General features: G+C 68.4%; 54 protein-coding genes (1 of these 54 running past the window's edge). 29 read left to right on the top strand and 25 right to left on the bottom strand.

The window, feature by feature from the left end:
* Positions 1-192, bottom strand: partial view of an acyl-CoA desaturase gene (locus AB0L70_RS09610; RefSeq protein WP_363681947.1) — the beginning only. Its footprint begins 831 nt before the window's first position; 192 of the gene's 1,023 nt are visible here — the first part of the coding sequence; the start codon lies at positions 190-192; its stop codon lies off the left edge, out of view.
* 189 nt (positions 193-381) lie between these two features.
* On the opposite strand from AB0L70_RS09610, the gene AB0L70_RS09605 reads away from it, so the two are divergent.
* Positions 382-1,677 (top strand): sensor histidine kinase, encoded by a 1,296-nt coding sequence (locus tag AB0L70_RS09605; RefSeq protein WP_363681945.1) that lies wholly within the window; start codon positions 382-384, stop codon positions 1,675-1,677.
* Positions 1,629-2,276 (top strand): response regulator transcription factor, encoded by a 648-nt coding sequence (locus AB0L70_RS09600; protein WP_131517943.1) that lies wholly within the window; start codon positions 1,629-1,631, stop codon positions 2,274-2,276. The genes AB0L70_RS09605 and AB0L70_RS09600 overlap by 49 nt, the downstream gene beginning before the upstream one ends.
* On the opposite strand, the gene AB0L70_RS09595 is transcribed toward AB0L70_RS09600, so the two are convergent.
* From AB0L70_RS09595 to AB0L70_RS09580, 4 genes are read right to left on the bottom strand one after another with little or no spacing between them, the layout of a single operon-like run.
* Entirely contained in the window at positions 2,254-2,997 is a 744-nt protein-coding gene (locus AB0L70_RS09595; protein ID WP_363681942.1) for an amino acid ABC transporter ATP-binding protein, read from the bottom strand. The two genes, AB0L70_RS09600 and AB0L70_RS09595, sit on opposite strands and share 23 nt — an antisense overlap.
* Complete coding sequence (locus AB0L70_RS09590) at positions 2,994-3,845, bottom strand: amino acid ABC transporter permease (RefSeq protein WP_363681940.1); 852 nt, start codon at positions 3,843-3,845, stop codon at positions 2,994-2,996. The genes AB0L70_RS09595 and AB0L70_RS09590 overlap by 4 nt, the downstream gene beginning before the upstream one ends.
* Positions 3,842-4,693: an ABC transporter substrate-binding protein gene (locus AB0L70_RS09585; RefSeq protein WP_363681938.1), complete on the bottom strand. Its 852-nt coding sequence runs from the start codon at positions 4,691-4,693 to the stop codon at positions 3,842-3,844. Before AB0L70_RS09585 ends, AB0L70_RS09590 begins: the two co-directional genes overlap by 4 nt.
* A gap of 9 nt (positions 4,694-4,702) precedes the next feature.
* Positions 4,703-5,500 carry a helix-turn-helix domain-containing protein gene (locus AB0L70_RS09580; protein ID WP_363681936.1) on the bottom strand — a complete coding sequence of 266 codons (798 nt, stop codon included), beginning with the start codon at positions 5,498-5,500 and terminating at the stop codon, positions 4,703-4,705.
* Positions 5,501-5,550: 50 nt separating this feature from the next.
* Here AB0L70_RS09580 and AB0L70_RS09575 point away from each other — a divergent pair, with 50 nt between their 5' ends.
* Positions 5,551-6,336, top strand: coding sequence for a phytanoyl-CoA dioxygenase family protein (locus AB0L70_RS09575; protein WP_363681934.1), 786 nt, complete (start codon positions 5,551-5,553; stop codon positions 6,334-6,336).
* A gap of 4 nt (positions 6,337-6,340) precedes the next feature.
* On the opposite strand, the gene AB0L70_RS09570 is transcribed toward AB0L70_RS09575, so the two are convergent.
* The 4 genes from AB0L70_RS09570 to AB0L70_RS09555 form a co-directional block, all read right to left on the bottom strand.
* Positions 6,341-8,119 carry a 3-hydroxybutyryl-CoA dehydrogenase gene (locus AB0L70_RS09570; protein ID WP_363681932.1) on the bottom strand — a complete coding sequence of 593 codons (1,779 nt, stop codon included), beginning with the start codon at positions 8,117-8,119 and terminating at the stop codon, positions 6,341-6,343.
* A gap of 171 nt (positions 8,120-8,290) precedes the next feature.
* Positions 8,291-8,746, bottom strand: coding sequence for an NUDIX domain-containing protein (locus AB0L70_RS09565; RefSeq protein ID WP_363681930.1), 456 nt, complete (start codon positions 8,744-8,746; stop codon positions 8,291-8,293).
* Positions 8,743-9,624, bottom strand: coding sequence for a class I SAM-dependent methyltransferase (locus AB0L70_RS09560; protein WP_363681928.1), 882 nt, complete (start codon positions 9,622-9,624; stop codon positions 8,743-8,745). The genes AB0L70_RS09565 and AB0L70_RS09560 overlap by 4 nt, the downstream gene beginning before the upstream one ends.
* On the bottom strand, positions 9,621-9,944 hold the full coding sequence (locus AB0L70_RS09555) for a hypothetical protein (protein WP_363681926.1): 324 nt from the start codon (positions 9,942-9,944) through the stop codon (positions 9,621-9,623). The genes AB0L70_RS09560 and AB0L70_RS09555 overlap by 4 nt, the downstream gene beginning before the upstream one ends.
* Positions 9,945-10,017: 73 nt before the next feature.
* On the opposite strand from AB0L70_RS09555, the gene nucS reads away from it, so the two are divergent.
* The 5 genes from nucS (at position 10,018) to glmS (ending at position 13,544) form a co-directional block, all read left to right on the top strand.
* Entirely contained in the window at positions 10,018-10,677 is a 660-nt protein-coding gene (nucS, locus tag AB0L70_RS09550; protein ID WP_363681924.1) for an endonuclease NucS, read from the top strand.
* A 48-nt stretch (positions 10,678-10,725) separates the two neighbouring features.
* On the top strand, positions 10,726-11,037 hold the full coding sequence (locus AB0L70_RS09545) for a hypothetical protein (RefSeq protein WP_363681922.1): 312 nt from the start codon (positions 10,726-10,728) through the stop codon (positions 11,035-11,037).
* Positions 11,034-11,330 (top strand): metalloregulator ArsR/SmtB family transcription factor, encoded by a 297-nt coding sequence (locus AB0L70_RS09540; RefSeq protein WP_363681920.1) that lies wholly within the window; start codon positions 11,034-11,036, stop codon positions 11,328-11,330. Before AB0L70_RS09545 ends, AB0L70_RS09540 begins: the two co-directional genes overlap by 4 nt.
* Positions 11,331-11,404: 74 nt before the next feature.
* A complete protein-coding gene (locus tag AB0L70_RS09535; RefSeq protein WP_363682668.1) occupies positions 11,405-11,683 on the top strand; it encodes a hypothetical protein in 279 nt (92 codons plus the stop codon).
* A 40-nt stretch (positions 11,684-11,723) separates the two neighbouring features.
* On the top strand, positions 11,724-13,544 hold the full coding sequence (glmS, locus tag AB0L70_RS09530) for a glutamine--fructose-6-phosphate transaminase (isomerizing) (RefSeq protein WP_363681918.1): 1,821 nt from the start codon (positions 11,724-11,726) through the stop codon (positions 13,542-13,544).
* On the opposite strand, the gene glsA is transcribed toward glmS, so the two are convergent.
* Positions 13,531-14,937, bottom strand: coding sequence for a glutaminase A (gene glsA, locus AB0L70_RS09525; protein WP_363681916.1), 1,407 nt, complete (start codon positions 14,935-14,937; stop codon positions 13,531-13,533). The two genes, glmS and glsA, sit on opposite strands and share 14 nt — an antisense overlap.
* Before the next feature lie 105 nt (positions 14,938-15,042).
* On the opposite strand from glsA, the gene AB0L70_RS09520 reads away from it, so the two are divergent.
* The 7 genes from AB0L70_RS09520 (at position 15,043) to AB0L70_RS09490 (ending at position 22,176) form a co-directional block, all read left to right on the top strand.
* Positions 15,043-16,164 carry a mandelate racemase/muconate lactonizing enzyme family protein gene (locus AB0L70_RS09520; RefSeq protein ID WP_363681914.1) on the top strand — a complete coding sequence of 374 codons (1,122 nt, stop codon included), beginning with the start codon at positions 15,043-15,045 and terminating at the stop codon, positions 16,162-16,164.
* Positions 16,143-16,838: a FadR/GntR family transcriptional regulator gene (locus AB0L70_RS09515; protein ID WP_363681912.1), complete on the top strand. Its 696-nt coding sequence runs from the start codon at positions 16,143-16,145 to the stop codon at positions 16,836-16,838. Before AB0L70_RS09520 ends, AB0L70_RS09515 begins: the two co-directional genes overlap by 22 nt.
* Before the next feature lie 47 nt (positions 16,839-16,885).
* Complete coding sequence (locus tag AB0L70_RS09510) at positions 16,886-17,776, top strand: LysR family transcriptional regulator (RefSeq protein WP_363681910.1); 891 nt, start codon at positions 16,886-16,888, stop codon at positions 17,774-17,776.
* Positions 17,777-17,816: 40 nt separating this feature from the next.
* Positions 17,817-18,731: a 5-dehydro-4-deoxyglucarate dehydratase gene (gene kdgD, locus AB0L70_RS09505; protein WP_363681908.1), complete on the top strand. Its 915-nt coding sequence runs from the start codon at positions 17,817-17,819 to the stop codon at positions 18,729-18,731.
* Entirely contained in the window at positions 18,728-20,047 is a 1,320-nt protein-coding gene (locus AB0L70_RS09500; RefSeq protein WP_363681906.1) for an enolase C-terminal domain-like protein, read from the top strand. Before kdgD ends, AB0L70_RS09500 begins: the two co-directional genes overlap by 4 nt.
* 66 nt (positions 20,048-20,113) lie before the next feature.
* Complete coding sequence (locus AB0L70_RS09495) at positions 20,114-21,202, top strand: esterase-like activity of phytase family protein (RefSeq protein WP_363681904.1); 1,089 nt, start codon at positions 20,114-20,116, stop codon at positions 21,200-21,202.
* Between the two features lie 41 nt (positions 21,203-21,243).
* On the top strand, positions 21,244-22,176 hold the full coding sequence (locus tag AB0L70_RS09490; protein WP_363681902.1) for an FAD-dependent oxidoreductase: 933 nt from the start codon (positions 21,244-21,246) through the stop codon (positions 22,174-22,176).
* 8 nt (positions 22,177-22,184) lie between these two features.
* On the opposite strand, the gene AB0L70_RS09485 is transcribed toward AB0L70_RS09490, so the two are convergent.
* The 3 genes from AB0L70_RS09485 to AB0L70_RS09475 are packed head-to-tail and all read right to left on the bottom strand — an operon-like array spanning position 22,185 to position 26,071.
* Positions 22,185-23,552 carry a PLP-dependent aminotransferase family protein gene (locus AB0L70_RS09485; protein ID WP_363681900.1) on the bottom strand — a complete coding sequence of 456 codons (1,368 nt, stop codon included), beginning with the start codon at positions 23,550-23,552 and terminating at the stop codon, positions 22,185-22,187.
* A 26-nt stretch (positions 23,553-23,578) separates the two neighbouring features.
* Complete coding sequence (locus AB0L70_RS09480) at positions 23,579-24,973, bottom strand: MFS transporter (RefSeq protein WP_363681898.1); 1,395 nt, start codon at positions 24,971-24,973, stop codon at positions 23,579-23,581.
* 30 nt (positions 24,974-25,003) lie between these two features.
* Positions 25,004-26,071 carry an alkene reductase gene (locus AB0L70_RS09475; RefSeq protein ID WP_363681896.1) on the bottom strand — a complete coding sequence of 356 codons (1,068 nt, stop codon included), beginning with the start codon at positions 26,069-26,071 and terminating at the stop codon, positions 25,004-25,006.
* Between the two features lie 209 nt (positions 26,072-26,280).
* Here AB0L70_RS09475 and AB0L70_RS09470 point away from each other — a divergent pair, with 209 nt between their 5' ends.
* Positions 26,281-26,760: a MarR family transcriptional regulator gene (locus AB0L70_RS09470; RefSeq protein WP_363681894.1), complete on the top strand. Its 480-nt coding sequence runs from the start codon at positions 26,281-26,283 to the stop codon at positions 26,758-26,760.
* A gap of 6 nt (positions 26,761-26,766) precedes the next feature.
* On the opposite strand, the gene AB0L70_RS09465 is transcribed toward AB0L70_RS09470, so the two are convergent.
* Entirely contained in the window at positions 26,767-27,246 is a 480-nt protein-coding gene (locus AB0L70_RS09465; protein WP_363681892.1) for a hypothetical protein, read from the bottom strand.
* 183 nt (positions 27,247-27,429) lie between these two features.
* On the opposite strand from AB0L70_RS09465, the gene AB0L70_RS09460 reads away from it, so the two are divergent.
* The 3 genes from AB0L70_RS09460 to AB0L70_RS09450 all read left to right on the top strand — a co-directional run bounded on the left by AB0L70_RS09460 (position 27,430) and on the right by AB0L70_RS09450 (position 28,879).
* Entirely contained in the window at positions 27,430-27,603 is a 174-nt protein-coding gene (locus AB0L70_RS09460) for a hypothetical protein (protein WP_363681890.1), read from the top strand.
* A 93-nt stretch (positions 27,604-27,696) separates the two neighbouring features.
* On the top strand, positions 27,697-28,164 hold the full coding sequence (locus tag AB0L70_RS09455; protein WP_363681888.1) for a carboxymuconolactone decarboxylase family protein: 468 nt from the start codon (positions 27,697-27,699) through the stop codon (positions 28,162-28,164).
* 4 nt (positions 28,165-28,168) lie between these two features.
* Positions 28,169-28,879: an isocitrate lyase/phosphoenolpyruvate mutase family protein gene (locus AB0L70_RS09450; RefSeq protein WP_363681886.1), complete on the top strand. Its 711-nt coding sequence runs from the start codon at positions 28,169-28,171 to the stop codon at positions 28,877-28,879.
* On the opposite strand, the gene AB0L70_RS09445 is transcribed toward AB0L70_RS09450, so the two are convergent.
* Positions 28,864-30,735: a hypothetical protein gene (locus tag AB0L70_RS09445; protein WP_363681884.1), complete on the bottom strand. Its 1,872-nt coding sequence runs from the start codon at positions 30,733-30,735 to the stop codon at positions 28,864-28,866. The two genes, AB0L70_RS09450 and AB0L70_RS09445, sit on opposite strands and share 16 nt — an antisense overlap.
* 91 nt (positions 30,736-30,826) lie before the next feature.
* Between AB0L70_RS09445 and AB0L70_RS09440 the strand changes: the two genes are divergently transcribed.
* Entirely contained in the window at positions 30,827-31,312 is a 486-nt protein-coding gene (locus AB0L70_RS09440) for a pyridoxamine 5'-phosphate oxidase family protein (RefSeq protein WP_363681882.1), read from the top strand.
* An 8-nt stretch (positions 31,313-31,320) separates the two neighbouring features.
* Here AB0L70_RS09440 and AB0L70_RS09435 read toward each other — a convergent pair whose 3' ends face one another.
* Genes AB0L70_RS09435 through AB0L70_RS09425 form a run of 3 tightly spaced genes read right to left on the bottom strand, consistent with a single transcriptional unit; the run spans position 31,321 to position 34,833 of the window.
* Positions 31,321-32,145 (bottom strand): M55 family metallopeptidase, encoded by an 825-nt coding sequence (locus AB0L70_RS09435; protein ID WP_363681880.1) that lies wholly within the window; start codon positions 32,143-32,145, stop codon positions 31,321-31,323.
* Positions 32,146-32,187: 42 nt separating this feature from the next.
* Positions 32,188-33,012: an aldo/keto reductase gene (locus tag AB0L70_RS09430; protein WP_363681878.1), complete on the bottom strand. Its 825-nt coding sequence runs from the start codon at positions 33,010-33,012 to the stop codon at positions 32,188-32,190.
* Between the two features lie 45 nt (positions 33,013-33,057).
* Positions 33,058-34,833 (bottom strand): glycoside hydrolase family 32 protein, encoded by a 1,776-nt coding sequence (locus AB0L70_RS09425; protein WP_363681876.1) that lies wholly within the window; start codon positions 34,831-34,833, stop codon positions 33,058-33,060.
* Positions 34,834-35,116: 283 nt separating this feature from the next.
* Between AB0L70_RS09425 and AB0L70_RS09420 the strand changes: the two genes are divergently transcribed.
* Complete coding sequence (locus tag AB0L70_RS09420) at positions 35,117-35,731, top strand: rhomboid family intramembrane serine protease (RefSeq protein ID WP_363681874.1); 615 nt, start codon at positions 35,117-35,119, stop codon at positions 35,729-35,731.
* Positions 35,732-35,741: 10 nt separating this feature from the next.
* On the opposite strand, the gene AB0L70_RS09415 is transcribed toward AB0L70_RS09420, so the two are convergent.
* Both AB0L70_RS09415 and AB0L70_RS09410 read right to left on the bottom strand, forming a co-directional pair.
* Positions 35,742-37,742 (bottom strand): protein meaA, encoded by a 2,001-nt coding sequence (locus AB0L70_RS09415; protein ID WP_363681872.1) that lies wholly within the window; start codon positions 37,740-37,742, stop codon positions 35,742-35,744.
* 75 nt (positions 37,743-37,817) lie between these two features.
* Complete coding sequence (locus AB0L70_RS09410) at positions 37,818-38,156, bottom strand: STAS domain-containing protein (protein ID WP_363681870.1); 339 nt, start codon at positions 38,154-38,156, stop codon at positions 37,818-37,820.
* A 126-nt stretch (positions 38,157-38,282) separates the two neighbouring features.
* Here AB0L70_RS09410 and AB0L70_RS09405 point away from each other — a divergent pair, with 126 nt between their 5' ends.
* The 3 genes from AB0L70_RS09405 (at position 38,283) to AB0L70_RS09395 (ending at position 40,503) form a co-directional block, all read left to right on the top strand.
* Complete coding sequence (locus AB0L70_RS09405) at positions 38,283-38,615, top strand: hypothetical protein (protein ID WP_363681868.1); 333 nt, start codon at positions 38,283-38,285, stop codon at positions 38,613-38,615.
* Between the two features lie 152 nt (positions 38,616-38,767).
* Complete coding sequence (locus AB0L70_RS09400; protein WP_363681866.1) at positions 38,768-39,394, top strand: RNA polymerase sigma factor; 627 nt, start codon at positions 38,768-38,770, stop codon at positions 39,392-39,394.
* Complete coding sequence (locus AB0L70_RS09395) at positions 39,394-40,503, top strand: CU044_5270 family protein (RefSeq protein ID WP_363681863.1); 1,110 nt, start codon at positions 39,394-39,396, stop codon at positions 40,501-40,503. The genes AB0L70_RS09400 and AB0L70_RS09395 overlap by 1 nt, the downstream gene beginning before the upstream one ends.
* A 37-nt stretch (positions 40,504-40,540) precedes the next feature.
* On the opposite strand, the gene AB0L70_RS09390 is transcribed toward AB0L70_RS09395, so the two are convergent.
* Together AB0L70_RS09390 and AB0L70_RS09385 are read right to left on the bottom strand one after the other, a co-directional pair.
* Positions 40,541-41,545: a hypothetical protein gene (locus AB0L70_RS09390; protein ID WP_363681861.1), complete on the bottom strand. Its 1,005-nt coding sequence runs from the start codon at positions 41,543-41,545 to the stop codon at positions 40,541-40,543.
* Between the two features lie 83 nt (positions 41,546-41,628).
* On the bottom strand, positions 41,629-45,561 hold the full coding sequence (locus tag AB0L70_RS09385) for a S8 family peptidase (protein ID WP_363681859.1): 3,933 nt from the start codon (positions 45,559-45,561) through the stop codon (positions 41,629-41,631).
* A gap of 245 nt (positions 45,562-45,806) precedes the next feature.
* Here AB0L70_RS09385 and AB0L70_RS09380 point away from each other — a divergent pair, with 245 nt between their 5' ends.
* Together AB0L70_RS09380 and sppA are read left to right on the top strand one after the other, a co-directional pair.
* Positions 45,807-46,757 (top strand): hypothetical protein, encoded by a 951-nt coding sequence (locus tag AB0L70_RS09380; RefSeq protein WP_363681857.1) that lies wholly within the window; start codon positions 45,807-45,809, stop codon positions 46,755-46,757.
* A gap of 81 nt (positions 46,758-46,838) precedes the next feature.
* Positions 46,839-48,491: a signal peptide peptidase SppA gene (sppA, locus tag AB0L70_RS09375; protein ID WP_363681855.1), complete on the top strand. Its 1,653-nt coding sequence runs from the start codon at positions 46,839-46,841 to the stop codon at positions 48,489-48,491.
* Here sppA and AB0L70_RS09370 read toward each other — a convergent pair.
* Positions 48,488-49,072, bottom strand: coding sequence for a cob(I)yrinic acid a,c-diamide adenosyltransferase (locus AB0L70_RS09370; protein WP_363681853.1), 585 nt, complete (start codon positions 49,070-49,072; stop codon positions 48,488-48,490). The two genes, sppA and AB0L70_RS09370, sit on opposite strands and share 4 nt — an antisense overlap.
* A gap of 49 nt (positions 49,073-49,121) precedes the next feature.
* Here AB0L70_RS09370 and murA point away from each other — a divergent pair, with 49 nt between their 5' ends.
* Together murA and fabV are read left to right on the top strand one after the other, a co-directional pair.
* On the top strand, positions 49,122-50,411 hold the full coding sequence (gene murA / locus AB0L70_RS09365; protein WP_363681851.1) for a UDP-N-acetylglucosamine 1-carboxyvinyltransferase: 1,290 nt from the start codon (positions 49,122-49,124) through the stop codon (positions 50,409-50,411).
* Positions 50,412-50,415: 4 nt separating this feature from the next.
* Positions 50,416-51,582: an enoyl-[acyl-carrier-protein] reductase FabV gene (gene fabV, locus AB0L70_RS09360; RefSeq protein ID WP_363681849.1), complete on the top strand. Its 1,167-nt coding sequence runs from the start codon at positions 50,416-50,418 to the stop codon at positions 51,580-51,582.
* Here the strand turns inward: fabV and AB0L70_RS09355 are convergent.
* A complete protein-coding gene (locus tag AB0L70_RS09355) occupies positions 51,579-52,130 on the bottom strand; it encodes a CGNR zinc finger domain-containing protein (RefSeq protein ID WP_363681847.1) in 552 nt (183 codons plus the stop codon). The genes fabV and AB0L70_RS09355 overlap by 4 nt on opposite strands.
* A gap of 71 nt (positions 52,131-52,201) precedes the next feature.
* On the opposite strand from AB0L70_RS09355, the gene AB0L70_RS09350 reads away from it, so the two are divergent.
* Positions 52,202-53,413 (top strand): MFS transporter, encoded by a 1,212-nt coding sequence (locus AB0L70_RS09350; RefSeq protein WP_363681845.1) that lies wholly within the window; start codon positions 52,202-52,204, stop codon positions 53,411-53,413.
* Here AB0L70_RS09350 and AB0L70_RS09345 read toward each other — a convergent pair.
* Positions 53,400-55,901 (bottom strand): DUF3516 domain-containing protein, encoded by a 2,502-nt coding sequence (locus tag AB0L70_RS09345; RefSeq protein WP_363681843.1) that lies wholly within the window; start codon positions 55,899-55,901, stop codon positions 53,400-53,402. The two genes, AB0L70_RS09350 and AB0L70_RS09345, sit on opposite strands and share 14 nt — an antisense overlap.
* Positions 55,902-56,057: the final 156 nt, after the last annotated feature.

Here is a 56,057-nt window from a genome sequence, read left to right as displayed (position 1 = left end):
CAGCAGCACCCACCAGGACGCGCCGATCACGGCGATCCCGGCCCAGGTGATGCCCATCAGCGCGACGTTGATCCCGATCGCCATCGCGTACGCCGCCGTACGGCGCTCCAGCAGGCCGGCAGCTTTGACCTCGCGGAGCAAGGGCGAGAATTCGCTGCCCCGGGCAGCAGAAAGCACAGTTGGCTGAGCCATTTAGGTCCTCATCTCGACAGCGGTGGGGGCCTAGGCGAACAGCCACGGCCAGGGTACGGCATCCACCCTCGTCGCCCTAACGGCCGAAAACATGAGTGTTACTACCCGAACCCAGTGGGGTGACAGTGCCCAGGCAGGAGTGGACCTAACACCACTGAGACGAATCCCACCCTCAGTCATGATGGGTCCATGACCACCATCGCCACCCAGGCACCGCCGATGCGGTACCCCAAGCTCGCGCAGCCTTGGATCGCGCTGTTCCTGGCCGTCCTGGCCGAGATCGGTATCGCGTTCTTCGTGCTCAGCGTCGTCTCGGTGCCGCTGATCGCGGTCTGGGTCGGCATCCCGCTACTGCTCGGCGTGGTCCCGGCCACCCGCTGGTTCGCGAACTGTCACCGCACCATGCTGGCCGGGTTCACCGGCGAGCGGATCCCGCGCCCGTACAAGAAGCCGCCGATCCCCGGCGTGCTGATGTGGCTGCGGACCACGCTCACCGACCCGGCCACCTGGCGAGACATCATCTGGCTGCTCGTGAACGCGGTCTTCGGATTCACGCTGTGCCTGCTGAGCGCCGTACTCTTCCTGGCCACACTGTTCTACCTGGTCTACCCGCTGCTCGTCGGCGTCACCCCGGAGGGGGTCTTCACCGAGCCGTTCGGCGGGCTGATCACCGTGAACTTCTGGACCAGCTTCCTGCTGACCCCGGTCGCGCTGATCGCGTTCCTGATCTGGAATGCCGCCGGCGAGCGGCTGCTGAAGGCGAACGCGTTCATGGCCCGCTCGCTGCTCGGCCCGACCGAGAGCGCGAAGCTGGCTCTGCGGGTCCGTGAGCTGGCCGAGTCCCGCGCCGAGACCGTCGACACCCAGGCGGCCGAGCTGCGCCGGATCGAGCGGGACCTGCACGACGGCGCCCAGGCCCGACTGGCCGCGCTCAGCATGAACCTGGGCATGGCCGAGGAGATGGTCGCCCGCGACCCGGCCCAGGCGGCGGCCCTGCTCACCGAGGCCCGGCAGTCCGCGAGTACGGCGCTGTCCGAGCTGCGCGACCTGGTCCGCGGGATCCACCCGCCGGTGCTCGCGGATCGCGGTCTGGACGGTGCGGTCAAGGCCCTCGCGATGTCCTGCCCGTTCAAGGTCGACGTCACCTACGACGTACCCGGTCGTCCGCCCGCGCCGGTGGAGTCCGCGGCGTACTTCGCGATCGCCGAATGCCTCGCGAACGCGGTCAAGTACTCGGCCGCGACGACCGCCTGGATCCAGATCACGCACGAGGAGGAGAAGCTGCACATGATCGTCGGCGACGACGGCGTCGGAGGTGCGGTGATCCGGCCCGGCGGCGGTCTGTACGGTATCGAGCGGCGGCTGGCCGCCTTCGACGGTACGTTGACCGTGGTGAGCCCGAGCGCCGGGCCGACCACCGTGATCATGGAGCTACCTTGCGAGTCCTCATCGCTGAAGACCACGCCCTCCTCCGGGACGGACTGATCCGTCTCCTGGAGGCGCACGACTTCGAGGTCGTCGAGGCAGTCGACAACGGTCCCCGGCTGGTGCCCGCCCTGGTGGAGCACCGGCCGGATGTGGCCGTTGTCGACGTCCGGCTGCCACCGACGTTCACCGACGAGGGCCTGAAGGCCGCGATCGAGGCGCGTCGCCAGGTCCCCGGCCTGCCGATCCTGGTGCTGTCGCAGTACGTCGAGCAGCTTTACGCACGGGAGTTGCTGACCGGAGGCGGTGGCGCGGTCGGCTACCTGCTCAAGGACCGCGTCTCGAACGTGGCCGAGTTCCTCGACTCCGTACGCCGGGTCGCCGCCGGAGGCACCGCGATGGACCCGGATGTGATCGGTCAGCTACTGGCTCGCAACACCCGGGACGAGCCGATCGGCCGGCTCACCCCCCGCGAGGCCGAGGTGCTCGGCCTGATGGCCGAAGGTCGGTCGAACGCCGCCATCGCGAGCGCGCTCTTCGTCACGGAGAAGGCCGTCAGCAAGCACACCAACAACATCTTCTCGAAGCTCGACCTGCCGCCGTCGGAGGACGACAACCGCCGCGTGATGGCCGTACTTACCTACCTGTCGTCCCGCTGACCCGGCTCAGGAACTCGCGGGTGCGGGCCTCGCGGGGGTCGTCCAGCACCTCCGCCGGCGGGCCGACCTCCAGTGGGCGGCCCTCGTGCAGGAAGCAGACCTGGTCGGCCACGTCCCGGGCGAAGCTCATCTCGTGGGTGCAGATGAGCATGGTCATACCGTCGGACTTGAGTTCGCGCAGCAGGTTCAGGACCTCGCCGACCAGCTCCGGATCGAGTGCCGAGGTGACCTCGTCCAGCAGCATCAGCTGCGGCTCGTTCACCAGGGCCCGCGCGATCGCGGCCCGCTGCTGCTGACCGCCGGACAGCTCGTCGGGTCGGGCCGACGCCTTGTCCGCGAGGCCGACCCGCTCGAGCATCTCCAGCGCCCGGGTCCGCGCGACGTCCCGCGGCACCCCGTGCACGCGGATCGGCGCGAGCGTGATGTTGTCCAGCACGGTCAGGTGCGGGAACAGGTTGTAGGCCTGGAAGACGATCCCGATCCCCGAACGCACCTTGTCCTGGTCGATCCGCGGGTCGGTGATGTCCACGCCGGCCAACTGGATCACACCGTCGTCCACGACCTCCAGCAGGTTGACGCAGCGCAGCAGCGTCGACTTCCCGGATCCGGACGCGCCGATCAGTACGACGCACTCCCCCGGCTCGACGTCCAGGCCGAAATCGTCGAGTACGACGTTGTCGCCGTACGACTTGCGCACTCCGCGCAGCGTCAACAGGCTCATACCGGACCACCTCCGCCGCCGTACCAGCCTTGCCGGCGGGCGACGTAATCGGTCAGCCGGGTCAGCGGGATCGTCAGCGCGACGAACAGCAGCCCGGCCACGACGTACGGGGTGAAGTTGAAGTCCTCGGCCGTCTCCAGCTGGGCCGCGCGGATCGCGTCGATCACGCCGAGGACCGCGATCAGGCCGGAGTCTTTCTGCAGGCTGACGAAGTCGTTCAGCAACGGCGGCAGCACCCGGCGGACCGCCTGCGGGAGTACGACGAAGCGCAGCGTCTGCCGGTACGACAGCCCGAGCGATCGCGCGGCCGCCCGTTGGGACGGGTGCACCGACTCGATCCCGGCCCGGAAGACCTCGGCGACGTACGACGAATACGTCAGCACCAGCGCGGCCCCGCCCCAGACCACCGCCTGGTTCGGCAGCCCACGCAACTGCAACGCGGGTACGCCGAAACCGAGCAGAAAGATCACCAGCAACAAGGGCAACCCGCGGAACACGTCCGTGTACGCGGCCGCGAACACGCGGAACGGGAAGAAGATCGGCCCGCGCAAGGTCCGCATGATCGCCAGCGTCATCCCGAGGACGACGATCAGGACGGCGCAGATCAGCATCACCCGGACGTTCAACCAGAGGCCCCGGGCAACGACCGGCAACGCGTCCCAGCCGCGATGGACGTCGAAGAACGTCTCCCGGACCCGCGGCCAGCCGGGGGTGGAACCGATGCCGACGACAACCAGTGCGAGCAGGACCAGCGAACTGACCACGGCGATCAGGATCGACCGCCGGGCCCGCCGTCGCCGGTACGCGATCCGTTCCAGCTGCAGTGCCGAGGGTTGCCAGTCCGTCACGACAGTTCCGGCGCGCCCTGCGTGGTCAGGAACTCCTTCTGCAGGTTGGCCAGGGTGCCGTCCGCCTTCAGCGCGTCGACGGCCTGGGAGACGCACGCGGTCAGCCCGGAACCCTTCGCCAGCACGAAGCCGAACTGCTCGGCCTGCCCGGACGCGGGCAGCTGACCGACGATCTTGCCGTTGTCGAGCTGCGCCGCGGTCATGTAGAACGCGGTCGGCAGGTCCACCACGATCCCGTCGAGCTGCTTGTTCTTCAGCGCCTGCACGGCCAGGTCGTTGGTGTCGAAGACGCCCGGGGTCTGCTTCGGTTTCACCACGTCCCGCAGCGCGGTGTAACTCGTCGTACCGACCTGGGCGCCGAGTTTGGCGTCGGCGAGGTCAGCGACCGAGGTGGCGTTCGCGATCTTGCTGCCCGCGGTGGTGATCACGGTCTGCCGGACGTCGTAGTACCCGGAGGAGAAGTCGACGGCCTTGCGTCGCTCGTCCGAGATCGAGACCTGGTTGACGTCCAGGTCGAACGCCTTCGGCCCCGGCGCGAACGCACTGTTGAACTGGACCGTCTGCCACTTCACCGAGGCGTTCTCGAAGCCGAGCTTCTTGGCCACGGCATAGGTGACGGCCGATTCGTACCCCTTGCCGTTGCTCGGGTCGTCCTTGCTGAACCACGGCTCGTACGCCGGTTTGTCCGTCCCGACCGTCAAGGTGCCGGCCGTCTTCAGGGCCAGCTTGTCCTTGGCACACGCATCCGCCCCGGACGGTGTCGACGTACCGCTGGAGGTGTCCTCCGGAGCGCACGCCACGACACCGAGGACCAGGGCCGCCGCAACCACCACTGCACGCGATCTCATGCGCAGAGCCTAAGACCTCCGGCGGTAGGTAGTAGGGCTTGATCCGGTGTGCAGACGGAATCGGGTCGAGAAGTACAGCGGATCCGCATAGCCGACCTCGGCTGCGACCGACGCCACCGAGCGGGTGGTGAGCTCCAGCAACCGGCAAGCTGCGTCCAGCCGGCGGCGTTCGAAGAACTGTTGGGGGCTGACGCCGAGCTGCGCGCGGAACAGATGAGCGAACCGGGACACCGAGAGGCTGGCCGCCCGCGCGAGCTTCGGCAGGTCGAACTGGGCCTTGAGGTCCTGGTCGATCAGCTCGATCACGCGGAGCAGGCGGTCGTCGATCCGGACCGCTTTCGGGTTCTGGGTATCGCACCAGAGCAGGGCGGCCTCGAGGGCGTTCGCGCTGAGCTGCTCGCCCTGGGTGAGAACGCTGCGCTGATGCCGGATGGCGTCCCGGAGTTGATTGGCGATCCGCTCGAAAGCAGCCGCGGCAGGCCGGAGCTGGAGGATGCCGGGAGCGGATTCTGGCCAGTCGAGCAATGGCAGCCAGTCGGGCTTCGGGTGGAGATGAGCGTAGAGGAAGTGCCAGCGCTCCCCCACCGTCGCGTAGTCGTGCAGGGTGCCGGGGCGGACCAGGGTGAGGCTGCCCGGATCGGCGCCGACAATGCCAAATCTCCCGCGGCCGTCGAGGGTCTGCACGAGTAGCCAGTCGGTGGTCCCGCGGCGGCGATAAGTCGTGTACTCCGGACCCTCGTCGAACTCGCCGGTCAGCAACCGGCGTACTTCCGGAGTCGGCGAATCAGCAGGATCTCGAAGGTTCACAGCTCAATAGGCTATCGCCGGTCCAGGCTGCGGGCGCGGATCCTGGAGGTATGACGGAAACAGTCGCCGACATCTACCGGCGGGACGGGATCGTGCAGATCCCGCAACTGCTGGAACCTGCCGAGATCGAGCAGATCAAGACCACCTTCATGGACCAGGTCGCCGCGGACCTCTCGCTGGCGATCGACGACGGCGTCCCCGACGACGACCCGCTGGCCCGGTACCCGCGGTTCGTGCACCCGCATCGCCGGGCCGATCTCCCGGTCGGCAAGCTCTCCCTGGAGCTGATGCTGGACAGCCGGATCCTCGATGTCGTGACCGTGCTGATCGGGCCGGCGCTCGGCGCCCAGTCGATGTTCTACTTCAAGCCGCCGGGCGCGCGCGGCCAGGCGCTGCACCAGGACAACATGTCGCTGCGCGCCGATCCGGAGACCTGTCTGGCCGCCTGGATCGCGGTCGACGACGTGGACGCGGACAACGGCGGGCTCGCGGTCGTCCCCGGATCCCACCAGGTCGATCTTCTCTGTCCCGAACCGGCTGACCTGACCCAGTCCTTCACCGGCGCGGAGGTCCCGGTGCCGGAGGGTCTCAGCAAGGTGCAGACCAAGATGCGGGCCGGTGACGCCCTGTTCTTCCACGGCAGCGTCGTCCACGGATCGCGGCCCAACACCACCGCGGACCGCTTCCGCCGTGCGCTGATCTTCCACTACATCCCCGAAGACAGCACTGTGATCGCCGCCTTCTACAACCCGCTGGTCCGTCCGGACCGCCGGCCCGCAGTCCTGCCCGAAGCCATCGGCGGCGGCCCCTGCGGCGACTACGCCGCCGAGACCTGAGTCGTCAGTTGCTGTAGTCGCGGAAGCCTCGGCCGGTCTTGCGGCCGAGGTAGCCGGCGGTGACGAGGTGCTCGAGCAGCGGGGCCGGGGCGAAGCCGGGCTCGCGGAACTCGAGGTACAAGGTCCGCTGGATCGCGAGCGAGACGTCCAGCCCGACCACGTCGAGCAGTTCGAACGGGCCCATCGGGAGGCGGCAGCCGAGCTTCATCGCCGCGTCGATGTCGTCGACGTTGGAGTAGTGCGCCTCGAGCATCCGGACGGCATCGTTCAGGTACGGGAACAGCAGCGCGTTGACGATGAAGCCGGCCCGGTCACCGCAGCGGACCGGATGCTTGCCAGCGGCAACAGCCAGCCCCGCGACCGTGTCGGCGACGTCGGGCGACGTGCTGACGGTGCTGACGATCTCGACCAGCTTCATCACCGGAGCCGGGTTGAAGAAGTGCAGCCCGACCACGTCGGCCGGCCGCTTCGTCGCCATCGCCAGGTCGATCACCGGCAGCGACGAGGTCGTGGTCGCCAGGATCGCGCCCGGCTTGCAGATCTCGTCGAAGGTCTCGAACAGGGCCTGCTTGACGCTCAGCTCCTCGACCACGGCCTCGACCACCAGGTCGACCCGGGCGAGGTCGTCGAGCTTCGCCGTACCGGAGATCCGGCGCAGCGCCGCGTCACGCTCGTCGGAGGACAGCTTGCCGCGCTGGACGCCCTTCTCCAGCGAGCGTTCCAGGGTCGCGCGAACCCGGTCGACCTTCTCGGTGCCGCGGGCAACATAGAGAACGTCGTACCCGGCCTTGGCGCAGACCTCGATGATCCCGACCGCCATCGTGCCCGAGCCGACCACGCCGACCTGCTTGATCGGGCGGACCGCCGGCGGCTCACCTGAGGTCGACGGGGTGAGCTCGTCGTCGACCACGACCGGCGAGTCCGGCGACTCGTAGGTGTAGAAACCACGGCCGGTCTTGCGGCCGAGCAGACCGGCGGTGACCATCTGCTTCAGGATCGGCGCCGGCGCGTGCAGCCGGTTGCGGCCCTGCTTGTACATCGTGTCGAGGATCTCGTACGTCGTGTCGAGCCCGATCAGGTCGAGCAGCGCCAGCGGGCCCATCGGGTAACCGCAGCCGAGCCGCATCGCCGCGTCCACGTCTTCCCGGGTGGCGTAGCGGGACTCGACCATCGAGACGGCGTGGTTGAGATAGCCGAAGAGGAGTGCGTTCGCGATGAAGCCGGCCCGGTCGGCCGCGACCACCGGGACCTTGTCGAGGCGGCGGGCCAGCGCGAGTACGTCGTCGACCACGTCGGGCTCGGTCACGACGGTCTTGATCACCTCGACGAACTCCTGCACCGGCGCCGGGTTGAAGAAGTGCATGCCGACGACGCGGCGTGGACGCTGGGTCGCCACGGAGATCTCGGTGACCGAGAGCGAAGAGGTGTTAGTGGCGAGGATCGCGTCGTCGCGGACGACCTTGTCCAGCTCGGCGAAGATCTCGCGCTTCAGCTCGAGCCGCTCGATCACCGCCTCGATCACCAGGTCGCAGTCGGCGAGCGCGTCCATCGAGGTCGCGAACGTGACCCGGTCGAACAGGGCCTGCTGGTCCTCGACCGACAGCTTGCCGCGCTTCACGGCCCGATCGGTCGAGTGCTGGATGTGCCCACGGCCGCGCTCGGCGGCTTCCTCGTCGCGCTCGACGCCGACCACCGTCAGGCCGTTGCGCGCGAACACCTCAGCGATCCCGGCACCCATCGTGCCGAGACCCACCACACCCACCGTTGTCAGTTCCCGAGCCATGCCGTGCACTATGCCAGTCCGCGTACTGGTCCGCCCATGAGCTGAGTCACCCGCGAGGGCTGTGTCACATCGGGACAGCTCATCGCGTAGTCGCATTGGGACAGCTCATCGCGTAGTCGCATCGGGACAGCTCATCGCGTAGTCACATCGGGACAGCTCATCGCGTCCGGGTCACACCGTCTCCTCGAACACGGCCGGTGTCGTCAGCCAGCCGTCCATCAGCCAGTGAGGATCCGGAGCACCCTCGAGCGCCGCTGCGATCGGCTTCGGCTTCAGACTGTGCGCTTCCAGGTTCTGCACCGGCAGCCAGACAGCCCGGTAACTCCCCTGCTTGGACTCCGGCGGACTGTCCATCTCCGGCCCGTCCCCGCTCCCGAACTCGCCGCCGATCAGGTCGGCGAGGAAGTAGTGCTGCGTACTGTCGCCAAAGTTCACGACCGCGACGAGCCCGCGGATCTTCACCAGCAGACCGAGTTCCTCGTGGGTCTCCCGCCGGGCGGCCTCCGCCAGACTCTCGCCCTCCTCGACCTGACCGCCGGGCAGCACGTGGTACGTGCGCCCGTCGCGGACCCGCTCGATCGCGGCGATCCCGTCCGGCGACAGCAGGACGATCCCGGCCCGGATCATGCGCGCGTCGCCACGAAGTTGAACCAGCCACCGATCTGACCGGCCGTCCGGCGTAGCTCCTGGAGAACCCACCCGGTCGATGTCAGCAGCTCACGCAACGGGTCTTCCTCCCACATGACGAAGTGCCGCGGCAGATTGAGGTGGCGGTTCGACCACTCCTCGCCCTTGCCCTCCCGGGTGCTGATCGCCAGCACGCCCGCGGCCCGCCCCGCCTTCCGTAGTACGTCGGCCAACTGCGCCCGGTCGAAGTGCAGGACCACGGCATCGGCGAAGACGGCGTCGTACGGTCCGCCGAAGTCGTCCCGGAGTGCGTCGAGCCGAGCAGCCTCGTACCCGTCGGTCCGCATCATGTCGATGAACGCCTGCGTCGCGTCGGTCCGGCGTACGACGAAACCCCGGCGCTCGAGCTCGATCGCATCCCGGCCGGTGCCGCTGCCGATCTCGAGCACCCGCGCGCCCGGCGCGATTCGGTCCGCGAGCAGGTCGATCAGTACGTGGTTGGGCTCCTTCGGGATCGACTCCCGGAACGCCTCGGCGGCCTGTTCGTACGCCGCCAACGTCACCTCGTTGTCCGACGGCACCCGCGTCCACCCGTCGCCGGTGTGCTCCACGAGCGCCGGCAACCGGAGCCCGAGATCCAGCCCGAGTACGACGACGGTCTCGCCCCGATGCAGGTCAGCGATCGACTGCAGTTCGTCGTCGGGACGCCGTACCAGCTCGGGTACGACGGTGAGTTGCACGCCCAGGCGATCCGCCAACCGTGCCCCGGCCGCCGCCTCGAACGGACCGGCGTACACCTGGGCGATCCGCTCCCCCACCGCAGCGTCCTGCACATCCCCAGGCAGGAGCAGAATCCGGGCGGGACACATGAGGTTCATCGGGCGACGTACTCCAGCGCCTCGGCGGCGTAGTCCGGCCAGGCCGCCGACTCGGCGAGCGGGATCACCACCCACTCCTTCATCGGCCGTCCACCGCTCGGGTCGAAGGGCTCTGCGCCGGGCAGCGTGAGCGCCTTCTCCCGGGGCTCCGGCGGGAGCTTGAAGGTCATCGCGTCGCCGTACATCCCGGCGACGACCGTGCGGCCGAGCTTGAGACACGGCATGCCGAACATCTTGCCCCGGACCACGCCGGCCGACTCCAGTCCGGCCGCGACCGCGTCGTACGCGGCGAGCGCCTGTTCGCTGACCTTCGGCATCATGCCCTCCACCCTCCCACTCCTCCCGGCCAGGCGACATGGGTTTCGGAGCGGTTGTGGACTACGGTGCTTTCTCGTGCGCTTGGTGATTGCTACGTGTTCTGTGGACTACTCCGGACGGCTGACGGCTCATCTGCCGATGGCACCGCGGTTGCTGATGGTGAAGGCGGACGGGTCGGTGCTGATCCACGCCGACGGCGGTTCGTACAAGCCGCTCAACTGGATGTCGCCGCCGTGCAAGCTGACCGTCGAGGATGACATCTGGAGCGTCACCAACAAGGCGGGCGAGGAGCTGCGGATCACCATCGAGGAGGTCCACAGCGACACCGCGTACGAGCTCGGGACCGACCCCGGCCTGATCAAGGACGGCGTCGAGGCACACCTGCAGGAACTGCTGGCCGAGCACGTCCACACCTTCGGCGAGGGCTGGACCCTGGTACGCCGGGAGTACCCGACCGCGATCGGCCCGGTCGACCTGCTCTGCCGCGACGCCGACGGCAAACACGTCGCGGTCGAGATCAAGCGCCGCGGCGAGATCGACGGCGTCGAACAACTCACCAGGTACGTCGAACTCCTCAACCGCGACCCCCTCCTCGCCCCGGTCCGCGGCATCTTCGCCGCCCAGCTCATCAAGCCCCAGGCCCAGTTCCTCGCCACCGACCGCGGCCTCGAATGCGTCACCGTCGACTATGACGCCCTCCGCGGCATGGAATCCGACGTCCTCCGCCTCTTCTGACCCACCGACCTGTTGACAGCTCTTCACCGTCGGAGGTTACTTAGCAATATGGCTAAGGAAACGGTGATCTGCACTTATCGCGTGCTCGCCGCGGCGGAGGCCGAGTTCCGGGAGTTGCTCGGCGAGCACTGGTCGACGTTGCGCGGGCTCGGGTTCGTCACGGACGAGCGGTCGACCGTGTTGCGGGATGTGGAGGAGCCGACGTACGTCGAGATCTTCACCTGGGTGGACGGCGGGTTCGGGCGGGCGCACGAGCATCCCGACGTACTGACGCTGTGGGAGCGGATGGATCCGCTGCTGGAGGAGCGGGACGGGCGGCCGAAGTGGGAGTTCCCGCATTACCTGCCTCAGGAGTTGTGACCGCTCGCGGCGGGCGGGAGCTGGACGAGCTCGACCGGGTCTTCAGCGCGCTCGCGCATCACTCGCGCCGGACCATCCTGCTGGTCCTGCATCTGCGCGGCGGCGAGATGACCTCGGGTGAGATCGCCGGCCGGTTCGATCACTCCTGGCCGACGATCACCCGGCATCTGCGTATTCTCGAGCAGGCCGGGCTGGTGCATGTCACCCAGCGTGGGCGCGAGCATGTGTACCGCCTGGACCGCGGGCCGCTGTCGGACGTCGGCGTCGACTGGCTGCGCCGATTCAACGACTGACAGGTCAGGATTTTTGCCCGATTTCGGGCAGATCCTTTGTCTTGGCCCTGGAAACACTGCACAGTGAACGGGTGATCAGTGAGGCGGCGGTGGGGCCGGTGGACGAGCTGGCCGAGCAGGTCAGCCGGACGACCGGACTGTCCGGGGACGATGCTCGGCGCGTGGTCGCCGACGTACTGGCCTATTTCACCGAGACGACCGAAGAGTACGTCCGGCGCCGGCACCGGGAGTTGCAGACCTACGGTGCCCGCAACGACGAGATCTTCGCCCGGCTCGGCACCGAGCTCCGGCACTGGCCGGTCCGCTCACCCGAACTCTCCGCCCGGCAGCTGCGACGGATCGTCTACGGCTGACCGGGTCTGTTGAACGACAACCTCCGAAAGGCATGAACACATGTGCGGAATCGTCGGGTACGTCGGCACCAAGCCGGCCGCGCCCATCCTGGTGGACGGACTGGCCCGCTTGGAGTACCGCGGCTACGACTCGGCGGGTGTCGCCGTGCTGGGGTCCAGCGAGCTGAAGGTGCACAAGGACGCCGGCCGCGTCCGTGAGCTGGAGGCGTCGCTGCCCAAGCGGTTCGGCGGCAAGCTCGGCATCGGGCACACCCGCTGGGCCACCCACGGCGGTCCGAGCAAGGACAACGCGCACCCGCACGCCAGCGGCAACGAGCGGATCGCGGTCGTCCACAACGGCATCTTCGACAACGCCGCGGCGATCCGGGCCCAGCTCGAGGACGCCGGCGTCAAGCTGCGCTCGGAGACCGACACCGAGGTGCTCGCGCACCTGATCGAGCAGGCCGAGGGCGACACGCTCGAGGAGAAGGTGATGGCCGCCCTGCGCCGGATCGAGGGCACCTACGGCATCGCCGTGGTCGACCTGGACTTCCCGGACCGGATCGTGGTCGCCCGCAACGGCAGCCCGCTGATCCTCGGCATCGGCGACGGCGAGATGCACATCGCCTCCGACGCGGCCGCGCTGATCCGCTACACCCGCCAGGTCGTGTACTTGGACGACGGCGAGCTCGCCACCGTCCGCGCCGACGGCTACCGCACCTTCACCCAGGACGCCGCCCCCACCACCAAGACCGCGAAGACGGTCGAGTGGGAGGCCGACGAGTACGAGCGCGGCCTGCACGAACACTTCATGATGAAGGAGATCCACGAGCAGCCGGACGCAGTCGGCCGGGTCATCCGCGGCCGTCTGGACGAGCGTTTCCACACCGTCCACCTGGGTGGCCTGAACATGGACGCCCGCGAGGCCCGCGAGATCAAGCGGGTCAAGATCCTCGGCTGCGGTTCGGCCTACTACGCCGGCCAGATGGGCGCCCAGTTCATCGAAGAGGTTGCCCGGATCCCCGCCGACGCCGAGCCGGCCTCGGAGTTCCGCTACCGCAACCCCGTGGTCGAGCGGGACACGCTGTACGTCGCCGTCAGCCAGTCGGGCGAGACGCTGGACACCCTGGTCGCCGTCCAGGAGCTGAAGCGCAAGGGCGGCCGCGTGATCGGCCTGGTGAACGCGGTCGGTTCGAGCATCGCCCGTGAGGTCGACGGCGGTGTGTACCTGCACGCCGGCCCGGAGGTCTCGGTGGCCTCGACCAAGGCGCTGACCAACATGGCGGTCGGGTTCGCGATGCTCGGCATCCACCTGGGCCGGATCCGCGACGTCTCCCCCGCCGACGGCCGCCGGCTGATCGAGGGCCTGAAGAAGCTCCCCGAGCACATCCAGGCGATCGTCGCCCAGGAGGAGGAGCTGGCCAAGATCGCCGGCCGGCTGGCCCAGCACGAGAGCCTGTTCTTCGTCGGCCGGACCCGCGGCTACCCCGTCGCCCGTGAGGGTGCGCAGAAGCTGAAGGAGATCTCGTACCGGCACGCCGAGGCGTACCAGACCTCCGAGCTGAAGCACGGCCCGCTCGCGCTGATCTCGCCGGACGTCCCGAGTGTCGCGATCGTGCCGCAGGACGAGCTGCTCGACCGCAACATCGGCGCGCTGCACGAGATCGCCGCCCGGTCCGGCCCGCTGTACGTCGTCACCCACCCGGGCGTCGAGGTACCGGACGGCGTCGCCGCGAAGATCGTCGTACCGAAGAACGAGCCGGAGCTGGACCCGATCCTGCTGACGATCCCGCTGCAGATCCTCGCGTACTACGCGGCCGTTGCCCTCGGCCACGACGTCGACAAGCCCCGCAACCTGGCCAAGTCCGTCACTGTCGAGTGAGCCCCGGCGCCTTCGCGGCGCCTTGGTAGGAGCCGTAGTAGTCCGCATCCATAGTGGTCGGGAGGTCCGTCCGGGCGCCGGCGGTGGCGACACCGTCGAGCGCCTGGCGGGCCGCGGCGGCGGCCGCGCGGGCCTTGTCCGTACCCAGGTCCTGCAGCGGGTGCAGGTCGAACTTCTCGACCAGACGCTCGCAGACCTGAACCCCGCGGACCGAGTTGCCGGTCGGGTCCAGCCGCGGTGAGAACACGACGACCGCGAGCCGCTTGTCCGGAATGACCATCATCACGTTGCCCGAGACGCCGCTCTTGGTCGGCAGTCCGACCTTGCCGGAGAACTTGCCGGAATCGTCGTACATCCCGCTGTGCTCCATCACCTTGAGCACCCGGCGGCAGTTCTCCGGCGAGAACAACCGCTCACCCGAGTACGGCGTGACTCCGCCGCTGGCGAGCGTCGCGCCGGCAGCCGCGAGCCGCCGCGCGTCGACCTCCAGCGAGCAGACCTTGAAATAGAAGTCGGTCGCCCGGATCGGGCCGGCTATCCCTTGCGAGGACTTGTACAGGTTGCCGGCGTTGGCCATCGCGCTGGCCAGCGAACGGTTGCCGTGGCCGGTGTCTTGCTCGGCCAGGAACGTCGGCTCGTCGACCGGCACCTTGGCGCCGGCCATCTGGCCCCAGGTGTACTGAAGCTTCGCGAGCCGTTCGGAGTCGCCCATCTCGGCGTCGACCAGGGCCAGCGTCCCGATCGCGCCGGCGTTGATCATCGGGTTGTGCGGCTTGACGCTCGCGTCCAGGGAGCGCAGCCGATCGTTGAACGTACCGCCGCTCTGTTCCTGGCCGACCCACTGGTGCACGAAGTCGGCGCCGTGCTCCTCGAGCGCCATCGCGTAGCTGAACGGCTTCGACGTCGACTGAACGCTGAACTCGGTCCCGGCGTCGCCGATCTGGAACACCTGGCCGTCCGCCGTACAGATCGCGATCCCGAACCGCTCCGGGTCGGCCTTCGCCAGGGTCGGGATGTAGTCCGCGACCGCGCCGGACCGCTCGTCCAGCAGGTCGGCGTAGATCTCCTCGATCCCCGCGGTGAAGTCGGCGAACTCGGCGGTCGGCATCGCCAGGTCGTCGGTCAGCGCCTTCCGGATCACCGGCTCGCGGACGAGGTACTGGAACTGCTCGCGGTCGAGCCACTCCGGCTGGCCGCGGTCGAACGGCGCGATCCGCGCGTCGGCTCCGGCACCGACGTTCTTCATCACCCAGGTCAGTGCGTGGTCGATGCGCGGATCGTCGGCGCGCAGCCCCGATCGCTCGAGCTCGGCCAGAAGCTTCCACTTCCAGACCACGTTCGTCCGATCGGTGTCGAACGAGCGGAACACACTCTCCACGTCGAATTCGGCCATGTGACGAGCCTGTATGGCTCGTGTTTCCCCGGCTGTCTTCTGGTGTTACAGCGACGTCAAACGATCGATGTTGTAGGACAAGTTTGCTACTTGTACGATCAGTCGATGGATCGCATCCGCCACGTGAAGCTGTCGTCCGTCATCCTTCCGCTGGATCAGCCGATCAGCGATGCGAAGGTGCTGACCGGGCGGCAGCGGCCGATGACCGAGATCGTGTTCCTGTTCGCGGAGATCGCGACGACGGACGATCAGCGCGGGATCGGGTTCAGCTACTCGAAGCGGGCGGGTGGGCCGGCGCAGTACGCACATGCCAAGGAGGTCGCGGCCGGGCTGGTCGGCGAGGATCCGTCGGACATCGGGAAGGTCTACGACAAGCTGTTGTGGGCGGGCGCCTCGGTCGGGCGGTCCGGGGTCGCGACGCAGGCGATCGCGGCGATCGACATCGCGCTGTGGGATCTGAAGGCGAAGCGGGCGTCGTTGCCGCTGGCAAAGTTGCTCGGGTCGTATCGCGACTCGGTTCGGGCGTACAACACCTCCGGCGGGTTCCTGCACGCACCGATCGAGGAGGTGAAGGAGCGCGCGTCGAAGTCGCTGGCGGACGGGATCGGCGGGATCAAGATCAAGGTCGGCCAGCCGGATACCCGGGTCGACCTCGAACGGGTCCGCGCAGTCCGTGAGCACCTCGGTGACGGAGTACCGCTGATGGTGGATGCGAACCAGCAGTGGGACCGGCCGACCGCGCTGCGGTTCGGACGGGTGCTGGAGCAGTTCGACCTGGTGTGGATCGAGGAGCCGCTCGATGCGTACGACGCTGAGGGACACGCGGAGCTGGCTGCGGCCCTGGATACGCCGATCGCGACCGGCGAGATGCTGTCGAGCGTCGGCGAACACGTCCGGCTGATCGAGGCCCGTGCCGCGGACATCATCCAACCCGACGCACCGCGGATCGGCGGGATCACGCCCTTCTTGCGGCTCGCCACCTTGGCCGATCACGCCGGCCTGCAACTCGCTCCGCATTTCGCGATGGAGATCCACCTGCACCTCGCGGCGGCCTACCCGCGCGAGCCGTGGGTCGAGCACTTCGAGTGGCTGAATCCCTTGTTCAACGAGCGTTTGGAGACAGTGGACGGCCGGATGCTGGTGCCCGACCGCCCGGGTCTCGGCTTCACCACGTCCGACCAGTGCGCCGCCTGGACGGTCGACTCGTGCGAGTTCGGTACGCCGTGAGTGGGCGAGGGCTGGCGTACGACCTGGTCGAGGAGCTGAAGCGGCGGATCCTCAGTGGGGAGGTCGCGCCCGGGGACAAACTGCCGGCCGAGAACAGTCTGGTCGAGGAGTTCGGGGTCAGCCGGACGGTGGTGCGCGAGGCCGTTTCCCGGTTGCAGGCGGCGGGGCTGGTGGAGACGTTCCAGGGCCGGGGATCGTTCGTACTGGAGATTCCGGACCGGGCGTCGGGACTGCGTGCGGTGCGGTCGCATCACGACGTACTGGAGTTGATGGACTTCCGGATCGGCGTGGAGAGTGAGGCGGCCGCGCTGGCGGCGGGGCGGCGGTCGGCGCATCAGTTGAAGGGGATCGAGCGGGCACTGGACGAGTTCCGCCGGGTCGGGGACGATCCGGGGCGGTCGGTGGAGGCTGACTTCTCGTTCCACCTCAAGGTGGCGGTTGCCTCGGGCAACCGGTTCTACCGCGAGCTGATCGAGTCGTTCGGGCCGATGATGATCATGCTGCCCCGGACCCGGCTGAACGCGGCGTACGAGGTCTCCGACGCTGCCCACCTCACCCGGGTGGTCCATGAGCACGAGAACATCTACGCCGCTATCGAGCGGTCCGATCCTGAGGCGTCCCGGGCCGCGGCGCGGGTGCACTTGACGAACACTCGCGCCCGGCTGCGGGCTTGATACTCATCCACGGCTCGCGAGGGCTGGAGTGATACCTTTCGGGCATCATGTTCTCGCTCGACCAGCTGAGCGCCTTCGTCGCCGTTGCCGAGGAACTGCACTTCGGCCGCGCGGCCGACCGGCTGAACATGACCCAGCCGCCGTTGAGCCGGCAGGTGCAGAAGCTGGAACGTACGGTCGGCGTCCGGCTGCTCGAGCGGGACAACCGGCGGGTGGCACTCACCGAGGCCGGGAAGGCGTTCCTGACCGAGGCTCGTCGGGTGCTGGCGCTGGTCGAGACCGCGGGTGATCTGGCGCGCCGGGTCGATCAGGGCGCGGCGGGGACGCTGCGGCTCGGGTTCACCGCCACGTCGGCGATCCGGACGCTCGGCCCGTTGCTGCGACGGATCTCCGAGGAACTGCCGGGCGTCGACGTGATCCTGCACGAGCGGGTCACGCCTGCCCAACTCGACGGGCTGCTCCGGGGCGAGCTCGATCTTGCCCTCGGCCGGCCGCCGTTCGACTCCCGGCTGTTCGACTCGCGGGTCGTTTTCCGGGAGCCGTTGTGTGCCGTTGTCCCGAGCAACCATCGGCTCGCGGCGGTCGATCGGCCGTTGACTCCGGCCGACTTCGCGGACGAGCCGGTGATCAGCTACTCCCCGACGCAGGCGCGGTACTTCCACGAGCTCACCGTGCGGTTCCTCGCCGATGCCCATCCGCGCATCGAGCAGCGGGTCCAGCAGATCCTCACCGTCGTCCTGCTGGTCGCGGCCGGTCGCGGGGTCGCGCTCGTACCGTCCTCGGCCCGCAGTCTCGGCGTCGAGGGCGTCGCGTACCGCGAGGTCGGCGTACCGGGCGAGCCGGTCGAACTGCACGCGATCTGGAACCGTGACGCCACCAGCCCGGTCCTGCAGCGCGTGCTCGCGATGCTCCCAGAGCATCACCAGATCCAAAAATGATCTTGGACAGGTATCGGCGGGCCTTCCTAGGCTGGCTGACGTGACCCACTACTCCCCCGGCGAACTGGCCGCCCAGCTCAAGACCGGACTGCTGTCGTTCCCGGTCACGCACTTCAACCCGGACCTGAGCTTCCACGAGGCCGGCTACCGCGAGCACCTGTCCTGGCTGAGTCAGTACGACGTGGCCGGCCTGTTCGCCGCGGGCGGGACCGGTGAGGGGTTCAGCCTGACGCCCGCCGAGGTCGACACCGTCGTGCGTACGGCGGTGTCCGAGATCGGCGGCCGGGTGCCGGTGATCGCGCCCGCCACCGGCGGCACCGCGCTCGCAGTCTCGCAGGCCCAGGCCGCGGAGGCCGCTGGTGCGGACGGGGTCCTGCTGATGCCGCCGTACCTGACCGAAGCGGGTCAGGGTGGGTTGATCGAGCACGTGTCGGCGGTCTGCCGGTCCACGAGTCTTGGAGTCACGGTCTACAGCCGCGCGAACGCGATCCTGACCGATGTCAGCATCGCCACGCTCGCCGACCGCAACGCGAACCTGGTCTGTCTGAAGGACGGCGTCGGCAACATCGAGATGATGACGCGGACGTACGCGCGGGTCGGCGACCGGCTCACGTACATCGGCGGGCTGCCGACGGCCGAGACGTTCGCACTGCCGCTGCTACAGCTCGGCGTGAACACGTACTCGTCGGCGATCTTCAACTTCGTCCCCGAGTTCGCGCTCGGCTTCTACGCCGACGTACTCGCGCAGAACCGCTCGGCGGTTTACCAGAAACTGAACGACTTCGTCCTGCCCTATCTGGATATCCGCGACCGGCAGAAGGGGTACGCCGTCTCGATCGTCAAGGCCGGCGTGACGGCGATCGGTCGCTCGGCGGGTCCGGTCCGGCCGCCGCTGCAGGATCTGACGTCCGACGAACTGGCGGCGCTGACAGAGCTGATCGGGACGGTCAAGTGACGCCGACCATCACGTCCGTCGAGATCGTGCCCGTCGCCGGGTACGACAGCATGCTGCTGAATCTGAGTGGCGCGCACGGGCCGTTCTTCACCCGCAACGTCGTGATCGTGACCGACAGCTCGGGCAACACCGGGCTCGGCGAGGTCCCAGGTGGCGAGAAGATCGCGTCCACCATCCGCGAGGCTGCGGAACTGCTCATGCACAAAGAGATCGCCTTCCATCGCGGGCTCCTGCGCGCTGTTGCTGAGGCCTTCGCGAACCGGGACTCCGGTGGCCGTGGGCTGCAGACTTTCGATCTGCGCACCACCGTGCATGCGGTGACCGGGCTTGAGTCGGCGTTGCTCGATCTGCTGGGTCAGCATCTCGGCGTACCAGTGGCTGAGCTGCTGGGCGATGGTCAGCAACGATCGACCGTCCCCGTCCTCGGTTACCTCTTCTACGTCGGCGATGTGGCGCGAACGGATCTGCCTTATCTGACCGACGATGGCGACGATCGCTGGTCGAAGCTGCGGCGGCAGCCCGTGATGACGGCGGACGCGGTGGTGGCGTCGGCCGAGGCGGCGCAGGAGCGGTACGGGTTCGCGGACTTCAAGCTGAAGGGCGGCGTCTTCGAGGCGTCCGTGGAGATCGACGCCGTACGAGCGTTGTCGGCGCGATTCCCGTCCGCCCGGATCACGGTCGATCCGAACGGCGCCTGGTCGGTGCGCGAGGCAATCGCGGTGTGCTCCGGGCTGGACGACGTACTCGCGTATGTCGAGGACCCCTGTGGTGCCGAGCCTGGGTTCTCCGGGCGGGAGACGATGGCGGAGTTCAAACGGGCGACCGGGCTGCGGACGGCGACCAACATGATCGCGACCGACTGGCGTGAACTCGCGCATGCGATCCGGATGGACGCGGTGGACATCCCGCTGGCGGATCCGCACTTCTGGACGATGGCGGGATCGGTGCGGGTCGCGCAGTTGTGCAACGACTTCGGGCTGACCTGGGGTTCGCATTCGAACAACCATTTCGACATCTCGCTGGCGATGTTCACGCAGGTCGGTGCGGCCGCGCCGGGTGAGATCACGGCGCTCGACACACATTGGATCTGGCAGGACGGCCAGGCCCTGACCAAGGACCCACTGCAGATCGTGGGCGGCGAGATCGCCGTACCGACGCGTCCTGGGTTGGGGGTCGAACTCGATCGCGACGCATTGGCGGCCGCGCACGAGTTGTATCTGCGGCAGGGGCTCGGCGGGCGGGATGATGCGGTCGCGATGCAGTACCTGATCGAGGGGTGGACGTTCGATCCGAAGCGGCCCTGTCTGGTGCGGTGACGTTCACCTGGCGTTGTCCGGGATAGGTTTCGATCGGGTGTTGTCGTCTCGATCGAGGAGCCTGAAATGCGTTGGCAGAAGCCGCTCGCCGCTGCAGTTGTCCTGACCGCCCTCACCGGCACGCTGACCGCGTCGGCGATGCCATCACATGGTGGCGGGGGTGCCTGCTCGAAGGATGCGACGTTCCTCGGCTTCAGTGACGCGCTGGACAAGACGACCTTCGACGGACAGCCGGTGGCCGGGCTGTCGGCTCTGAATGTCACCGGCCGGCACAGTGCGGTGGCGTTGGTGGACAACGTGGCGACCACGCCGGCGCGGGTGTTCAACCTGCGGATCAACAGCAAGCCGACGTCGGCCGGCGTCGACGGGATGACGATCCTGCGGCGCCCGGACGGGACGCCGTACAACGGTGCCGACTTCGACGGCGAGGGACTGGTCGTCGAGCGCGGTGGCCGGACCATCCTCGCGACGTCCGAGCGGGAGCCGTCGATCCGTCGCTTCCGGCTGTCGGACGGCAAGGAGATCGCGTCGCTGCCGGTGCCGTCGCGGTTCCAGGTCGCGCCGGCCGGTGAGGCGACCAGCAACGCGACCTTCGAGTCGCTCGCGGTGAGCGGTGACGGGCTGTCGCTGTTCGCCGGGATGGAGGGTCCGCTGGCGTCCGACGGTACGGACGCCGACGGCCGGACCCGGAACCGCATCATCCGGTACCTCGGTCTGCCGGGGCACGGCTACCGGCCGGTGGCGCAGTACGCGTACAAGCCGGACCCGGGGCTCGCGCTGGTTGAGCTCGCGTGGGTCAGCCCAACCGAACTGGTGTCGATGGAGCGCACGTTCACGCCGGGTGTCGGGAACACGATCCGAATCTTCACCGTCTCGCTGCGACGCGCGGCCGATGTGACAGGGCGGGCTTCGCTCGCGAACGCCCCGGCCGGGGTGTTCCTGCAGAAGAAGCAGCTGTTCGACCTGGTGAACTGCCCGCCGTCGGGTGCGGTCGCCAAGCAGCCGCAGCCGAACCCGCTGCTGGACAACGTCGAAGGGCTCGCGCTCGGCGGGTATCTGCCGGGTGGACGGCGGCAGCTGTACCTGATGTCGGACGACAACAACGGCGCGACCCAGATCACCCGGCTCTACTCGCTGGCCGTCGATCTGCACTGATGCCAGTGGCGCAATGGCGGTAGGCAGGCAACAATCTGTGAATGCGCGTGATCGTGGTGGGTGCCGGCGTGATCGGGCTGAGCTGTGCGGTCCGGCTCGCCGAGGGCGGGTACGAGGTGGCGGTGTTCGCTCGCGATCTGCCGCTGGAGACGACGTCTTCGGTGGCGGCCGCGGTCTGGTACCCGTACCTGTCGGCGCCTGAGGACCGGGTGGCCGCTTGGTCCAGGTCGACGTACGAAGAGTTCGCGAAGCTGGCGGAGCTCGAGCCGTCGGTGCGGATGCGGCACGGGCGCGAGTTCCTGGTGGAGCGTACGCCGGATCCGCGATGGGCCGACGTACTCCCCGATCTGGCCCGGGTGCCGTCGCCGCCGGCCGGGTTCGTGGACGGGTGGTCGTTCACGGCGCCGGTGATCGAGATGCCGGTGTATCTGCCGGCGCTGGTGAAGCGGCTGGAGCAGGCCGGCGGGACGTTGACGCGGTCGGCGCTGTCCGCGCTACCGACGAGCGCGGACCTGGTGGTGAACTGCTCGGGTCTCGGTGCTCGGCTGACGGCCGGCGATCCGACCGTGACGCCGGTTCGCGGGCAGGTGATGACGGTGGAGCAGTGCGGGCTGACCGAGTGGCTGATCGCGGACCGGTCGCCGGAGGAGCTCACCTATGTGGTCCCGCGCGATAACGACGTCGTTGTCGGCGGAACGAGCCAGCCGGGTGACTGGACGATGGCGGTTGATCCGGAGACCAGCGAGCAGATCCTGGCGCGCGCCGCCGAGCTCGTGCCCCAACTCCGCAAGGCGAAGATCATCCGGCAACGTGTCGGCCTCCGCCCGGCTCGGCCCACGATCCGCTGCGAACTCGTCCGCACCCGGACCGGCGAGCCGGTTATCCACTGCTACGGCCACGGCGGCTCCGGCGTGACACTGTCCTGGGGCTGCGCCGACGAGGTCTTCGAACTCGCGGGCCAATCACTTTCCTGACCCGCGTGCTACACGCCTAGGACCTGGCAGAGGAGGTCCAGGGAGCCTGGGTAGGCGTGGTCGGGTGGGGTGCCGTAGCCGACGATTACTGCTTGCCGGGTGGCTGGGGTGGGGTTGAAGTGGTAGTTGGAGAGGGTAGTGAGGCCGAGGCCTTGGCGGGCGGCTCGGGTGACGATGTCTTCGGCGTCGCCGGGTACGTCGAGGAGGACGTGCAGGCCGGCGGAGATGCCGGCGACCTTGACGTCGGGGGCGCGGACGGCGAGGAGTTCGACCAGGCGGTCGCGGCGCCGGCGGTAGTGCAGGCGGGAGCGGCGGACATGCCGGTCATAGTGGCCGGAGGCAATGAACTCCGCGAGGGTGAGCTGGTCGAGCGTCGCGGTCTGGAAGTCCGCGGTCCGCTTGGCCGCGATCGTCGGCTCGATCAGCCGCTGCGGCAACACCATCCAGGCCAGCCGGAGACCCGGCGCGAGGCTCTTGCTCGCGGTCCCCGTGTACACGATCCGCTCCGGATCCAGCGCCTGCAGCGCGCCGACCGCCTGCCGGTCGTACCGGAACTCACCGTCGTAGTCGTCCTCGATCAGCACCGCCCCGGTCTCCCGAGCCCATTCGACTGCCGCCGTACGACGGTCTGGCGCCAGCGGCACGCCCGTGGGCATCTGGTGCGCCGGGGTGAGCAGCACCCCCTCCCCGGTCAGCTGCGCGGCCTGCGCGCCCAACTCGTCAACGGGTACGGCGGCAACCTCAAGACCACGCGCCCGGATCACGTCCCGGTGCAGCGAATACCCGAACTCCTCGACGGCCATCGTCGTACCACCCAGCGCCTTGACCACCTCGCTGAGCAGGCTCACCGCCTGCACATACCCGGAGCAGATCAGGATCCGCTCCGGGTCCGCCCGCACCCCACGGGCCCGGGCGAGATAGTCGGCGAGCGTACGGCGTAACTCGATCCGACCCCGTGGATCGCCCAGCCCGAACGCCTCGTTCGGCGCCGCGGTCAGCGCCTTCCGCGCCGCGGCCAGCCACTCACTCCGCGGGAACGTCGCCACATCCGGGGCGCCTGGCGTCAGGTCGTACCGGAAGTTCCTTGCCTCCGGCAAGGGCGCGACCACGGTCGGCGGGGTGTTCGCCCGGCTCGCGACGACGGTCCCGGATCCCTGACGCGCCGTCAGCCACCCTTCGGCGACGAGCTGCCCGTACGCGTCCGCGACCGTGTTCCGGGCGATCCCGAGATCCTTCGCCAACGACCGCGACGACGGCAACCGGGTCCCCGCCGGCAGCCGCCCGGTCCGAATCGACTCGTGCAACGCCTGCACCAAGTCGTTCCGCCCCCGCGCCGCGGCGAGGTCCAGATGCAGGTCCGCCCCTGAATCCTCCATGAAACGGGACCCTACAACGCGCTCCGTCAGCCGCGATCCGGCTTCGGCAGCAGTGTGCTGACGACGGCCAACGCCAGACCGAGGGCGGCTGCCACCACGAAGACGAGGTCGTACCCGGCCGCGAGCGCCTCCGCCGAGGAGCGGGTCCCGATCCTGCCGCCGGCAACGGTCGTCAGTGCGGCGAGCCCCACGGAGCCACCCACCTGACTGGCCGTGGTCGACAAACCGCCGATGATGCCCGCGTCGCCCTCGGGGACGTCCGAGGTCACGGTGGCCATCAGCGTAGGGAAGGTCAGTCCGATTCCGGCTGCGATCAGCAAGGTCGGCCCGAGCACGCTGGTGACGTAGCCGCTGCCGGCGGCAGCCTGGGAGAGCCAGCCGAAGCCGGCGACGAATCCGCCGCAGCCCACGACCATCAGCGGGCGGACGCCAGTGCGCGACAACAACGCTGCCGCGATTCGCGCGACCACTACGAACATCACCGCCGCGGGTGTCTGGCCGAGGCCAGCCCGCAGCGCGCTGTAGTTGAGCACGTTCTGCAGGAACAGCGAGGTGAAGTACCACATCGCGATGGCGATCCCACCGAAGAGCAGCAGCATGGCCGTGCCGACGGCAACCCGGCGGATCCCGAACAGCCGCAACGGCATCATCGGCTCGGTGGCGAAGCGCGCCTCCACCACAACGAAGGCCAGGAGCAGGAGGAGCCCCACCACGACCGGTCCGGCGACCGGCAGCTTGGTCCAGCCGTGGTCGGCGCTGCGCATGACTCCATAGATGACCGCGCCCAGCCCCGCCGTCGCGGTGACCGCTCCGGTGAGGTCGAGCGACGCCCGCCGGCCAGGTCGCGGGCGAGCCAGTGACAGCAACGCCAGTACGACCAAACCCGCACCGATCGGCACGTTGAGGAGGAAGACCCAGCGCCAGGACAGGCCGGTGGTGAGGGCACCTCCCACGACCGCTCCGGCCATCCCACCCAGGCCGCCGGAGGCGGACCAGGCACCGAAGGCCCTGGCCCGTTCGCGCGACTGGACGAAGCTCGTGTTGATCACAGCAAGGGTCGCGGGGGCCAGCATGGCGGCGCCCACGCCTTGGGCGACCCGGGCCGCGACCAGGACCGCCGGCTCGGTCGCGAGGCCGGCGACCAGACTCGCGACCGAGAACACGAACAGCCCGGAGACCAGCATCCGGCGGTGACCGAAGAGGTCGGCCGCGCGACCACCCAGCAACATCAGGCCGGCGAAGGTGAGCAGGTAGCCGTTCACCACCCAGGCGAGGCTGGTGGCGCTGAATCCGAGTTCTCGCTGGATCGACGGCAGCGCGACATTCACGATCGACGCGTCCAGGATCACCATGAACTGGCTGACACACACCAGCGCGAGGATCATCCGGGTCGCCGGCTTGGTGGCTACGACGGGGTGCATGGACATGACCTTTCTCAGTACGGGCGTTGGTCAGTGGAGCGTCGGGTAGTCGGTGTAGCCGCGGTGGTCGCCGCCGAAGAACGTCGTCGGGTCGGGCGCGTTGTACGGGCCGCCCGCGGCCAGACGCGCGGGCAGATCGGGGTTGGCCAGGAACAGCGCTCCGAACGCGATCAGGTCCGCCGTACCGTCTTCGACCAGTGCCAGCGCGGCCGGGCCGGTGGACTCCGGCTCGGTGTGGGGATTGAGGATGAACGTCCCCGGCCACTCCTTGCGGAGCCGATGTGTCAGGTCGCGGTCCGGCCCCTCCATCAGGTGCAGGTAGCTGAGCCCGAGCGGAGCCAGTCGGGCGAGCAGCGCGAGATAGGTCTCCTGGGGATCGTCCTCGACGACGCTGTTGACCGCCTTGCCGGGCGAGATCCGGAGCCCGACGTTGCCGGCACCGATCGCATCGGCCACCGCCGTCACCACGTCGACGCCGAACCGGATCCGCGCCTCGGCCGATCCACCCCAGGAGTCGGTACGCCGATTGCTGTTCGGCGCGAGGAACTGGTGGATCAGGTACCCGTTCGCACCGTGCACCTCGACCCCGTCGAACCCGGCGGCGATCGCGTTGCGCGCGGCGGCGGCGAAGTCGTCGACGGTCCGGGCGATCTCGGACTCGGTGAGCTCCCTCGGCGTGACGAAGTCCTTCGGACCGTCATGCGTGAACACCTGTCCGTCGGCCGGCACCGCGGACGGCGCAACTGGATGCAGCCCCGACGGCAACAGGCTCGGGTGGCCGATCCGGCCGGTGTGCAGGAGCTGCGCGTAGATCACGCCACCCGCACGGTGTACGGCGTCGGTCACCGGTCGCCAGGCCGCGACCTGCTCGGCCGAGTGCAGCCCCGGCGTGTCCGGATACCCCTGACCCACGACGGACGGCTGGGTTCCCTCGGTGACGATCAGGCCGGCGCCCGCTCGCTGGGCGTAGTACTCGGCGGTCATCACCGTCGGACTCGCTCCGGAGCCATAGGCCCGGCTGCGAGTCATCGGCGACATCACGATGCGGTTGGCGAGGCGCTTCGCACCCAGCGGGTACGAGTCGAATGCGGTTGGCATGGTCGGAATCCCGTCCTCGATGAGCCTGCCGCTTGGTGCGGCAGGCGATTACCTGTTCGAACAGGTAATCATCATGACGGATTCCAGGTATGACTATGATGTGGATCACAATCGGCTTACAGGTCAGGGATTTTGCTCACTGCGGCTGCTGGAACAGAGCATGCTAGGGTGCGACTGTTCGGACAGCTATTCTCTCGACAAGAAGGACGATGACTCCCTCCGAGAAGGCGGCCTCGATGCCGCCCGAGCCACTCACGAACGCGATCGTCCGGGTCGCCCGCCTGCACCGGATGATCGCGGCGCAACTGCTGCGGCCGCTCGGCCTGCATCTCGGCCAGGAGTTGGTGATGATGCAACTGTGGGACCGGGGGCCGCAGAGCCAGACCGAGCTGGTCCGCGTGCTCGACTCCGACTCCGCGACGATGACCCGTACCGTCCGCCGGCTGGAGAGTGGCGGGTTCGTGCGGATCCGGCCCAGCGCGACCGACAAGCGCGCCACGGTCGTCGAGGCCACGCCCGCCAGTCAGTCCGTCCGTCGCGAGGTCGAACGCATCTGGGCCCTCCTCGAGGAGAGCGCCACCGGTGACCTCACCGCAGCTCAGCAGACCGACGCGCTCGAGGTCCTCCGCCGTATCGAGGACAACCTGAGCAGCGCAACCATCCCGCCGGCAGCCGGCTCCGGCGGATGACCTTCGCTACCAGGTGTGGGCGACGTCGATGACCACTTGGCTGGTCGAGTGGCGGCCGGTGCGGGTGAAGACCCGGAACGGAAGGTGGGCGCGGAGGCCGAGGCCGAAGGTGGTCTGTCCCTCGGAACCGCCCGCGGCTGCGACCTGGCGGAAGGTCAGGTAGCGGCGCACGGTTGCCAGCTCACCACGGTTCGCCGGGCGGTACCTGCTCCGGCCGGCGTCGTCGTACGACGGAACCGACAAGACGATCTCGAGCTTGGCGCCGCCGCGTAACGGCACGAGCTCGCCGTTTCCCGCCGTACTGACGTTCCGCACGTAGTGGACGAGGTACCAGGACGGTACGCCGTCGACCTCGAACATGATCCGGTCGAAGCTGGCGTGCCGACCGGTCCGGACGTTCGTCAGCACCCCCGGCCCGGCGTACTCGCTTGCCTCAGGCAAGGAACTCCATTCGGCCCGGCTGGTGGTGGTGACGGTCGTCTTCATCGAAATGCCCCCTCAGACACCTGCTAGATGCAGTCGCGGGGCCAGAAGTTCGGTCACGGGCCCGGCGATCTTCCGGTGAAGGCGCTTTCCGGTCTGGACAGGCGTACTGTGAAGGCAGCTCCGGAATCGACGACATGCCACGTGAGGTGCCGACCGCACCGGCCCTCCCGTTAGGGAACGACCATGTCCGCACCGAACAGCACGCCCGAAACCCCTGCCCCGGTCACGCCGACGTCCGACCCGCAGCCGCCAGTGGCGTCGTCGCCTGTCGACGAGCTCATGAAGCCGCTCACCAAGCGAGCACCGCGGACACCGATGAGCACGCTGCGCAAGCTCTTCGGGCGCGGCAAGAGCTGACACCCGCAAGACGCTGACAGGGCCGGATTGGCCCTTGGATCTCGGCCGGAAGTGGACCACGGTTCTGGGCCGGTCGAGTTCTAGCGTGAGGGTATGAGCACACCGACGAAGCGGCGGGTCAAGCTCGCCACTCTGGCACCTGACTTCTACAAGGCGATGATCGACCTGGATCGGGTCTCCGACGACGGGCTGGACCCGAAGTTGGCGCACCTGATCCGGATCCGCGCCTCCCAGATCAACGGCTGCGCGTACTGCACCGATATGCACTCCCTCGACCTGCGGCAGTACGGCGACGACCAGCAGCAGCGCATCACCCTGCTGCCGGTCTGGCGCGAGGCGCGGAACTTCTACACCGAGCAGGAGCAGGCCGCGCTCGAGCTGACCGAGTCGATCACGCTGATCAGCGTCGACCACGTACCGGACGACGTGTACGAGATCGCCGCGAACGCCTTCGACGAGAAGGACCTAGCCCGGCTGATCGCCCTGATCATCACGATCAACATGTGGACCCGGGTCGGCGTCACCGGCCGGATGGAGCCCGGCCACTACAAGCCGAGCTGAACCCATGACCTCAACTGCTGAGAGCTTCCGGGCCCTCCACCACGGCGGCACTCCCCTGGTCCTCCCGAACGCCTGGGACCCGGTGAGCGCCCGCATCATCGCCGAAGCCGGCTCCCCCGCTGTTGCTACCAGCAGCGGGGCAGTCGCCCGTGTCCTCGGGTACGACGACGGACAACTGACACCGGTCGCGGAGATGTTCGCCGCGGTCGAGCGGATCGCGCGGGCGGTCGACGTACCGGTCACCGCGGACATGGAGGCCGGGTACGGCCTGCCGGCTAAGGAGTTCGTCGACCGCCTCCTCGAGACCGGCGCGGTCGGCTGCAACCTGGAAGACTCCGTCGGCAGCCAACTCACCGACCCGGCGCAACAGGCCGATTACCTGGCCGAGGTCAGGGCCGCGGCCGGAGCCGACCTGGTGATCAACGCCCGCGTCGACGTGTTCCTGTACGGCGGTACGCCGGCGGACGCGATCAGCCGAGGGCGCGCATACCGCCGGGCGGGTGCGGACTGCGTCTACCCGATCCTCGCGCCGACCGAGCAACTGGCCGAGGTGGTGGAAGGCGTCGGCGGACCGATCAACGCCCACGCGGCGCCGGGCGGCCCGACCGTCGCCGACCTGGTCGGAGTGGGAGCCACCCGGATCTCGTACGGCACCAGCCTGCACAAGTACGTGATGGACCACCTGGCCGAGCTGCTCCCTCAGCTCAACGCGTAGACGAGCGCCCAGTCCTGGTCGTTGGCGAGCGGATCGGCCACGTGGGCCGGCTGCCCGTTCACACAGCTGGGGTAGACGAACGCACAGGTCGCCGAGCCATCCTTTGCGAAACTCACCAGATTCGAGCGAAGGATGGCCTCGGCGGCCGTGTCCAGCCAGGCGGCTTGGTCCGCATCCACGAGTTCGCGCGGCCAAGCGGCGTACACGACTGCACTCAGGACCGACCAGTAGTGCGGGAAGACGTCGCCCCACAGCCTCAGCTTGCCGAACCAATACCCGTCCCAGTGCCGGATCGGCACGTGCCGCAGGCGTACGTCGGGTTGGTCGGCGGCGAACGCGGTCAGCCAGGGCAGCCGGCGGGTCAGCTCGGCGCCGTCGATCTCGTCCGGCGCTGCTCGATAGGCCGCCACGAGGAGTTCGAGCAGGGGCGCGACCATCGACTGCTCGTAGTTGACCTCGTGCGGCGGCAGCTCATCGCCGTACGCGATGAAGGTCTTGGCGTGCCGGATGAGGTGGTCGCGGAGGCCGAGTTCGCTGAGGAGCGGGCCGAGATCGAAGGCGAGGAAGTGGTCTCCCCCGAGTTCGTAGTACCGGTCGAGGATGCGGGTCGCGCCGGCGCGGTCGCCCTGGCCGAGCAGGAAGCGCGCGAACCACGGGAAGTTGTAGAGCCGGACGTGGCCCTGGTGGATGCTGTCGTCCTGGATCGTGCCGTCCGCGTCGAGGAGATGGTCGCGGACGAACTGCTCGTACCCGGCGAGGGCCTCGTCCAGCTCGGCGCGGTCGCCCCAGCCGCGTGCGCGGACCTTCTGGAGGAGGAGCGCCATGCCGATCCGTTCGCGTGCGTCGGACCAGTCTCGCCAGGCGCCCGAGAGGACGGTGAGTCCAGTGTCGGTGTCGTACGGCACGAACGCGTACTGGCGGCTGTCCGCGAGCTCCGGTCGCCGCTGATTGTCGAGGATGAACCTGACTCGGCGTTCGGCGATCAGTTGGAGCGGTTCGTGGAACAGTACGGCGATTCGCGCGCTTCGGTTGCCGTTGGTTGCGTCGACGTACTTCAGGCCTGGCTCGTTGCTGGTGAAGGGGCCTGTGTTGAGCTCGATCGTCTCGCCTACCTCGGCGGCCAAGGCCAGGCGGTCCGCGTCGATCACTGGGTCACGGTCAGCGTGGAAGGCGCGGAGGTCGTCGTACCAGGCGAGCTGCCAGGTCCAGCGGTAGGAGGCGCCAGGCTCCAGTGTGATCCTCGGTTGGCCGCCCATCGCGTGCGGGGCGCGGGTGTGGTCGGTGGGATGGAGGTAGATGTGGCCGCGGACGTTGCTGCTGGTGCCTGGTTCGCGGGACTCGATCGAGTACGCCCAGAGCTCGCCCTCCTTCAACTGCAGCCCGAGACCCGGGCCGCTGCCGTCCATCGGGACCGCCCAGACCCAGGCGTCGGCGCCACCCGTCCAGACGTGCGCGTGGACGGCGCCGGTCAGGCTCTCGCGGCTCGAGGTGTAGACGTCGCGGTACGGCGTACTGATCGCCAGGGACCCGATGTCGACGGGGTCCGAAGCGGTGTTGCGGAGCTCGTACGTCTCGGTCCACTGGTCGCCGAACCGGCGGCCGACGCGTAGCTCCAGGTCGCCGAACTGGTACAGCAGGTCGATCCCGGTGCTTCGCCAGCGGGTCATCGCCGGCGCGTCGAAGCGGTGGGAGCCGCGGTCGGTGATGACGAAACCCTTGCCCCAGGCGTGCAGACTGTCGTGCACCGGGCCGTCGGTATCCAGCAGCACCCGCCGGCCGTCCGGGTGGACGACCTGTTCGACCGCGCCGTCGTCACCGACCTGGACCGTGCCTGCACCGGCTCGAAAAATCTCCACGATTCCTCAACCTATCGATGTCGAGGAACGTGTAGCGGCTTCGTCCCCCTGATGAGAACACCTCCACAGAATGTCACTGAAGGGAATCATCATGACGAAGGAACAGATCGCGGAGATCCTCGCCAAGCCGTACGCCCAGGCCCTGCTCAACGGCTCCGAGCCGGCCCGGTTCGCGTACGACGGCCTCGACGGCGACCCCCGCGTCATCCCGATCGGCTTCTGGCTCGAGGGCGAACAGGTCGTGATGGCCACGGTGCCCAAGGCCGCCAAGGTCGCGGCGCTGCGGAAGAACCCCAAGGTCGCCATCACGATCGACACCGGCGCCTTCCCGCCCAAGGTCCTGCTACTGCGCGGGGCCGCCGAGGTCGAGGTCGTACCGGGCGTCCCGGAGGGCTACCTGGAGGCCGGTCACAAGGTGACGACCGACGAGCAGTACCCGGACTGGGCAGCCGGCGTGAAGGCCCTGTACGACGAGATGGCCGTCATCAGGATCACCCTCACCTGGGCCAAGCTCCTCGACTTCGAAACCACCATCCCGAAGGCCGTCGAAGACCTGATCAAGGAGAAGTCGGCCTGACCGCTGTCCTACTCGCTGACGCCTCGGCTGAGGAAGACGGCGGCGATGAAGGTACGGAAGAGTTGCAGCGGGTCTTCGTTGCGGATGGCAACAACCTTCTCGTCCTGGCGTTCGACGCCTCGGAGGGCGCAGGAGAGGTCTGCGAAGGCGCGGTTGTGGAAGCGGACGGTCAGCTCGGCAGGCAGCGTGATCGAGGGACGTTGGAAGTCTGTCAGCCGGGCGACCGCGCGTTGTGCGCCCTGGCGGATCAGCTTGCGGGCCGTCTCGGGGTGGACGGACAGCGCGGCGTTGTGCGAGACCGATTCCTTGACGACGACCGACTCGATATCGGGGCAGAACGGCTGGGCCTCGTCGATCGTGACCCGATCACCCGAGATGAGTACGACGGGAACCCCATAGGCCAGCGCCACCAGTGCGTTCACCCCGGCCTCGCCCGCGATCGCGCCGTTGAGCCGTACCTCGGCGATGGCGCGCGGGTTGTACGTGTGGTGAAGCACCGACCCGGTCGAGCCCGCCGAACCGTGGTACGAGATGAAGAAGGCCGCGTCGTACGAGTCGTCGAGGCCTTCCATCATGTACATCGGCTTGTGCCGGCCGGACAGGTAGCTCGCCCGGCCGTGGAGCTCGTCGGGGCGGAGGTTCTGCATCGTCGAGTGCGAGTCGTTGACCAGGAACTCGGTAGCACCCGCGGCGACCGCACCGTCGATCGCCGCGTTGACCTCGGCCTGCAGCTGCCCGCGGTAGTACTCGTACTCTTGGGCCGGTCCGCGGACCTGGCCCCAGTCGACGACTCCCGCCGTACCCTCCATGTCAGTGGACAAGAACACCTTCACGGCTGACTCCTCGGGTCGCGGCGGGGGTCGTCTGTCGGTGGGTCAGGACCACCACTTGTTGGCGAGGGCCTCAGCGGTTTGGTTGGTGGTGTCGAGCGCGTCCAGGGCAGCAACTGCCTCGGCGTCGAGCTCGAAGTCGAAGACGGCGAAGTTCTCCACGATGCGCTCGCGGTGGACCGACTTCGGGATGACCGACAGACCCTTCTGGATCGCCCAGCGGATCAGGACCTGCGCGGGGGTGTGGTCGGTGGCGGACGCGATCCGGGCGACGACGGGGTCGTCGAGGTGGCGGCCGGTTCCGAGCGGGCTGTACGCCTGGGCGACGATGCCGGCCGCCTCGCACGCCTCGACCAGCCCGGCGCGGTACTCGAACGGGCTGAACTGGATCTGGTTGACGGCCGGCTGGATCTGGCTGATCTTCGACAGCTCCTGGATCTCCGCGGCGCTGAAGTTCGAGATGCCGATGCCCTTGGTCAGGCCGGCCTCGACGGCGGCCTCCATGCCGGGCCACGCCCACGTCGGCCCACTCTGTGGCCAGTGGATCAGGTAGAGGTCGAGGTAGTCGGTGCCGAGCCGCTCCAGGCTCTTCTCCGCCTCGGCCCGCGGGTCCTCGTTGCCCGGGTAGAACTTCGTGGTGAGGAAGATTTCCTCCCGCGGTACGCCGCTGTTGCGAATCGCCCGCCCGACACTGGCCTCGTTCTGGTACGCCTGAGCCGTGTCGATCAGCCGGTACCCGAGCTCGAGCGCCCACTCCACCGACTGCTCGGTCTCCGGCCCGTCCGCCGCCTGCCAGACCCCCAGCCCGAACACCGGAATCGCCGTACCGTTCGAAAGCTCACGAGTCGCCTGAGAATTGTTAGCCGTCATACACACCTTCTACCACGCCACCCTGACAGTCCCCAGCCTCCTGTCTCACCAGATCGAGGTGAGGGGGTGGAGGGTTGTGGTCACGTGGACAGGGGTGGTGGAGGTGAGGGTTATTCCTTGGCTGGTGGGGAGGTAGCAGCGGGAGATGGAGACTTCGCCGTCGTTGGCGAAGAGTTCCAGGGAAGTGCGGTCGATGAGGAGCTGGATCCGGCGTAGTGGGCCGGAGAGGGTTTGGGGGGACGACGCTGAGGTGACCGTGTTGCTGGTGAGGTGGATGGGGGCGCCGGAGATCGTCAGCGTAAGGGTGGCGACGGGTGGGATCTGCGCTTCAAGGTGAAGGTCGGCCTCGAGTGGGGCGGTGGTGAGGAGCTTGGCGTCGCCTGGCTTGACCACGCCGGACCAGTGCTTGGTGCCGGAGTGCAGTTTCGTCAGCTCGCGTACCGGAGTACGGAAGAGGTGGGGGCGTCCGCCGACCGTGCGCAGGGTGAGTTCACAGGGGAAGGTGACCTGCTGGTTGAACGGCATGTCCGGATAGACGCCGTCGCGCATCCACGCGGCCTGGATGCGGCGGCCGTCGCCGGTCTCGGTGTTGTTCCAGGTCTGGGTAGCGTAGAAGTTCAGGCCGGCGTCGGAGAGGATCTGCTCGGACTCCTCGGTGAAGCGCGTCCCGTCGAAGTCGCCGATCGAGTACTTGCCGTCGCCTCGGACCAGCACCCACTTGCTCGCGCCGCCGTCCAGCGGGAGTTCGAAGAAGTCGGGGCATTCGAAGCTGTTCGGTACGACGTTGCCCGTGTCGGTCCAGTGCAGCAGGTCGGTCGAGGTGAGCAGGTGGTACTGCTGATCGCCGTACAGCATCATCACCCAGTGGTTGCCGGGGTGATAGCGGAACACCTTCGGGTCGCGTTCAGGCATCGTCATGATCGGGTTGCCGGCGTAGTGCTGCCAGGTGCGACCCCTGTCCAGGCTGAACGAGAGGCACTGGCTCCGGTTGTCGTTGCGCGACCAGAACGCGACCATCGGCGGCTTGGCCGGGTCGGGCGACAGTCCGGACGTGTTGCCGTAGTCGATCACCACCGACCCGGACTGCACCCCGGTGTCCAGCGATTCCTCGAAGAACGCGGGTGCCAGTTCGGTCCAATGCACCAGATCGTTGCTCACGGCATGGATCCAGCACTTGTTCCAGCGCTGCGCGAAGAGGTGATACTCGCCTTCGTAGTACACCAGTCCGTTGAGGTCGTTGAGCCAGCCTTCCTGGCGCATCCCCGGATTCAGACGGTCCATCACGAACTGCCGCGCCGTGAAGTGCTGCCGCGGCCGCCACTTCTCGCCGTACAAAGGCTCAGTGGCAACAGGCCGTACGTCGGGATGGTCCGTCTGCACCACATAATCGACGACGACGTGACCCCAGTCGCCCGTGGCCTGATCCACCACCTGCAACCGGGCCTTCTGGCCGGCGAACTCCTTCACGTCCCAACTGCCTGGTCTGAGCGTGTCGCTGTTCTGCCCCGTCGCGCTGCGCACCACTTCCCCACCGACCAGCAGGTTCAAGCAACAAACGAACTCGTAGTCCCCGCCACCGATGCCGTAGGCAATGAAATCCCGGTCGACCTTGAACTCCGGCGAGGTAATCACCCCAACCGGCCCGTCACCCTTGCGCTCACTACTCGCCACCGCGTCCCCACGAAACCCCCGGACATCCATCCGGGCCAGCTCCGCAGCACCCCGCACCGGTCCGGCGCCGAACGCGGCGCCCTCAACCGTCCACCCGCCCCAGTCCCCCGCCTCGAAATCAGCCACTACCAGGTCATCCCGCCTACCCACGACCGACTCCACAACGCCTCCAGCCTCAGCGACCCCGGACCCACCAAACCCTATCGAGGCCCCCACCCCAACGCCCGTCCCGAGAAACACTCGTCGCCTCATCCCCACTCCTCACGTCGGTGGTCGCCAGTCACCGCAGATCCTTTCCAGCAGCCCCACCGCCAACAACCCTTTGCGCAACTGCTTGCCCTGCCCACCTACCGACCGGGGATCATGACAAACGGCCGAGATGATCGTGACAAACGTCGGAGGTGCGGCGGGATCGAAAGGCTAGATTTCTGGTGTGTCCACTCGTACCGCAGCTCGTTCCCCGCTCGCCGCACTCACTTTCGGCCCGCCGCGGCCGTTGCTGACTGCTGCCGTTTTCCTGGTGACGCTGGCTTGTGGGGTCGCGCAACTGGTGCACCGGCCGCTCTATGACTACGTCGTACGGGACGCCGCCCGCATCGACCACGGCCAGTGGTACCGGCTGATCACGGGCATGTTCTTCCAGGACGGCTGGGCGTCCGGGCTCGTGTCGAATCTGATCTTGCTGGCGGTGTTCGGCGCGATCGCCGAGCGCGTGTTCGGCCGGTGGCGGTGGGCGGTGCTCTACTTCGGCTGCGGCTGGTTCGGCCAGCTCATGAGCTACCTCTGGCTGCACCCGGTCGGAGCCGGCAACTCGATGTGCGTCGCCGGCCTGATCGGCGGCCTCGCCACGCTGATCCTGCTGGCCCCATACCGGTACGCCGTCACGCCGCCACTTCAGCTCCGCATCATGGCCCTGGCCGTCCCGGTCCTAGCCGTAGTCGACACAGCGATCCACGACAACCACGGCCTCCCCTGCCTACTCGGCATGGCCCTCGGGTTCCTGCTCCTGCCGACGCCGAATCCCGACAGCCAGCCGGTCAGTGCCTGAGACGCGACCGCTAGGACAGCTTGTGGGCGTGGCGGATCACGTCTACTACGTTGGCCATCATGCTGGTCAGGTCGTAGTCCTTGGGCGTATAGACGGCGGATACTCCGGCGGCCAACAAGCACTTGGCATCGGCGTCGGGGACTATGCCGCCCACTACTACGGGGACGTCTTCCAGGCCGGCGGCGTTGAGGCCTTCGACTACCTGGGGGACCAGTTCCATGTGGGAGCCGGAGAGGATGGAGAGACCGACGCAGTGGACGTCCTCGGCCACGGCGGCTGCCACGATCTGCTCGGGGGTCAGGCGGATGCCTTGGTAGATGACCTCGAAGCCGACGTCGCGGGCGCGTACGGCGACCTGCTCCGCGCCGTTCGAGTGGCCGTCCAGACCGGGTTTGCCGACCAGGAAGCGCAACCGACCGCCGAGTTCGTCGGACGTGGCGGCGACCTTCGCACGTACGGCGGCGATCTCCGAGCCGCCGCCCGCCGAGATGCCAACTGATCCGGACACACCGGTCGGTGCGCGGTACTCGCCGTACGTCTCCCGCAGGACCCCGGCCCACTCCCCCGTCGTCACGCCAGCGCGAGCGCATTCCAGCGTGACCGGCATCAGGTTGTCCGTACCCTTCGCAGCCACGCGCAACTTACCCAACGCAGCCTCGACCGCCTCCGCGGAGCGAGAAGCACGCCACTCCAGCAAGGAAGACAAGGCCGCACTCTCGGCCGCCGGATCGACGGTCTGGATCGCGGTGTCCAGGTCAGCGGTCAACGGCGACGGCTCGGTGTTCTCGAACTTGTTGACTCCGACAACGACCTGCTCACCCGACTCGATCCGCTGCCGCCGTTCGGCATGCGATCCGACCAAAGCCTGCTTCAGATAACCACTCTCAACGGCCGCAACCGCACCGCCCATCGCCTGTACCCGGTCGATCTCCTCCCGGGCTCCGTCGACCAACGAGGCAACTTTCGCCGTGATCACATGCGATCCGTCGAAGATGTCGTCGTACTCGAGCAGGTCCGATTCATAGGCCAACACCTGCTGCATCCGCAGCGACCATTGCTGGTCCCAGGGGCGAGGCAGGCCGAGCGCCTCGTTCCAGGCCGGCAGCTGGACCGCGCGGGCGCGGGCGTTCTTGGACAGCGTGACGCCGAGCATCTCGAGCACGATCCGCTGGACGTTGTTCTCCGGCTGCGCCTCGGTCAGTCCGAGCGAGTTCACCTGTACGCCGTAGCGCAGCCGACGGGCCTTCGCGTCGGTCACGCCGTACCGCTGAAGCGTCAGCTCGTCCCAGAGCTGGACGAACGCGCGCATCTTGCAGGTCTCCTCGATGAACCGCACCCCGGCGTTCACGAAGAACGAGATCCGCTGGACCACCTCAGCGAACCGCTCCGGCGGTACCTGCCCGGCGTCACGCACGCGGTCCAGTACGGCGATCGCCGTCGACAGCGCGAACGCCAGCTCCTGCACCGGCGTCGCGCCCGCCTCCTGCAGGTGGTAGCTGCAGATGTTGATCGGGTTCCACTTCGGCATCTGAGCGACCGTGTAAGCGATCACATCGGTGGTGAGCCGCAGCGAGGCGTCCGGCGGGAAGGCGTAGGTGCCGCGGGACAGGTACTCCTTGACGATGTCGTTCTGCGTCGTACCGGTGAGCTCGTCGGGCAACGCGCCCTGCTCCTGCGCGGCGACCTGGTAGAGCGCGAGCAACCACATCGCGGTCGCGTTGATCGTCATCGAGGTGTTCATCTGCGCGAGCGGGATCTGGTCGAACAGCGCCCGTACGTCGCCGAGATGCGCGACCGGTACGCCCACCTTCCCGACCTCACCCTTGGCGAGCGGATGGTCCGCGTCGTACCCGGTCTGGGTCGGGAGATCGAACGCGACCGACAGCCCGGTCTGGCCCTTGGCCAGGTTCCGCCGGAACAACGCGTTCGACTCCGCCGCGGACGAGTGGCCCGCGTACGTCCGCATCACCCACGGTCGGTCCTTCTCGGTCGCCCTCTCACCGATCGCCATGTACCCGAGAGTAGGACTGTGTGCGGTTGTGAGTCCTCACCTCGTGACGGGTGTCACCAGGGGTCTACATCACAGTCAGGCGCTGATCGGCAGGCTGCTGCGCTCGACGTGCAGGATGCGGTGCAGCCGGGTGACCGCGAGGATCCGGACGACCGAGGGCATCGGGTGCCAGAGCACGAGCTGACGGCCGAGGGACTGGGTCCGGCGGTGGGTGGCGACCAGGAGGCCGAGGCCGGTCGCATCGACCGCATCGACCGTCTCCAGGTCCACGATGACGTCGCCGACGCACGTGTCGATCACGGTGTTCAGGGTCTGTCTGACGTCGCCGACGGTGCGGACGTCCAGGATGCCGGTCAGGTGTACAACGTTGTCAGCGATCGATGCGGGACTTGATTCTGGGGTCGGTGCGAGCATGTCCGTGCCCTCCGCTCTTCCGGCGGCCCCCGAGTCATCGGCCGCATGGCAGCGTTTGTGTTGGTAAAGACTCCCTGGCGACACGGAAGGTTGCCAAGGTCTCACGATCTTTTCTTTCGCGAGACAATGGTGTCCGTGATCGGTGGACAGGAGTACTTCGTCTTTCCGGTGGTGGCCATCGCCCTGGCTGGATTGATGGTACTGCTCTGCCGCTGGGCTTTCTCGAAGGCCAAGGGCGGGTCGCTGGTGCGCCGCGTCGACGACCGGCCGGCCGAGAAGGACGCGTTCGGGCTGCTGATCGACATCCGGACGGTGCGCACCTACAACGAGGCCCGGGTGGCGGTGTCGAAACTGAAGGACTTCGGCATCAAGGCGACCGCGGCCCGGACCAAGGCCGGCTGGAGCGTCTACGTCTGGCCGAAGGACGAGCTCGCCGCCCGCGGCCTCCTCGACGTCTGAAGCTCCCCAACCTCTCCCGTGTCATCCGGAGAGCGCTCTCGCGCGTCCTTACCCCGGAGCTTGGGCGATTTCGGGGTAACGAGAAGGGGTCTGGGGACATCGGACAAGAAGAGGGTGAGTCGACCGGCAGCGCACCAGACGTGAGGAGCTCGATGACGCCCGACCTGGCCTTGGCGACCCTTGCCTTTCCCGGTCGGCCGCGGACTGCCCCCGTACCCGAGACGATGGACGAGGACGGGCGGACGCTCGAGGCGTCGGTGCACGAGCCGGATCGGTTCACGGCGATCTTCGACCGCTACTTCGGTCAGGTGCATGCGTACGTCGCTCGCCGGTTGGGGACCGATATCGCGGACGATCTGGCCGCCGAGACGTTCCTGATCGCGTTCCGGCAGCGGGAGCGGTTCGACCGGCGCAACGGCGTCGTACGGGCCTGGCTGTACGGCATCGCGACCAACCTGATCCGGCGGCACCGCCGGGACGAGGTGCGCGCGTGGCGGGCGCTGGCGAAGCTGCCGCTGCCCGTGCCGGCCAGCGCGCCGGAGGACCGGATCGCCGCTCAGGTCACGGCGCAGGGCGCGAGCCGGGAGCTGGGTGCGGCGCTGGCGAAACTCAACGCGAAGGACCGCGAGGTGCTGCTGCTGGTGGCGCTCGGCGATCTCACGTACGACGAAGTCGCCGCAGCGCTCGGGATTGCGTACGGGACGGTCTGCTCGCGCCTGTCCCGCGCTCGCCGTACTCTCCGCGCCGCTCTTCCCGACCCCACCGCCGAGGAGGCCTGATGAACGAGTTCGAGAAGCTCCGCCGCGCCTTCCCGGAACAGGACGGTCCGACGCCCGAGGCGATCCGCGCCGCCCGCCAGCAGATTGAGGGGTTGATTCGGGAGGCGAGGACCCCGGCGGTCAGTAAGTGGCGAGCCGGGTGGGTGGGGACTGCCGTCACCGCGGCGACCGCGATGGTGGCCGTGGTGGGGCTGGGTGGTGCCCTGTTGGTGGGAAATCGCGGTGGGAGTGAGGCAGGGCCGAGTGTGGTGACGCCGATGTCGCCTCGATTGGTGACGGCGGCTCAGGTTCTGCTCGCGGCCGCGGTGCGCCAGGAGGTGGACGAGAAGGTCTCGGGGCGGTACTACCGGGTCCGGAGTCTGCAGGTGACCACAGGTCCGCGGGTGGGGCGGCCGCGATACACACTCGAGCGTCGGTCGATCACCGAGAGCTGGATGCCGATGAAGCCGGGCGTCGAGTCCTGGTTCGGCTGGGTGCAGCTCGGCTATCGGCCGGCGACTCCGGCGGACGTGGCGATGTGGAAGGCCCAAGGATCACCACGGACCTGGCTGCCCTACCCGGACCAGCTGATCTCCAGCTCGGACGGCGAGCCGGTCGTGAACAAGATGTCGTTCCGCGACGTTCCACCCGGCTACTTCCTGACCGGGGACAAGCCGCTCAGCGCGCAGCAGATCGCGGCGCTCCCGACCGACCCCGCCAAGCTCACCAAGGTCCTTGCCCAGGGCACCCTCCCGGACGCGACCGCGGAGGTCAGGAACTACGCCATCTTCTCGGCGGCCGGCCGGCTGCTGTTCGAGACGCCCTCGCCGCCGAAGCTCCGGGGCGCCGCCCTGCGAGTACTCGCGACCCTGCCCGGCACCCGCATCAGGACCGGCGTGAAAGACCCGATCGGCCGGGTCGGCACCGAGGTCACCATCACCGCGGACCTGTCCAAGGCCAGCGGCGGAAAGACGTTCCTGTTCGGCCGCGGCGCCTCCTTCATCATCGACGCCGCCACCGGCCGCTTGCTCAGCTCCCACCTCGGCGGCCCCAAGAACAGCTCGACCATCGTCCTCGAGTCCGGCTGGACCGACGACAAACCGACCCCGCCGTCCAGAGCAGTCCGCTGACAGCTGGTCCGTCGCTGACACGCCGGCCGCTCCGGTCTCAGTCGGTCTCCCGGGCGAGACCGGCTGCCTGCTCGGCGCCCTGTCGTCGGCCGATGGCCAGACCGGCCTGGAACCTGCTGGCGGCGTGGACGTCGCTCATCAACCGGCTGACCCGGCGCTGGACGGTCCGCAGCCCGACTCCGAGCTGTCTGGCGATGGCGGCGTCGGCCAGCCCCGATGACAGCAGCGCGAGCAGGACCTCGTCCTCGGGTGCCGGTCCGAACTCGCTCGGTGGATCGAGCACGCCCTCGGGCGTCAGCGGCAACGCCTGCTGCCAGATCGACTCGAAGAGTGCCTCGAGAGCAGTGAACAACGGGCCCGGCTGGACCACGATCATGCCTTCGGTGATCCCGCAGCCGGGCCGGCTGGGCAGGACGGCGTACCTGTCGTCGAGCAGACCGAGCCGGATCGGCACCTCGTTGATCACCCGGGCCTGCTCGCCGGCCCGGATCGACGCCATGATCGATTCGGCCGTCTGTGCCTGGGCCGCGGCCCGGTCGTACACGAGGCGGTAGACCACACCGCGATCCAGCGCGGCCTGCTCGTCGTCGGCCATCGGTGACACGGCCGCGACGTACGGCGGCGTCTCGAGCGAGCGGATCTGGGTCTGCACCGAGCGGTGCAGCTGCATCAACCGTTCCAGCGCCTGGCCGTTGTCACCGGGGACCAGCTCGAGCATCGACGGGCTGTGGTCCTGGTTGGCTTCGGTGTGCCGGCGTCGCAGCTCCTCGACCCGCAGGAGCATCCGGTCCAGTTCGCGCTGACGCTCGGCGACCAGGCTGCCGAGGGCGAGATCCGGCGGCACGGCGACGTACCGGACCGGCACTCCCTCGACCGACCGGATCAGTCCGTCGGCGAGAAGCTGGTCGACGATGCGCCGCAGCCGCACGTCGTCGATGTCCGGATGAGCCAGCGCAAGCTCACGCCAGGTCCTCGATGCCCGCCCCACGACGGTCTCGTAGACCTCCTCGACCTGCTTGCCCAGCCGGAGGTTGTCCGCCACGCCGGAATGATGACACGGCGACGGGCGCACGGAAGGGTGTGCGCCCGTCGCCGCGGCCTATCGGCCGGCCAGGCTGCCTGCTATCAGCCGGCCAGTCCGTAGGCCCTCGGCAGCACCAGGGACACCTTGCTGCCGGCCTTGTCGGTCGCCTGCACCTGCAGGGAGACCGCAGTGGCCTTCGCCGGCGCCCGCGGCACAGTGACCGTGCGGACGTCGCCGGAGCCGCTCACCTTGACCGTGCTCCAGCTCTTCCCGTCGTCGAAGCTCACCTTCACCGCCATCGACGACAGCTGCGCCGGCGTCTCCGTGCTGCTCTCGTGGTACGCCGTCAGCGTCAGCTTCCCGCCGGCCCTCGGAGCCTGGTTGTGGTTGTCCAGCGCAACGTCGGGCCGGACCTGCAACAGCGGCTGGATCCCACACGCTCCCGGCACCGCTGCCGGGCAGACAGTGCCCGCAGTCGTCGACGAGGTCGGGCGCTCGGTCCGGAAGCTCCACTCGGCGTGGAGTGCCTGGCCGTAGGGCAGCGGGTTCTCCGCCGCCGTCCGGTCGTACACGAGACGCAGGTCGGCCGGCGTCGCCGGTACGTCGAACTTCCCGGTCTCCTGGGGCAGCGCCGCCGCCATCGGGATCTGCTTCTGACCCGAGTAGAGCTTGACGTCCGCGACCCGCAACGGGCGGACCAAGGGCGCCTGCTCATCGAGGAGCGGAGGGTAGACGTAGCCGTCGTCGATCAGCGTGGGGTCGCCGTACGTGCCGGTCGGTCGCACCAGCAACGTGTCGCCGCTGCGGCACACCGAGCACGGCCTGTCGCCGGCCGGCTGGGCAACCGCCGCACCGGGCGTCAGCAGCGCCGGGTTCATCACCTCGGGCTTCTGTTTGCCGGCCGTGAGCGCCGAGTACCGGTACGCCGGAGCAATCTCGGTGTCGCTGTCCTCGGTCCAGCGGAACCATTGCACCCCCGGACGCAGCGGCCCGACCAGTTTCGTGACGGTTCGCGGAGCCGTCACGAAGGTCTCGGGTGCGTACCCGACCACCTCACCTCCGGCCGGCCACAGCCCCTCGTCGTACGACCGGTACAGCGTCGGCTCCGGCCCGAAGCTGCGGAAGTCGGTCTTGATGCTCGCGAGTTGCGAGTCGGTGACGTGGTACGTCAGCGACGACGGCACGCTGTCCTTCTCGTAGAACTTCAGGCTGTACAGGTAGGGGCTCGGTGTGGTGCTCACCAGATCGACCTTGAGCGGACCGGCCTTCAGGCGGTTGGCCAGCTCGTTGCCCTCACTGTTCGACAGGCCCGCGACAGGTAGCGGCGGTTCGAGCGAGATCGGATAGGGACTGGCGTCCGTACCTTCTCCGGGCTTCCGGACCAGAACACCGATCGCCCCGGCCGCCGCCAGTTCCTGGGCTTGTGCCTCGGTGAGGAAGTTCTGGTCCTCGCCCTGTCCGGGCACCGCGGGAGGAGACGCCAGGGCGATCGCGCCGCGGACGGCTTTCGCTTCGGCCGGATCCAGACTGTCCCCGACGTCGACCAGCCGGGCGCGAACCGTCGCGGGGAAGGTCGTCGCAGAGTTGTACGACATGTACCAGGGGTGAATGGCCATCCGGTCCCCGCCCACGACCGCTCCGGTCAACGGGACGGCGCCGAGCTGCTCGGCAATCGACAGGAGGTACGACCCGGTGCTGACCTTCGGCGTGGGCAGCGCCCACAACGTCGTGGCGTAGTAGTCGGTGAGTCTGCCACCGAAGACGAACTGATTGTTGCCGTAGTGCCGGGTGAAGAGCAGCGCGCCGCTGTAGGCCTCGGTCGGACGATCCGTCTGGACCTTGACCTGCTGTGCCCGGGCCAGCTGCAGATGCACGGACTGGACGGGAACGGTCCCGGTGATCTCCACCTCGGGGATCACCAGCACGGCATTGTTGACCCGGCCGGACTCCAGGAACTCCACATTGGCGTCGAACATGTACCGGCCCGGCGTGAGATGCAGATAGCCACTGAGGTTGAAGATCGTGACGGATTCCTCGGGGTGATCGAGGTTCGTGGCGGTGATCCCGTCCGTCGTGCACGGGCACCCGCCCAGCTGGCGGGCATCGATGATGACGTTCACGAAGGCCGTGAACGGGTCTCGCACGAAGCCGATCGCCGTACGGGTGGTGTGGCCGGCCTTGTCGGTCGCGGTGAGGGTGCCGGAGTACTGGCCGACGGCGAGACCGTCCACCGCGAGCTGGGTGGAGGCTGTGGCCGTTCCCTTGGCCGGGACGGCGAGGGTGGCCGGCAGGGTGATGGCGGCGGCCGGGACGTCGGTGCCGGTCGCGACGTTGTGCAGGGATGCGGACAGGGTGAGCGACGTCGCCGTGGTGGCGGCGTTGGCGTAGGTGACGTCGCGCGCGACCGGCGCCTTCTGGTCCTCGGAGCTGCGGCCGAAGTCGAGCGCGGCGGTCGTGGTGACGTCTTCATGGACGGCGCGCTCGACGTTGAGCCGGCCGGTGCCGCGCTCGAAGACCGATCCCGTGGTCTCGTCGGTCGACGCGGTCAGGGCCTGCTTGATTTGCTGGCCGGTCCAGTCCGGGTGTGCTTGGGCGAGGATCGCGGCGCCACCGGCGACGTGCGGCGTCGCCATCGACGTACCGGAGGCCGTCGTGTAGTAGTCGTCGACCGGCGTACCCATCGTGGTTCCGGCGGCCCGCGCCGCGGTGATGTCCACGCCGGGCGCGACCAGGTCAGGCTTGAGCGTCCGGGTGTACGTCGAGGGCAGCGGACCGCGGGAGGAGAAGTCAGCGAGCTTGTCGGTCGAGTCCACCGCGCCGACGGTCAGGGCCGACTTCGTGACGCCCGGGTACTCCACAGTGTTCGGGTTGGGGCCGGAGTTGCCGGCAGCAATCACGAACAGGGTCTTGGAGTAGCGCGAAATGAGGTCGATCGCCTGCTCGAGTGGGTCGGAGCCGCTGTCGTCCTCCGGCGCCAGGATCCCGCCGATGCTCATGTTGACCACCTGGGCGCCCTGGTCGGCGGCCCATTCGGCACCGTCGATCAGGTAGGAGACCGAGCCGCTGCCGTCGTCGCCGAGGACCTTGCCGATCAGCAGCTTCGCACCCGGAGCGACGCCGCGGTACCTGCCGTCGGACGCCGCGCCGGAGCCGGTGATGATCGAGGCCACGTGGGTGCCGTGCCCGAATCCGTCGACCACCGAGTCCGAGCCGTCGATGAAGTTGTGCTGACCGATCACCTTGCCGGCCAGGTCCGGGTGGGTGGCGTCGATACCGGTGTCCAGGATGGCGACCTTGACGCCGGTGCCGTCGTACCCCTCGGCCCAGGCTTCGGGGGCGTGGACCTGCGGGACGCTCTTGTCCAGGGCGGCCTTGACCGGACGATCCAGGCTCAGCCTCTGCACACCGTTGTCGGTCTTGGCGACCCGCGCGGTGGAGGACCTGGTCGTCACGTCGCGCCAGAACGACGCAGCCTGGGAGTTCGGGACCGTGAGCGCGCTCGCGTTGATGCTCTCGAGTACTCGCCTCTGGGTCGACCCGGCCAGGGCGTCACCGGTCGCCTCCAGCGACTTCTTGGCGACGCTGCTGCCGAAGCTCGAGATCACCGGAACGGACCCGCTCGTGGTCCCGAAGCCGTTGCGGCGCAGCAGGTCGACGTCGAACAGGGACCGGTCGAGCTTGCCGGCCGAGATCAGGGACTGCGCATCCTGCGGAATGACGAACAGTTGCGCGGGCTTGGTCGCCGTCGCCGACGATCCGCGGATGGAGAACGCCGGGTTCCGACCGTCGTTGCGCGGTGCTGCGTGCACCGACACCTGCCCGACGCTGCCGGATCCCACCGTGACGACATCGCCGGTGACAAGCGTGACGGTCGCCCCCTTGCTGTCCTCCGCCCCGGCCACCCGGTCGGCCGTGGTGACGGCCGGCTGGGTGGCGGACCCCGCTGCGGACCCTACTGCGGGCCCCGCGAGCGACGCCGCCCCCAGTCCCAGGACGACGGACACTGCCGTCGCCCATCGTTTCCGTCGAGCCATCGAATACCCCTCACTGAGCACGAAGGGGCCGGCAGGCGGCCGGCCCTGGTCGAAAATCACACGCCCCGGGATGCCCGCGGAAGGTCTTTTACGGGCGGCAATGCGACTCCGGCGCAATGCCGCCACCCGCCTGCTCAAGAAATTCGCTGATCGCACTCAACCAAACGGCCAGTCCCGGTCATCTCAAGCTCGGACGGGCGATCGGCCCGTGTGGGGTAGTCAGTATCGAGAGGGACATTCAAGACATGAGCAAGCGACGTGTTGCGCTGACGATGGCCGGCCTGAGCCTGGCCGCGGCAGCAGCGGCTCCGGTGACCGCGGGTGCGACCCAGCCAGGCCCGGAGAGCTTCCGGACCGCCGGCAAGGCCGCAGCCGAACTACCGACGACCAAGGCGCAGGCAGCGGCTGCCGCGTGTGGTCTGGGGATCGGCGCAGTGAACGCGACCGGCACCGCCGGCGGGTACGACGTCACCGCCACCAAGCCGCCGACTGTGACGAACCTCGCGCAGTACAAGCTGTTCGGCGTCCGCGCCAGCGCCAGCTGGTACCTCGAGTCCGACCGGACCACCGACTCGTTCTACGGCATGGTCCTGCAGGGCGGGAACCTGTACAGCGCGATCACGAGCTACAAGGGCGCGGCCACCACGCCGACCGTCCGCACGACCAAGCTGGGCACCGGCTGGAGCGGCTTCAACCAGATCGCCGACTCCAACTACGTGTACGGCGCCCAGCAGCACTACTTCCTGTACGGCCTGCACGCCAACGGCTCGATCTACCGCTACAAGGTCTCGACCGCGCCCAAGGCGTTCGGCTCGGCACCGGGCTTCGGCTCGGTCAAGGCGATGACGTTGATCGCCGAGACCCCGGCGTACGACACGCTGCTCGTCACGACCCGCGGCGGGTCGCTGTACACGGTCCGGATCCCGGTGACGACGCCGATGAAGCCGATCGTCACCCAGGTCCGTGCCACCGGGTTCGGTGCGTACGAGTCGCTGGTGGCGCAGCGCTGCGGCGCGAGCAGCACGCTGCTGACCGCGTTCGACAACGACACCAAGCTGGGCACCGTGTTCGCGGTCGGCCGCACCACCGGTCCGACCACCGCGATCAAGAGCTACGGCAGCTTCAAGGCGAGCTTCGGCGCGAACGTCAACTTCCTGCTGACCGGAGCGTACGGTCCGCAGCGCGTCGGCGACTGATCCCAGTAGCTGTACCGACCTGCCCCCACTCGGCTCTGCCGGGTGGGGGCAGCTCTTTGGTGCAGCGTCTAGGGTCGGGGTATGGGCACTCTGCTGGAGCTGGACCTGACCCGCGGCGTTCTCGAGGCGCCGCCCGCTTCACCGGTGGCGGCGTTCCGGGCGCGTCACCTGCCGACGCTGCGTGAGCTGGTCGCGGCCCTGCGGAAGGGAGCCCGCGACGACAAGGTCGTCGGTCTGGTCGCCCATCTGGGCGGTCAGGCGCTCTCGCTCGCCCAGGTGCAGGACCTGCGTGAGGCGATCGCCGATTTCCGTACGTCGGGCAAGCCTGCGGTCGCGTGGACCGAGTCGTTCAGCGAGAGCGGCTTCGGCACAGTCCCGTATTACCTGGCCACCGCGTTCGACGAAATCTGGCTCCAGCCGTCCGGAGAGCTCGGCATCACCGGCGTCTCGGTGCGAGCCGTCTTCATCCGCGGTGCGCTCGACAAGGCCGGTGTGATCCCGCAGTTCGGCAAGCGGCGTGAGTACAAGACGGCTGCTGACACCTTCACCGAGAAGGAGATGACCGGACCGGCGCGTGAGATGGCGTCGCGGCTGGCGGAGTCGGCGTACGAACAGATCGTTGAGGGGATCGCCGTACGACGACGCTTGGACACCGCGCGCGTCCGGGAGCTCGTGGACAGCGCACCGCTGGCCGCGGAGGCCGGACTGGAGGCGGGACTGGTCGACCGGCTCGGATACCGCTCCGATGTGTACGACGATCTGCAGAAGCACCTCGACTACGACGAGCGGTTGCTTGCCGAGCGCTACATCCGGCGTGGTCCGCGGACTCTCCAGGACGTGCGCAGGCAGTTGCCGTGGCCGGCCAAGCCGCTCGTCGCCGTGGTGCGGGTGTCCGGCGGTATCACTGTGGGCCGCAACTCCAGTAGCCCGCTCGGTGGGCCGGGGTCCGGTTCTGACACCGTCGGTGCGGCGCTGCGGGCTGTGGCGGAGAACGAGAAGGTCAAGGCCGTCGTACTGCGAGTGGACAGCCCGGGTGGTTCGTACGTCGCGTCGGACGCGATCCGGAACGAGGTCCTGCGGCTGCGGTCGACCGGTCGGCCTGTGATCGCTTCGATGGGCACGGTGGCGGCATCTGGCGGGTACTTCGTGGCTATGCCGGCGGACGTGATCGTCGCGCAGCCAGGCACGATCACCGGCTCGATCGGGGTGCTGACCGGCAAGGGCGTCGTACGCGATGCGCTGGCGCGGATCGGGATCTCGCAGCAGGCCGTGTCGGAGGGTGAGAACGCGCGGATGTACTCGGCGCAGGAGGAGTTCACCGACGAGCAGTGGGCGCGGCTGGAGGAGACCCTCGACCGCATCTACCAGGACTTCGTCGCCAAGGCGGCTCAGGACCGCGGTCTACCAGAGGCCGAGCTGGAAGCACTCGCCCGCGGTCGCGTCTGGACCGGTGCGGACGCGCATGCCCGCAAGCTGGTCGACGAGCTGGGCGGTTTCCAGCACGCGCTGACCCTCGCCTGCAACCGGGCCGGCCTGGACCGCGACGAGATCGCGCTGGCGAACGTCCCGCATCGCAGCCTGCTGGACCAACTCCGCCCCCCGACCACCACCGACGACCTGGCCGTGAGCGCCGCCCCACTGACCCTGGACGGCCTGGCGAGTGGGCTGTACAGCGCTCTGGGTCTGCCGCCGGCCGGCCTGCTCCGAATGCCGCTCAACTGGGAACTTGCCTAGGCGTCTCGTTCGCCGCCGGGTACCCAGAGGACGTCGCCGCCGGAGGACAGGTTGGCTACCCGGCCGAGGATGAAGAGCAGGTCGGACAGGCGGTTCAGGTAGGTGAGGGCGAGCAGGTTGATCGACGGGCCGTGTGCTTCGACGGCTGCCCAGCCGGCTCGCTCGGACCGGCGTACGACGGTGCGGGCGAGGTTCAGGTACGCGGCGCCCTCGGTCCCGCCTGGCAGGATGAACGACCGCAGCTTGGTCAAACGACCGTTGTAGTCGTCGCACCAGCCTTCGAGCCGGTCGATGTACTCCTGCGTGATGCGCAGCGGCGGGTACTCCGGATTCGGCGTGATCGGGTTGCACAGGTCCGCGCCGACATCGAAGAGATCGTTCTGGATCCGGTTCAGCAGGACCACGATCGTGCTGTTCAGATGGCCGGCCGCGATCGCGACCCCGATCGCCGAGTTCGCCTCGTCCACCTCGCCGTAGGCCGCCAGTCGCGGATCGGTCTTCGAGGTGGTGGAGTTGTCACCCAGGCGGGTCTCGCCAGCGTCACCGGTGCGCGTGTAGATCCGCGTCAAGTTCACAGCCATGCGAGGACTCTACGCAGGTGCGGTCACACACGTTCGCTACAGTCGGCGGGTGGAACGGTTTCGGATCGCAGGTGAGGCACGGCTCGATGGAGCCGTGGAGGTCGCCGGAGCGAAGAACAGTGTGCTCAAGCTGATGGCGGCAGCCCTGCTGGCCGAAGGGACGACGACGCTGCGGCAGGTGCCGAGCATCCTGGACGTCACGTTCATGGCGCAGTTGCTGGACACCCTCGGCTGCTCGGTCACCGTCTCCGCGGCGGACAACACCGCGACCATCGCCGTACCCGGTGAGATCGGTCACCAGTGTGACTACGAACTGGTGCGCAAGCTGCGGGCCTCGATCTCGGTGCTCGGACCGCTGCTGGCCCGTTGTGGACAGGCCGAGGTGGCGCTGCCCGGCGGCGACAACATCGGTTCCCGCGGGCTGAACATGCACGTCGCCGGACTCGAGGCGATGGGCGCGAAAGTCCATATCGAGCACGGTTTCGTGATTGCCGAGGCACCGCAGGGCCTGCACGGCGCGGAGGTCTGGCTGGACTTCCCGAGCGTCGGTGCGACCGAGACGATCATGATGGCCGCGGTGCTGGCCCGCGGTACGACGATCATCGAGAACGCGGCCCGTGAGCCGGAGATCCAGGACATCGCCCAGATGCTGGTCGAGATGGGCGCGCAGATCGACGGCGCCGGTTCACCGCGGATCGAGGTGACCGGGGTGAGCGGACTGCTCAAGCCGGTCGACCACGTGGTGGTTCCGGACCGGATCGTCTCCGGGAGCTGGGCCTTCGCGGCCGCGATCACCAAGGGCGACGTGACGATCTCCAACGGCCATGCCGAGCATCTCGAACTGCCGCTGGACAAGCTGCACAAGGCCGGCGCCGAGATCAGCGTGCTGAAGACCGGTGGCTTCCGGGTCCGGATGCACGACCGGCCGAAGCCGGTGGATGTGGTGACGCTCCCCTACCCCGGTTTCGCGACCGACCTGCAGGCCTTCGTGATCGCGCTGAACGCACTGAGCGACGGTGCCGCGATGGTGACGGAGAACCTCTTCGAGGGCCGTTTCACCTTCGCGCAGGAGCTGACCCGGCTCGGGGCGCAGATCCAGACCGACGGACATCACGCGGTCGTTCGCGGCGTACCGCGGCTTTCTGGTGCACCCGTGGTCGCGTCCGACATCCGCGCGGGCGCCGCCTTGGTGCTCGCCGGTCTCGCGGCCGAGGGCGAGACGCTGGTTTCCGCGGCTCACCACGTGCACCGCGGGTACACCGACTTCGCCGGCAACCTCCGCCGCCTCGGCGCGGACGTGACCGTCGAGCCCGACGACGCCGAGATGTACTGGAACTGAGGCCATGACTGAACGCGTGATCAAGCCCCTGGGCCGTGGATTCCTCTTCCTGGACTCGCATCCAGCCGGTTGCGCCCAGGTGGTGCGAGACATGGCGAGCCAGGTCGAGCGACGTGCACCAGAACGTCGTACGGCGCTGGTGATCGGCTCGAGCTCCGGTTACGGGCTGGCCACCACGATCGCGGGGCTCGCGCGGTACGGGATCGACGGGATCGGAGTGTCGTTCGAGAAAGGCCCGGGACGTCGTACGGCGACAGCCGGTTGGTACCGCACTGCCGAGACCGACAAGCTGGCCAAGGAGTTCGGCCGCGACTTCCGCTGGATCAACGCGGACGCCTTCGCGGACACCACGAAGACCGAGGTGCTCGACCTGATCGCGGAGCGCTGGGGTGGGATCGACCACCTGATCTACAGCGTGGCAGCACCGCGTCGGGTGGACCCGCGCAACGGCGAGACGTACCAGTCCGCGCTCAAGGCGATCGGAAGCCCGCACACCACGAAGAGCCTTGCGTTCGAGGACGGTGCGCCGGTGCTGCAGGAGGTCGGGATCGAGGTCGCGTCCGAGGACGAGATCGCCCAGACCGTGAAGGTGATGGGCGGCGAGGACTGGGCTCGCTGGGTTTCGGCCCTGTCCGAGCGAGGGTTGCTCAAGGACGGCTTCAACACGGTCGCACTGACCTACATCGGGTCCGAGCTGACCGGTCCGCTGTACCGGCAGGGCTCGATCGGCGCCGCGAAGGCGGACCTCGAGCAGACCGCGCTGACGTTGAGCAAGGACGGCGTACACGCGATGACGTCGGTGAACGGCGCGGCCGTCACGCAGGCGTCGTCGGCGATCCCGGGGATCGGTCTGTACGTCAGCCTGCTGCACAAGGTGCTTGGCGACGGCCTGCGGACTCCGGTGCAGCAGTCGATCACGCTGTGGGACCAGCTGACCGGTGAGGCGCCGCTGGACCTCGACGACGAGGGCCGGATCCGGCTCGACCGCTGGGAGCTGGCCGACGACGTCCAGGCCGCCGTACGCGCGCAGTGGGAGTCGGCGACGCAGGACAACATCGCCGAGGTCGCGGACACCGAGTGGTTCCTGGCCGAAGTACGCCGGTTGTACGGCTTCGACGTACCGGGTGTGGACTATGAGGCGGCGACCGAGGTCGACGTCGTCTGGCCCTAGCCTCGGGCGCGGTACTTGCGCATCTTGTTGCGGGCGCCGCAGAGAGACATCGTGCACCAGCGACTGCGGCCGGCGGGGCTGCGGTCGTAGTACACCCAGCGGCAACTGTCGGCGGCGCAGGCCTTGAGCCGCGGCCAGGTGCCGTCGGCCACGGATGCGGTGATGTCCGCGGCCAGTTGCGCGACCAGGGCCTGGATATTGCGCAGCCCGTCAGCCGGGCGGACCGTCGCGTCTCCGTTCGCCGCCAGCGTCAGCCTGAGCGGCGCCTCCGCGAGCAGGCGATCCAGCGCCTCCAGGGAGGTCGCCGGTACGTCGACGCCGGCATGGGCCTGACAGACGTCGCGCACCGCCTCACGCAGGACCAGGGCCTGCTCGAGATCAGTCCAGTCGAACCGTAGCCCGGGCAAACCGTGGTCGGCACAGAACGTGCTCAGGTCGGCGGGCTTGGTCAGCGCGTCCTGCTCCATCTCCAGGTCGACGGTGTTGACCAGATCCTGGACGAGCGCCAGCGGCTTCGGGGCCGGACTGCGCTCACCTGGCTGAATCACGCTTGCCACGTTACCGCCGATAAGGCATGATCCGGTAACCGTTACTGGATGAGGCGGAGGTAGTGGTAACGATGGACGGGGACTTCAAGCGGTTCTGGGCAGGTCAGACGGTGTCGGCGGTAGGCACCCAGGTGACCGCAGTCGCGCTGCCGCTGACCGCGGCGCTCACCTTGGACGCGGGCGCGGCCGGAGTCAGTGCGATCGCCACCGCGACCTATCTGCCCAGTGCGGCGCTTCCGCTGCTAGCCGGGCATTGGCTGGAAGGCCGGCGCAAGCGTGGCGTGATGATCGCGACCGATGTGGTCCGGGCCGCCGCGGTGGCAGTGGTTCCGCTCGCGTGGGCGTTCGATCAGCTCACGCTGCCGTTGCTGGTCGTGGTCGCCTTCGTCGTCGGTGCGGCCAGTGTGGTGTTCGACATCGCGTCGTTCGCGTACCTGCCGGACTTCGTGCCGGAGGAGGAGCTTCCGGCGGCGAACCGTGCATTGCAGGGCTCGTCCACCGCGGCCCAGGTCGGCGGTCCCGGCCTGTCCGGTCTGCTCGTCCAGCTCCTCGGTCCGGCCATCGCGCTGCTCGTCGACGCCGTCTCCTACCTGGTCAGCGCGACCGGCATCGGCTCCGCACGACGCGCCGAGGCCGCACCCCACGTGACCGACGAACGACCCGGTCTGTGGGAAGGCGTGCGACAGATCAGGGTCAGCCCGTTCCTCAGATCACTGACAGCACATGCCGCGCTCTACAACGCCTCCGCCCAGATCCTGGTCGTCAACCTGGTCGTGCTCGCGGTCAAAGAACGCGGACTCTCCGCCGGCGGCTACGGCATCGCCCTCAGCGCAGGCGGCGCCGGTGCCTTCGTCGGCGCAATGCTCGGCCTCCGGCTCGCCCGGCGACTCGGCTACGGGCGCGCCTTCGGCACCTCGCTTGTCCTGTCGACCGGACTCCCCCTCCTGCTGGCGCTTCTCCCGGGCCGCGGGCTCGAGTACGGCGTACTCCTCGGAGCGGTCCAGTTCCTGGCCGGGATCGGACTCGGCAGCGCGAACGTGTTGTCGGTGACGATCCGCCAGCTGCTCATCCCACGCACCGCCCTGGCCCGGAGCAACGGCGCCTACCGGACGTTCACCTTCGGAGTGTTGCCGATCGGCGCTGCGGTTGGCGGCGTGCTGGGCAGCACGTTCAGCACCACGACGGCCGTTGCCGTCGGCACCATCGGCATCGCGCTGTCGGCCCTGCCCATGTTCGTGCGCGAGGTCCGGAACCTCGAGACACCTGTGACTACAGCGGTTTGAACGACGCCAGTTCGAGGACGAGGTCGCCGGCTTCGTCGGAGGCGGCCAGGTCGACGGACGCGGTGATGCGCCAGTCGTGGTTGCCTTCGGGGTCGTCGATGATCTGCTGGACCTCCCAGTAGCCGGGGTGTTCCTCGACCATGAAGAGCGCGGGCCCGCGGGCGGCCGGGCCGGTGCCGACCACGTCGTGCTCGGCGTAGTACGCCGTACCGGCTTCGGCCCAGCGGCCGGCGTCCCAGCCCGCATCGGTGTCCAGTTGCCCCAGCTCGGCCCAGCGGTGCAGGGCGAGCAGCTCGACCCGGCGGAACATGGCGTTGCGGACCAGAACGCGGAAAGCCCTGGTATTCAGGGTGATCCGGCGTGGGCCGGCCGGGACGACCTCGGCCTGCGGCACGTCGGTGGGGTTGGTCAGCTCCTCCCACTCGTCGAGCAGGCTGGAGTCGGTCTGCCGGACCACTTCACCGAGCCACTCGATCAGGTCGGTGAGATCCTCGTTCACCTTGTCCGGTGGCACGGTCTGCCGAAGCGCCTTGTACGCGTCGCTCAGGTAGCGCAGGACGATGCCCTCCGAGCGCGCGAGACCGTAGTACTGGATGTACTCGCCGAACGTCATCGCCCGCTCGAACATGTCCCGGACCACCGACTTCGGCGACAGCCCGGCCTCGGCGACCCACGGGTGCGTCTGCCGGTACATCTCCAAGGTTGCCTCGAGCAACTCTTCGAGCGGCTTCGGCCAGCTGATCTCGTCGAGCAGCTCCATCCGCTCCTCGTACTCGATCCCGTCGGCCTTCATCCCCTGCACGGCCTCACCCTTGGCGTGGTGCAGCTGCGCCATCAGGATCGCGCGCGGATCCTCCAGCGTGGCCTCGACCACCGACACCACGTCCAGCGCGTACACCGGGTCCTCGGGGTCGAGCAGATCCAGTGCGGCCAGCGCGAAGGTGGACAGCGGCTGGTTCAGCGAGAAATCCTTCTGCAGGTCGACTGTTAGCCGCAGGGACCGGCCGTTCTCGTCGGGCTCGTCCAGGCGCTCGACAACGCCCGCGGTCAACAGGGTGCGGTAGATCTGGATTGCGCGGCGGATCAGTCGGATCTGCGCCCGGGAGTCCTCGTGGTTGTCCTGCAGCAGGTGCCGCATACTCGCGAACGCGTCGCCGTCGCGGGCGATCACGTTCAGCAGCATCGCGTGGCTGACCCGCATCCGCGACTGCAGCGGCTCGGGGTCGGCGGCGACGAGCCGGTCGAAGGTGTCCTCACCCCAGGTGACGAACCCCTCCGGCGGCTTCTTCCGCTGGACCCGGCGCTGCTTCTTCGGGTCGTCACCGGCCTTCGCGAGCAACCGGACGTTCTCCACGACGTGGTCCGGCGCCTGTACGACAACCGTGCCGGAGGTGTCGTACCCGGCGCGGCCGGCCCGGCCCGCGATCTGGTGGAACTCCCGGGCCTTGAGGATGCGCTGCCGGCGTCCGTCGTACTTGCTCAGGGCCGTCAGCAGCACGGTGCGGATCGGTACGTTGATCCCGACGCCGAGGGTGTCGGTGCCGCAGATGACCTTGAGCAATCCCGCCTGCGCGAGCTGCTCGACCAGTCGCCGGTACTTCGGCAGCATGCCGGCGTGATGGACCCCGATCCCGTGCATGATCAGCCGCTGCAGGGTCTTGCCGAAACCCGAGCCGAAGCGGAAGTGCCCGATCAGCTCCTTGATCTTGTCCTTCTCCTCCTTCGTGCAGACGTTGATGCTGGTCAGCGCCTGCGCGCGTTCCAGGGCAGAGGCCTGCGTGAAGTGGACGACGTACACCGGGGCCTGGTGCGTCACCAGGAGCTCGGCGAGCGTTTCGTGCAGCGGTGTAGTGACGTACTTGTAGACCAGCGGCACCGGGCGTTCGCCGGAGGCCACGATCGAGGTCGGACGCCCGGTCCGCCGGGACAGGTCGATCTTGAACCGCTCGACGTCGCCGAGGGTCGCGGACATCAGCACGAACTGCGCGTTCGGGAGCTCCAGCAGCGGAACCTGCCAGGCCCAGCCGCGGTCGGGCTCGGAGTAGAAGTGGAACTCGTCCATCACCACCTGGCCGACGTCGGCGGCCGAGCCCTCCCGGAGGGCGACATTGGCCAGGACTTCCGCCGTACAGCAGATGATCGGGGCGCCGGCGTTCACCGAGGCGTCGCCGGTCAGCATGCCGACCTTGTCCGCGCCGAACACGTCGCAGAGGGCGAAGAACTTCTCCGACACCAGTGCCTTGATCGGCGCGGTGTAGAACGTCCGCCGCCCGTCGGCGAGCGCGGCGAAGTGGGCTCCGGTGGCGACGAGGCTCTTGCCCGACCCGGTCGGGGTGGACAGGATCACGTTCGATCCCGTCATCACCTCGATCAACGCCTCTTCCTGCGCCGGGTACAACGAGATCCCCTGCTCCCCCACCCACCGCGCAAAGGCGTCGTACAGGTCGTCAGGCTCAGTGGTCCCCGGCAGCAACTCGGTCAGCGTCATCACCACCCATTGTCCCCGACGACCGGAACCGCTCGACGCCTGGCCGCCGCTGCCCGCCAAGAACGGCCGCGCGCATCGCCCTGGGACGATGCCAAGGGGTCGCCGCTGTTCGAGCTCGGTGCCGACGAGATGGAGATGGGCGTCGGTATCCACGGC

The sequence above is a fragment of the Kribbella sp. NPDC051952 genome (genome assembly GCF_040680855.1).
Taxonomy (GTDB): Bacteria; Actinomycetota; Actinomycetes; order Propionibacteriales; family Kribbellaceae; genus Kribbella.
The sequence above is the reverse complement of the archived record's forward strand: the minus strand, read 5'-3'. Positions and strand labels throughout refer to the sequence as shown.

What these genes read in the sequence shown, in the direction of transcription:
- AB0L70_RS09545 (WP_363681922.1), top strand. Translation starts at nt 10,726, where the DNA reads ATGGCTAAGGAAACGGTGATCTGCACTTATCGCGTGCTCGCCGCGGCG.
- AB0L70_RS09440 (WP_363681882.1), top strand. Translation starts at nt 30,827, where the DNA reads ATGACGAAGGAACAGATCGCGGAGATCCTCGCCAAGCCGTACGCCCAG.
- AB0L70_RS09455 (WP_363681888.1), top strand. Translation starts at nt 27,697, where the DNA reads ATGAGCACACCGACGAAGCGGCGGGTCAAGCTCGCCACTCTGGCACCT.
- AB0L70_RS09430 (WP_363681878.1), bottom strand. Translation starts at nt 33,012, where the DNA reads ATGACGGCTAACAATTCTCAGGCGACTCGTGAGCTTTCGAACGGTACG.
- AB0L70_RS09470 (WP_363681894.1), top strand. Translation starts at nt 26,281, where the DNA reads ATGACTCCCTCCGAGAAGGCGGCCTCGATGCCGCCCGAGCCACTCACG.
- AB0L70_RS09510 (WP_363681910.1), top strand. Translation starts at nt 16,886, where the DNA reads ATGTTCTCGCTCGACCAGCTGAGCGCCTTCGTCGCCGTTGCCGAGGAA.
- AB0L70_RS09595 (WP_363681942.1), bottom strand. Translation starts at nt 2,997, where the DNA reads ATGAGCCTGTTGACGCTGCGCGGAGTGCGCAAGTCGTACGGCGACAAC.
- AB0L70_RS09400 (WP_363681866.1), top strand. Translation starts at nt 38,768, where the DNA reads ATGACGCCCGACCTGGCCTTGGCGACCCTTGCCTTTCCCGGTCGGCCG.
- glsA (WP_363681916.1), bottom strand. Translation starts at nt 14,937, where the DNA reads ATGGCCGAATTCGACGTGGAGAGTGTGTTCCGCTCGTTCGACACCGAT.
- AB0L70_RS09350 (WP_363681845.1), top strand. Translation starts at nt 52,202, where the DNA reads ATGGACGGGGACTTCAAGCGGTTCTGGGCAGGTCAGACGGTGTCGGCG.
- AB0L70_RS09570 (WP_363681932.1), bottom strand. Translation starts at nt 8,119, where the DNA reads ATGGCTCGGGAACTGACAACGGTGGGTGTGGTGGGTCTCGGCACGATG.
- AB0L70_RS09385 (WP_363681859.1), bottom strand. Translation starts at nt 45,561, where the DNA reads ATGGCTCGACGGAAACGATGGGCGACGGCAGTGTCCGTCGTCCTGGGA.
- AB0L70_RS09490 (WP_363681902.1), top strand. Translation starts at nt 21,244, where the DNA reads ATGCGCGTGATCGTGGTGGGTGCCGGCGTGATCGGGCTGAGCTGTGCG.
- AB0L70_RS09555 (WP_363681926.1), bottom strand. Translation starts at nt 9,944, where the DNA reads ATGATGCCGAAGGTCAGCGAACAGGCGCTCGCCGCGTACGACGCGGTC.
- AB0L70_RS09585 (WP_363681938.1), bottom strand. Translation starts at nt 4,693, where the DNA reads ATGAGATCGCGTGCAGTGGTGGTTGCGGCGGCCCTGGTCCTCGGTGTC.
- sppA (WP_363681855.1), top strand. Translation starts at nt 46,839, where the DNA reads ATGGGCACTCTGCTGGAGCTGGACCTGACCCGCGGCGTTCTCGAGGCG.
- AB0L70_RS09345 (WP_363681843.1), bottom strand. Translation starts at nt 55,901, where the DNA reads ATGACGCTGACCGAGTTGCTGCCGGGGACCACTGAGCCTGACGACCTG.
- AB0L70_RS09405 (WP_363681868.1), top strand. Translation starts at nt 38,283, where the DNA reads ATGGTGTCCGTGATCGGTGGACAGGAGTACTTCGTCTTTCCGGTGGTG.
- fabV (WP_363681849.1), top strand. Translation starts at nt 50,416, where the DNA reads ATGACTGAACGCGTGATCAAGCCCCTGGGCCGTGGATTCCTCTTCCTG.
- AB0L70_RS09605 (WP_363681945.1), top strand. Translation starts at nt 382, where the DNA reads ATGACCACCATCGCCACCCAGGCACCGCCGATGCGGTACCCCAAGCTC.
- glmS (WP_363681918.1), top strand. Translation starts at nt 11,724, where the DNA reads ATGTGCGGAATCGTCGGGTACGTCGGCACCAAGCCGGCCGCGCCCATC.
- AB0L70_RS09370 (WP_363681853.1), bottom strand. Translation starts at nt 49,072, where the DNA reads ATGGCTGTGAACTTGACGCGGATCTACACGCGCACCGGTGACGCTGGC.
- AB0L70_RS09465 (WP_363681892.1), bottom strand. Translation starts at nt 27,246, where the DNA reads ATGAAGACGACCGTCACCACCACCAGCCGGGCCGAATGGAGTTCCTTG.
- AB0L70_RS09485 (WP_363681900.1), bottom strand. Translation starts at nt 23,552, where the DNA reads ATGGAGGATTCAGGGGCGGACCTGCATCTGGACCTCGCCGCGGCGCGG.
- AB0L70_RS09480 (WP_363681898.1), bottom strand. Translation starts at nt 24,973, where the DNA reads ATGCACCCCGTCGTAGCCACCAAGCCGGCGACCCGGATGATCCTCGCG.
- AB0L70_RS09460 (WP_363681890.1), top strand. Translation starts at nt 27,430, where the DNA reads ATGTCCGCACCGAACAGCACGCCCGAAACCCCTGCCCCGGTCACGCCG.
- AB0L70_RS09475 (WP_363681896.1), bottom strand. Translation starts at nt 26,071, where the DNA reads ATGCCAACCGCATTCGACTCGTACCCGCTGGGTGCGAAGCGCCTCGCC.
- AB0L70_RS09415 (WP_363681872.1), bottom strand. Translation starts at nt 37,742, where the DNA reads ATGGCGATCGGTGAGAGGGCGACCGAGAAGGACCGACCGTGGGTGATG.
- AB0L70_RS09395 (WP_363681863.1), top strand. Translation starts at nt 39,394, where the DNA reads ATGAACGAGTTCGAGAAGCTCCGCCGCGCCTTCCCGGAACAGGACGGT.
- AB0L70_RS09560 (WP_363681928.1), bottom strand. Translation starts at nt 9,624, where the DNA reads ATGAACCTCATGTGTCCCGCCCGGATTCTGCTCCTGCCTGGGGATGTG.
- AB0L70_RS09495 (WP_363681904.1), top strand. Translation starts at nt 20,114, where the DNA reads ATGCGTTGGCAGAAGCCGCTCGCCGCTGCAGTTGTCCTGACCGCCCTC.
- AB0L70_RS09565 (WP_363681930.1), bottom strand. Translation starts at nt 8,746, where the DNA reads ATGATCCGGGCCGGGATCGTCCTGCTGTCGCCGGACGGGATCGCCGCG.
- AB0L70_RS09380 (WP_363681857.1), top strand. Translation starts at nt 45,807, where the DNA reads ATGAGCAAGCGACGTGTTGCGCTGACGATGGCCGGCCTGAGCCTGGCC.
- AB0L70_RS09575 (WP_363681934.1), top strand. Translation starts at nt 5,551, where the DNA reads ATGACGGAAACAGTCGCCGACATCTACCGGCGGGACGGGATCGTGCAG.
- AB0L70_RS09410 (WP_363681870.1), bottom strand. Translation starts at nt 38,156, where the DNA reads ATGCTCGCACCGACCCCAGAATCAAGTCCCGCATCGATCGCTGACAAC.
- AB0L70_RS09450 (WP_363681886.1), top strand. Translation starts at nt 28,169, where the DNA reads ATGACCTCAACTGCTGAGAGCTTCCGGGCCCTCCACCACGGCGGCACT.
- AB0L70_RS09520 (WP_363681914.1), top strand. Translation starts at nt 15,043, where the DNA reads ATGGATCGCATCCGCCACGTGAAGCTGTCGTCCGTCATCCTTCCGCTG.